44 protein-coding genes, 2 rRNA genes and 1 pseudogene (1 of these 47 running past the window's edge) are annotated in these 51,426 nt (G+C 72.3%); 35 read left to right on the top strand and 12 right to left on the bottom strand.

Going from position 1 to position 51,426, the window contains the following annotated elements; translation table 11 throughout:
• Together ACLIN4_RS07870 and rrf are read left to right on the top strand one after the other, a co-directional pair.
• Positions 1-1,412 (top strand): 23S ribosomal RNA (locus ACLIN4_RS07870) (it extends 1,710 nt beyond the left edge of the window).
• A 107-nt stretch (positions 1,413-1,519) separates the two neighbouring features.
• Positions 1,520-1,636: ribosomal RNA gene (gene rrf, locus ACLIN4_RS07865) — 5S ribosomal RNA — on the top strand.
• A 120-nt stretch (positions 1,637-1,756) separates the two neighbouring features.
• Here rrf and ACLIN4_RS07860 read toward each other — a convergent pair.
• Positions 1,757-2,848, bottom strand: coding sequence for a hypothetical protein (locus ACLIN4_RS07860; RefSeq protein ID WP_411576816.1), 1,092 nt, complete (start codon positions 2,846-2,848; stop codon positions 1,757-1,759).
• Positions 2,849-2,911: 63 nt separating this feature from the next.
• Between ACLIN4_RS07860 and ACLIN4_RS07855 the strand changes: the two genes are divergently transcribed.
• Positions 2,912-3,661 carry a tetratricopeptide repeat protein gene (locus tag ACLIN4_RS07855; RefSeq protein ID WP_257101665.1) on the top strand — a complete coding sequence of 250 codons (750 nt, stop codon included), beginning with the start codon at positions 2,912-2,914 and terminating at the stop codon, positions 3,659-3,661.
• Positions 3,662-3,737: 76 nt separating this feature from the next.
• Here ACLIN4_RS07855 and ACLIN4_RS07850 read toward each other — a convergent pair whose 3' ends face one another.
• Positions 3,738-5,030: a DUF1015 domain-containing protein gene (locus tag ACLIN4_RS07850; protein ID WP_107478264.1), complete on the bottom strand. Its 1,293-nt coding sequence runs from the start codon at positions 5,028-5,030 to the stop codon at positions 3,738-3,740.
• A 72-nt stretch (positions 5,031-5,102) separates the two neighbouring features.
• Here ACLIN4_RS07850 and ACLIN4_RS07845 point away from each other — a divergent pair, with 72 nt between their 5' ends.
• From ACLIN4_RS07845 to ACLIN4_RS07830, 4 genes are all read left to right on the top strand, one after another.
• Positions 5,103-6,134, top strand: a complete 1,032-nt coding sequence (locus tag ACLIN4_RS07845; RefSeq protein WP_307653024.1) for an HAD hydrolase-like protein — start codon at positions 5,103-5,105, stop codon at positions 6,132-6,134.
• 114 nt (positions 6,135-6,248) lie between these two features.
• A complete protein-coding gene (locus ACLIN4_RS07840) occupies positions 6,249-7,295 on the top strand; it encodes a FecCD family ABC transporter permease (protein WP_107478263.1) in 1,047 nt (348 codons plus the stop codon).
• Between the two features lie 41 nt (positions 7,296-7,336).
• Complete coding sequence (locus ACLIN4_RS07835; RefSeq protein ID WP_369177227.1) at positions 7,337-8,374, top strand: FecCD family ABC transporter permease; 1,038 nt, start codon at positions 7,337-7,339, stop codon at positions 8,372-8,374.
• Positions 8,371-9,258, top strand: a complete 888-nt coding sequence (locus tag ACLIN4_RS07830) for an ABC transporter ATP-binding protein (RefSeq protein WP_107478261.1) — start codon at positions 8,371-8,373, stop codon at positions 9,256-9,258. The genes ACLIN4_RS07835 and ACLIN4_RS07830 overlap by 4 nt, the downstream gene beginning before the upstream one ends.
• On the opposite strand, the gene ACLIN4_RS07825 is transcribed toward ACLIN4_RS07830, so the two are convergent.
• Positions 9,242-9,589: an SCP2 sterol-binding domain-containing protein gene (locus ACLIN4_RS07825; RefSeq protein ID WP_100048889.1), complete on the bottom strand. Its 348-nt coding sequence runs from the start codon at positions 9,587-9,589 to the stop codon at positions 9,242-9,244. The two genes, ACLIN4_RS07830 and ACLIN4_RS07825, sit on opposite strands and share 17 nt — an antisense overlap.
• Positions 9,590-9,631: 42 nt before the next feature.
• Here ACLIN4_RS07825 and ACLIN4_RS07820 point away from each other — a divergent pair, with 42 nt between their 5' ends.
• From ACLIN4_RS07820 to ACLIN4_RS07795, 6 genes are all read left to right on the top strand, one after another.
• Positions 9,632-9,928 carry a hypothetical protein gene (locus tag ACLIN4_RS07820; RefSeq protein WP_100048890.1) on the top strand — a complete coding sequence of 99 codons (297 nt, stop codon included), beginning with the start codon at positions 9,632-9,634 and terminating at the stop codon, positions 9,926-9,928.
• Positions 9,929-9,935: 7 nt separating this feature from the next.
• Positions 9,936-10,751 carry a hemolysin gene (locus ACLIN4_RS07815; protein WP_107478260.1) on the top strand — a complete coding sequence of 272 codons (816 nt, stop codon included), beginning with the start codon at positions 9,936-9,938 and terminating at the stop codon, positions 10,749-10,751.
• Positions 10,748-11,653 (top strand): NAD kinase, encoded by a 906-nt coding sequence (locus ACLIN4_RS07810; protein WP_107478259.1) that lies wholly within the window; start codon positions 10,748-10,750, stop codon positions 11,651-11,653. The genes ACLIN4_RS07815 and ACLIN4_RS07810 overlap by 4 nt, the downstream gene beginning before the upstream one ends.
• Before the next feature lie 222 nt (positions 11,654-11,875).
• Positions 11,876-13,594, top strand: coding sequence for a DNA repair protein RecN (gene recN, locus ACLIN4_RS07805; RefSeq protein WP_290013727.1), 1,719 nt, complete (start codon positions 11,876-11,878; stop codon positions 13,592-13,594).
• 281 nt (positions 13,595-13,875) lie between these two features.
• Complete coding sequence (locus tag ACLIN4_RS07800) at positions 13,876-14,643, top strand: hypothetical protein (protein ID WP_289911179.1); 768 nt, start codon at positions 13,876-13,878, stop codon at positions 14,641-14,643.
• 186 nt (positions 14,644-14,829) lie between these two features.
• Positions 14,830-15,975: a glycosyltransferase family 4 protein gene (locus tag ACLIN4_RS07795; RefSeq protein ID WP_290013721.1), complete on the top strand. Its 1,146-nt coding sequence runs from the start codon at positions 14,830-14,832 to the stop codon at positions 15,973-15,975.
• Between the two features lie 9 nt (positions 15,976-15,984).
• Here ACLIN4_RS07795 and ACLIN4_RS07790 read toward each other — a convergent pair whose 3' ends face one another.
• Together ACLIN4_RS07790 and ACLIN4_RS07785 are read right to left on the bottom strand one after the other, a co-directional pair.
• Positions 15,985-17,628 carry a PucR family transcriptional regulator gene (locus tag ACLIN4_RS07790; protein ID WP_107478256.1) on the bottom strand — a complete coding sequence of 548 codons (1,644 nt, stop codon included), beginning with the start codon at positions 17,626-17,628 and terminating at the stop codon, positions 15,985-15,987.
• Between the two features lie 297 nt (positions 17,629-17,925).
• The gene (locus ACLIN4_RS07785; protein WP_179342744.1) at positions 17,926-19,728 is read right to left on the bottom strand and encodes a glycoside hydrolase family 15 protein; all 1,803 of its coding nucleotides are present in this window, start codon (positions 19,726-19,728) and stop codon (positions 17,926-17,928) included.
• A 539-nt stretch (positions 19,729-20,267) separates the two neighbouring features.
• On the opposite strand from ACLIN4_RS07785, the gene ACLIN4_RS07780 reads away from it, so the two are divergent.
• From ACLIN4_RS07780 to ACLIN4_RS07730, 11 genes are all read left to right on the top strand, one after another.
• A complete protein-coding gene (locus ACLIN4_RS07780) occupies positions 20,268-21,917 on the top strand; it encodes a CTP synthase (RefSeq protein WP_043374614.1) in 1,650 nt (549 codons plus the stop codon).
• Positions 21,918-22,002: 85 nt separating this feature from the next.
• The gene (locus ACLIN4_RS07775; protein ID WP_100048202.1) at positions 22,003-22,638 is read left to right on the top strand and encodes an NUDIX domain-containing protein; all 636 of its coding nucleotides are present in this window, start codon (positions 22,003-22,005) and stop codon (positions 22,636-22,638) included.
• 161 nt (positions 22,639-22,799) lie between these two features.
• Positions 22,800-24,827 carry a tetratricopeptide repeat protein gene (locus ACLIN4_RS07770; protein ID WP_289911172.1) on the top strand — a complete coding sequence of 676 codons (2,028 nt, stop codon included), beginning with the start codon at positions 22,800-22,802 and terminating at the stop codon, positions 24,825-24,827.
• 141 nt (positions 24,828-24,968) lie between these two features.
• Positions 24,969-26,084: an alanine dehydrogenase gene (ald, locus tag ACLIN4_RS07765; RefSeq protein ID WP_107480015.1), complete on the top strand. Its 1,116-nt coding sequence runs from the start codon at positions 24,969-24,971 to the stop codon at positions 26,082-26,084.
• A 387-nt stretch (positions 26,085-26,471) separates the two neighbouring features.
• Entirely contained in the window at positions 26,472-27,602 is a 1,131-nt protein-coding gene (locus ACLIN4_RS07760) for a ParA family protein (protein WP_167343748.1), read from the top strand.
• Complete coding sequence (locus tag ACLIN4_RS07755) at positions 27,587-28,162, top strand: hypothetical protein (RefSeq protein WP_179350490.1); 576 nt, start codon at positions 27,587-27,589, stop codon at positions 28,160-28,162. The genes ACLIN4_RS07760 and ACLIN4_RS07755 overlap by 16 nt, the downstream gene beginning before the upstream one ends.
• Before the next feature lie 18 nt (positions 28,163-28,180).
• A complete protein-coding gene (locus tag ACLIN4_RS07750) occupies positions 28,181-29,389 on the top strand; it encodes a segregation and condensation protein A (protein WP_381913964.1) in 1,209 nt (402 codons plus the stop codon).
• Complete coding sequence (scpB, locus tag ACLIN4_RS07745) at positions 29,386-30,048, top strand: SMC-Scp complex subunit ScpB (RefSeq protein WP_100048204.1); 663 nt, start codon at positions 29,386-29,388, stop codon at positions 30,046-30,048. The genes ACLIN4_RS07750 and scpB overlap by 4 nt, the downstream gene beginning before the upstream one ends.
• The gene (locus tag ACLIN4_RS07740) at positions 30,048-31,163 is read left to right on the top strand and encodes a pseudouridine synthase (protein WP_107478196.1); all 1,116 of its coding nucleotides are present in this window, start codon (positions 30,048-30,050) and stop codon (positions 31,161-31,163) included. The genes scpB and ACLIN4_RS07740 overlap by 1 nt, the downstream gene beginning before the upstream one ends.
• 81 nt (positions 31,164-31,244) lie before the next feature.
• On the top strand, positions 31,245-31,964 hold the full coding sequence (locus ACLIN4_RS07735; protein ID WP_107478195.1) for an NUDIX hydrolase: 720 nt from the start codon (positions 31,245-31,247) through the stop codon (positions 31,962-31,964).
• On the top strand, positions 31,961-32,983 hold the full coding sequence (locus tag ACLIN4_RS07730; RefSeq protein WP_289911164.1) for an ADP-ribosylglycohydrolase family protein: 1,023 nt from the start codon (positions 31,961-31,963) through the stop codon (positions 32,981-32,983). Before ACLIN4_RS07735 ends, ACLIN4_RS07730 begins: the two co-directional genes overlap by 4 nt.
• A 218-nt stretch (positions 32,984-33,201) precedes the next feature.
• Here the strand turns inward: ACLIN4_RS07730 and ACLIN4_RS07725 are convergent.
• A pseudogene (locus ACLIN4_RS07725) lies at positions 33,202-33,944 on the bottom strand (DNA polymerase beta superfamily protein).
• 22 nt (positions 33,945-33,966) lie between these two features.
• Positions 33,967-34,365 carry a Rieske (2Fe-2S) protein gene (locus ACLIN4_RS07720; protein ID WP_107478192.1) on the bottom strand — a complete coding sequence of 133 codons (399 nt, stop codon included), beginning with the start codon at positions 34,363-34,365 and terminating at the stop codon, positions 33,967-33,969.
• A 132-nt stretch (positions 34,366-34,497) separates the two neighbouring features.
• Between ACLIN4_RS07720 and aroH the strand changes: the two genes are divergently transcribed.
• The 5 genes from aroH (at position 34,498) to der (ending at position 39,123) form a co-directional block, all read left to right on the top strand.
• Positions 34,498-34,860: a chorismate mutase gene (gene aroH / locus ACLIN4_RS07715; protein ID WP_100048210.1), complete on the top strand. Its 363-nt coding sequence runs from the start codon at positions 34,498-34,500 to the stop codon at positions 34,858-34,860.
• Positions 34,857-35,942, top strand: coding sequence for a prephenate dehydrogenase (locus ACLIN4_RS07710; RefSeq protein WP_100048211.1), 1,086 nt, complete (start codon positions 34,857-34,859; stop codon positions 35,940-35,942). Before aroH ends, ACLIN4_RS07710 begins: the two co-directional genes overlap by 4 nt.
• A 287-nt stretch (positions 35,943-36,229) precedes the next feature.
• Entirely contained in the window at positions 36,230-36,925 is a 696-nt protein-coding gene (gene cmk, locus ACLIN4_RS07705; protein WP_107478191.1) for a (d)CMP kinase, read from the top strand.
• Positions 36,922-37,569: a lysophospholipid acyltransferase family protein gene (locus tag ACLIN4_RS07700; RefSeq protein WP_107478190.1), complete on the top strand. Its 648-nt coding sequence runs from the start codon at positions 36,922-36,924 to the stop codon at positions 37,567-37,569. Before cmk ends, ACLIN4_RS07700 begins: the two co-directional genes overlap by 4 nt.
• A gap of 75 nt (positions 37,570-37,644) precedes the next feature.
• A complete protein-coding gene (der, locus tag ACLIN4_RS07695) occupies positions 37,645-39,123 on the top strand; it encodes a ribosome biogenesis GTPase Der (RefSeq protein ID WP_043374647.1) in 1,479 nt (492 codons plus the stop codon).
• Between the two features lie 66 nt (positions 39,124-39,189).
• Here the strand turns inward: der and ACLIN4_RS07690 are convergent, their stop codons facing one another.
• Positions 39,190-39,480, bottom strand: a complete 291-nt coding sequence (locus tag ACLIN4_RS07690; protein WP_100047216.1) for a hypothetical protein — start codon at positions 39,478-39,480, stop codon at positions 39,190-39,192.
• Positions 39,481-39,556: 76 nt separating this feature from the next.
• A complete protein-coding gene (locus tag ACLIN4_RS07685; RefSeq protein WP_290013712.1) occupies positions 39,557-40,375 on the bottom strand; it encodes a hypothetical protein in 819 nt (272 codons plus the stop codon).
• A 392-nt stretch (positions 40,376-40,767) separates the two neighbouring features.
• On the opposite strand from ACLIN4_RS07685, the gene ACLIN4_RS07680 reads away from it, so the two are divergent.
• Positions 40,768-41,598, top strand: coding sequence for a hypothetical protein (locus tag ACLIN4_RS07680; RefSeq protein WP_411575613.1), 831 nt, complete (start codon positions 40,768-40,770; stop codon positions 41,596-41,598).
• Positions 41,599-42,146: 548 nt separating this feature from the next.
• Positions 42,147-42,362, top strand: coding sequence for an I78 family peptidase inhibitor (locus tag ACLIN4_RS07675; RefSeq protein WP_411575612.1), 216 nt, complete (start codon positions 42,147-42,149; stop codon positions 42,360-42,362).
• A gap of 50 nt (positions 42,363-42,412) precedes the next feature.
• On the opposite strand, the gene ACLIN4_RS07670 is transcribed toward ACLIN4_RS07675, so the two are convergent.
• On the bottom strand, positions 42,413-43,429 hold the full coding sequence (locus ACLIN4_RS07670) for a phosphatase PAP2 family protein (protein ID WP_411575611.1): 1,017 nt from the start codon (positions 43,427-43,429) through the stop codon (positions 42,413-42,415).
• Positions 43,430-43,676: 247 nt separating this feature from the next.
• The gene (locus ACLIN4_RS07665) at positions 43,677-44,864 is read right to left on the bottom strand and encodes a mannosyltransferase family protein (protein WP_290013708.1); all 1,188 of its coding nucleotides are present in this window, start codon (positions 44,862-44,864) and stop codon (positions 43,677-43,679) included.
• Between the two features lie 257 nt (positions 44,865-45,121).
• Here ACLIN4_RS07665 and ACLIN4_RS07660 point away from each other — a divergent pair, with 257 nt between their 5' ends.
• Together ACLIN4_RS07660 and ACLIN4_RS07655 are read left to right on the top strand one after the other, a co-directional pair.
• Positions 45,122-46,720 carry an MFS transporter gene (locus tag ACLIN4_RS07660; RefSeq protein ID WP_411575610.1) on the top strand — a complete coding sequence of 533 codons (1,599 nt, stop codon included), beginning with the start codon at positions 45,122-45,124 and terminating at the stop codon, positions 46,718-46,720.
• 119 nt (positions 46,721-46,839) lie between these two features.
• Positions 46,840-48,033 (top strand): acyl-CoA dehydrogenase family protein, encoded by a 1,194-nt coding sequence (locus ACLIN4_RS07655; protein ID WP_107479520.1) that lies wholly within the window; start codon positions 46,840-46,842, stop codon positions 48,031-48,033.
• A gap of 42 nt (positions 48,034-48,075) precedes the next feature.
• On the opposite strand, the gene ACLIN4_RS07650 is transcribed toward ACLIN4_RS07655, so the two are convergent.
• Positions 48,076-48,513, bottom strand: a complete 438-nt coding sequence (locus ACLIN4_RS07650) for a cell division protein SepF (protein ID WP_100047223.1) — start codon at positions 48,511-48,513, stop codon at positions 48,076-48,078.
• 289 nt (positions 48,514-48,802) lie between these two features.
• Between ACLIN4_RS07650 and ACLIN4_RS07645 the strand changes: the two genes are divergently transcribed.
• Positions 48,803-49,996 carry a DUF5685 family protein gene (locus tag ACLIN4_RS07645; RefSeq protein WP_307653033.1) on the top strand — a complete coding sequence of 398 codons (1,194 nt, stop codon included), beginning with the start codon at positions 48,803-48,805 and terminating at the stop codon, positions 49,994-49,996.
• Between the two features lie 266 nt (positions 49,997-50,262).
• Positions 50,263-51,168 (top strand): S1 family peptidase, encoded by a 906-nt coding sequence (locus ACLIN4_RS07640; RefSeq protein ID WP_100047225.1) that lies wholly within the window; start codon positions 50,263-50,265, stop codon positions 51,166-51,168.
• Positions 51,169-51,426 lie beyond the last annotated feature (258 nt).

The following is a 51,426-nucleotide window of genomic DNA, read 5'->3' as shown; positions in this document are numbered from 1 at the left end:
TAAATCCGGATGACATGAGGGTGAGACCTGATGCCGAGCCGATTGTGGTGAAGTGGATGATCCTATGCTGTCGAGAAAAGCCTCTAGCGAGTTTCATGGCGGCCCGTACCCTAAACCGACTCAGGTGGTCAGGTAGAGAATACCGAGGCGTTCGGGTGAACTATGGTTAAGGAACTCGGCAAAATGCCCCCGTAACTTCGGGAGAAGGGGGGCCACGCTTGGTGATCGGATTTACTCCGTGAGCTGGGGGTGGCCGCAGAGACCAGCGAGAAGCGACTGTTTACTAAAAACACAGGTCCGTGCGAAGCCGTAAGGCGATGTATACGGACTGACGCCTGCCCGGTGCTGGAACGTTAAGGGGACCGGTTAGCTTGGATTCGTCCAGGCGAAGCTGAGAACTTAAGCGCCAGTAAACGGCGGTGGTAACTATAACCATCCTAAGGTAGCGAAATTCCTTGTCGGGTAAGTTCCGACCTGCACGAATGGCGTAACGACTTCTCGACTGTCTCAACCATAGGCCCGGTGAAATTGCACTACGAGTAAAGATGCTCGTTTCGCGCAGCAGGACGGAAAGACCCCGGGACCTTTACTACAGTTTGATATTGGTGTTCGGTTCGGCTTGTGTAGGATAGCTGGGAGACTTTGAAGCTCGCACGCCAGTGTGGGTGGAGTCGTCGTTGAAATACCAGTCTGGTCGTGCTGGATGTCTAACCTGGGTCCGTGATCCGGATCAGGGACAGTGTCTGATGGGTAGTTTAACTGGGGCGGTTGCCTCCTAAAGAGTAACGGAGGCGCCCAAAGGTTCCCTCAGCCTGGTTGGCAATCAGGTGTTGAGTGTAAGTGCACAAGGGAGCTTGACTGTGAGACCGACGGGTCGAGCAGGGACGAAAGTCGGGACTAGTGATCCGGCGGTGGCTTGTGGAAGCGCCGTCGCTCAACGGATAAAAGGTACCCCGGGGATAACAGGCTGATCTTCCCCAAGAGTCCATATCGACGGGATGGTTTGGCACCTCGATGTCGGCTCGTCGCATCCTGGGGCTGGAGTCGGTCCCAAGGGTTGGGCTGTTCGCCCATTAAAGCGGTACGCGAGCTGGGTTTAGAACGTCGTGAGACAGTTCGGTCCCTATCCGCTGTGCGCGTAGGAGTCTTGAGAAGGGCTGTCCCTAGTACGAGAGGACCGGGACGGACGAACCTCTGGTGTGCCAGTTGTTCTGCCAAGGGCATGGCTGGTTGGCTACGTTCGGGAGGGATAACCGCTGAAAGCATCTAAGCGGGAAGCCTGCTTCGAGATGAGGACTCCCACCCACTTGATGGGGTAAGGCTCCCAGTAGACGACTGGGTTGATAGGCCAGATATGGAAGCCGGGTAACCGGTGGAGTTGACTGGTACTAATAGGCCGAGGGCTTGTCCTCAGTTGCTCGCGTCCACTGTGTTAGTTCTGAGGCAACGAACAGTTGCCGGCTTTCGAGCTGAACAGAACAATTGAAGAGTGTGCTTGTTCGCTCGAAACCATTAGGGTTTCGGTGGTCATAGCGTAGGGGAAACGCCCGGTTACATTCCGAACCCGGAAGCTAAGCCTTACAGCGCCGATGGTACTGCAGGGGGGACCCTGTGGGAGAGTAGGACGCCGCCGAACAATCTTTGGGAAGGACCCCTGGTCCCCAGCGTTCAGCTGGGACCAGGGGTCCTTTCGTTTTTCCAGGGCGCACCGGGTACCCGGCTGCGCGAGAATGACTTGCGGTACCGAAGACAGGAGTCACCCATGTCCACCAACTCTCCCGACGACCGACCGGAGCGCGATCAGCGACGACGGGACAGTGGTGGCCGTGGTGACCGGAACGGCCAGCGCGGGGACCGTGGCGGATTCCGTCGCGACAACGACCGTGATCGCGGTGTGTTCCGTCGTGACGACCGTGGTGGGGACCGTCCCTCGTTCCGCCGTGACGACCGCCGCGATGACCGGCGTGACGATCGTCGGGATGACCGTGGCGACCGTGGTGGTTTCCGTCGGGACGACCGTCGGGATGATCGGCGTGACGACAACCGTGGTGGTGGGTACGGGCGTCGTGACGACCGTGATCGTGGGCCGCGTCGTGATGACCGGGATCGTGGCGGGGACCGTGGGTTCCGTCGTGACGACCGTGGTGGGGACCGTCCGTCGTTCCGTCGTGACGACCGTGGTGGGGACCGTCCGTCGTTCCGCCGTGACGACCGTGGCGACCGTCCGTCCTTCCGTCGTGACGACCGTGGTGGGGACCGTCCCTCGTTCCGCCGTGACGACCGCCGCGATGACCGGCGTGACGATCGTCGGGATGACCGTGGCGACCGTGGTGGTTTCCGTCGGGACGACCGTCGGGATGATCGGCGTGACGACAACCGTGGTGGTGGGTACGGGCGTCGTGACGACCGTGATCGTGGGCCGCGTCGTGATGACCGGGATCGTGGCGGGGACCGTGGGTTCCGGCGCGACGACCGTGGTGGCGACCGTCCCCCGTACCGCCGCGATGACCGCCGTGACGACCGTGGCGACCGCCCGTCCTTCCGCCGTGACGACCGTGGTGGCGACCGTCCCTCGTTCCGCCGTGACGACCGCCGCGATGACCGGCGTGACGATCGTCGGGATGACCGCGGCGACCGTGGTGGCTTCCGTCGGGACGACCGCGAGAACCGCGGTGACCGGGGCGGCTTCGGCCGGCGTGACGACAGCCGCGGTGGCGATCGTGGCGGCTTCCGGGGGCGGGACGACCGCGGTGGGTTCCGTGGCCGCGACGACCGAGGAGGCCGTGGTCCCCGGCGCGACGACCGGGGCGGGCGGCCCGGTGGCTTCCGTGGGCGGGACGACCGGCAAGGCGGCGGTGGGCGCTTCCGTGAGGAGCGGGACCGTGATCGCGACCGTGAGCCGATCAAGCGCCTGCCGATCCCCGAGGAGGTCACGGGCGACGAGATCGACAAGGACGTACGTCAGGAACTGCAGAGCCTGCCCAAGACGCTCGCGGAGGACGTCGCCAGGAACCTGGTGATGGTCGCCCGGCTCCTCGACGAGGACCCGGAAGCTGCTTACGGCTACTCCAGGGTGGCCCTGCGTCTGGCGTCCCGTGTCGCCGCCGTACGGGAGGCCGCCGGATTCGCCGCGTACGCCAACCAGAAGTACAGCGAGGCCCTGGCGGAGTTCCGGGCCGCGCGGCGGATGACCGGGTCCGTGGAGCTGTGGCCGGTCATGGCGGACTGCGAGCGTGGGCTCGGGCGGCCGGAGAAGGCGCTGGACATGGCCGGCGCACCCGAGGTGCACAAGCTCGACAAGGCCGGCCAGGTCGAGATGCGGCTCGTGGCGGCCGGCGCCCGGCGTGACATGGGTCAGCTGGACGCGGCCATCGTGACGCTGCAGAGCCCGGAGCTGGCCTCCAACTCCGTGCAGCCCTGGACCGCGCGGCTGAGGTACGCCTACGCCGACGCGCTGCTGGCCGCCGGTCGTGAGCAGGAGGCGCGGGAGTGGTTCGCGAAGGCCGTGGAGTCCGACCGGGACGGCAGCACGGACGCCTCCGACCGGCTCGCCGAGCTCGACGGTGTGGAGTTCATGGACGCCCTCGACGAGCGCGAGGGCGAGGACGGCCCGGTGAGCCCCGCCGCCGAGGACGACACCGAGGACGGCGCGAAGGACTGACGTCCGCGACCTGATGATGAAGGGGGCGGGACCGGCACACGGTCCCGCCCCCTTCGTCGTGCGGTCTCGAGCCGCGTCACAGGTCCAGCGCGCGCAACACCAGGCCCGAGGCCGGTTTGGGGCCGAAGGACGTCGACTTCCGGGGCATCGTGACGCCCTGCTGGGCCAGTTCGCGGACGACCTCCTCGCGGACGGGGTGCATCAGTACCGCCGTACCGCCGTCGCGTTCCGCCTTCTCCACGGTGGCCGCCGTGTCGTGGATGTAGGAGATGTGGGCCGCGGAGTCGTCCGGGACTCGCCAGACGTGCGCCAGGAGCGTGGCGTGCAGGACGGTGGCGTCCAGCGTGCGCCAGGCCCGGGGGCGGTCGGCGGGGACCGTGCGGTCCAGCAGGGCCGGGTCCGGGCGGTCGACGAGGTGGAAGGCGCCGTCGCCGGCGAGCAGGAAGGCGTTGCCCGATGCGGACGCTTCCGCCAGGTCCTCCATGGCCCGGGGCAGAGGGCCGCCGAGCCGGCGGACGCGGAAGTGGCCGTCCAGGGCGGCCACGGCATCGTGCAGCGGGAAGCCGTGCAGCAGGCGGTGGATGGCGCGGACGCGGAGCGGGTAGCGGGCCGTGTCGACCAGGAGGACGAGGCCGTGGTCCCAGGGGCTGGGAGAGGGGTGCTCCGCGCGGAGTGTGCGGTAGGTGGCCCAGCGGTGGTGGCCGTCGGCGATCAGGGCCTGGTGCCCGGCCAGCTCGGACCGGACGCGGGCCAGGTCGTCGGGGTCGGTGACCGACCACAGGCGGTGGCAGTAGCCGTCCTCCGTGGTCGTCGACAGCAGTGGCGGCTGTTCGGCGGTGCGTTCCACGACGGTCGTCGTGGCCGCCGTGGCACCGTTGCCGCGGTAGGTGAGAAGCAGGGGTTCGAGGTTGGCCCAGGTGGCCCGCATGAGGGCCGCGCGGTCGGCGACGACGTGGGGCATGACGTCCTCGTGCGGCAGCACGACCTGCTCGGAAGGGTCCGAGACGCGCAGGGCGCCGATGATGCCGCGTTGCAGCATGCCGTCGCCGTCGCGCTGTTCGTAGACGTACAGGCCCGGTTCGGAGTCGGCGGTCAGCACACCCTCCGCCCTCCAGCGCCGGAGGGTGTCGGCGGCCTGTTCGTTGCGGGCCTCGGGGGAAGCGGCCTGCGGCAGGATCAGGCGGACGATGTTGTGCGGGTCGGCGGATTCGAGGTGGAGCAGGCCGTCGGGGCGGACCACGACGTCGTAGGGCGGGGACGTCACGGCGGCCAGGCTGCCGACCCGGTCGGGGTCGTAGCGGAGGCCTCGGAACGGGGTGAGTTCCAGGCCCCGGCGCGCCGTTGCTTCCGGGTGACCTGCTGTGTTCATCCCGGCATCGTACGTGTGTCAGTGGCATGGGGGATGATCGGGGGAAAGGCGTCGAACGAGGAGCGATGTGCAATGAGCCGGAGCGTCAGGACGAGGCCCGAGGGCAGTGGGCGGAGCCTGGGCGAGGCGTACGACACGGCGCTGCTCGACCTGGACGGGGTGGTGTACGCCGGGGGGAACGCGATCGACCACGCAGTCGAGTCGCTCGCCGCGGCCCGCGCGGGCGGCATGCACCTGGCGTACGTCACCAACAACGCGCTGCGGACCCCGGACGCGGTGGCCGCGCACCTGACCGAGCTGGGCATACCGACGGGCGCGGACGACGTCATCACGTCGGCGCAGGCGGTGGCCCGGCTGATCGCCGAGCAGGTGCCGTCGGGCTCGCGGGTGCTGGTGATCGGCGGTGAGGGGCTGCGGGTCGCCCTGCGGGAGCGAGGGCTGGAGCCGGTCGAGTCCGCGGAGGACGATCCGGCGGCCGTCGTGCAGGGGTTCGGCGGGCCGGAGCTGCCGTGGGGGCGGTTCGCGGAGGCCTGCTACGCCATCGCGCGCGGGGTGCCGTGGTACGCCTCCAACACCGACCTGACGATTCCGGGCGCCCGGGGCATCGCACCGGGCAACGGCGCGGCGGTGGAGGTCGTCCGGATCGCCACCGGGGCCGAGCCGCAGGTCGCGGGGAAGCCGCTGCCGCCCATGCACCGGGAGACGATCCTGCGGACCGGCGCGCAGCGTCCGCTGGTGGTGGGGGACCGGCTGGACACGGACATCGAGGGCGCGTTCAACGGTGAGGTCGACTCACTGCTCGTCCTGACCGGAGTGACCGACGGGGCACAGCTGCTGGCGGCGCCGCCGCGGCACCGGCCGACGTATGTCGACGCCGATCTGCGTGGGCTGCTGTCCGGGCAGCCCGAGGTCACCGGAGACGCGGGTGGCGGCTTCCGCTGCGGTGGCTGGACGGCTTCGGCCGGCGCCGAGCGGCTGGAGTTGGAGGGCGACGGCGCGGCGCTGGACGGGCTGCGTGCGCTGTGTGCGGCGGCCTGGACGGCGGGCGGGGAGGAAGGGTGTGAGCTGGATTCGGGGAAGGCGCTGGCGCGACTGGGGTTGTGAGCCGCCGTGCGGGGAAGGAGCCGGGCTGCGGCGGGCCTGAGGAGAGTGGCCGCGAGCCGGTCCGGGGGATTCTCGGGATCGTGATCGGATGGCAGGGTAGGCTAACCTAACCGCGTGTTGGTCGACAGTCCCCCCGAACAGCGCGCGGAGACCGCCCCCGCGCCGCCCCCGAAACGTCGTGTCCTACGTGCCGTCGGGCTGCCCGTCTCGGCAGCGGTCCTGGTGTTCATCGCGTTGGTGAGCCTCGCGGTCGGCGCGAAGGACCTGACCCTGGCGCAGGTCTGGCACGGCCTCTTCCACGACTCGGGCTCGTACAGCGACGTAGTGGTGGGCGAGCGGTTGTCGCGGACCGTGCTCGGTCTGCTCGCGGGTGCCGCGCTCGGCCTCGCCGGAGCCGTCCTGCAGGCGCTCACCCGCAATCCGCTGGCCGACCCCGGCCTGCTCGGCATCAACGCGGGCGCCTCGGCGGCGGTCGTCACGGCCATCACCTTCTTCGGCGTCACCTCGCTGACCGGGTACGTGTGGTTCGCGTTCGCGGGCGCGGCGGGCGTGGGCGCGCTGGTCTGGTTCCTGGGCGGCAGCCGGGGAGCAACGCCGGTGCGGCTGGTGCTGGCCGGCACGGCGATCAGCGCCGCGCTCTTCGGCTACCTCCAAGCCGTGATGATCATGGACGACGCCGCGCTGGGCCGGATGCGGTTCTGGACGGTCGGATCGCTGTCCTCGGCGACCGACGACACCATCATGGAGGTGCTGCCGTTCTTCGTGGTGGGCACGATCCTCGCCCTCGCGCTCTCCCGACCGCTCAACGCCATGGAGATGGGCGACGACACCGCCAAGGCCCTCGGCGCCAACCTGAACCGCACCCGGGCGCTGTCCATGCTCGCCGCGACCGTGCTGTGCGGGGCGGCGACCGCGGCCTGCGGGCCGATCGTGTTCGTCGGACTGATGGTCCCGCACATCGTCCGCTCCTTCACCGGGCCCGACATGCGCTGGATCCTGCCCTACGCCGCGATCCTGTCGCCCGTGCTGCTGTTGGGCGCGGACGTCCTCGGCAGGATCGTCGCGCGGCCCTCCGAGCTCCAGGTCGGCATCGTCACCGCCGTCCTGGGTGGGCCGGTCTTCATCTATCTCGTACGACGGCGGAGGACGGCCCAGCTGTGAAGACCGGGAAGACCGTGAAGAGCGGCAAGAGCGGGAAGACCGTGAAGACCAACCGCGCCGTGCGCAGCCCGGGCGGGCTGTCCTTCCGCCTGGACGTGCGGGCCACCGTCGTCGTCGCCCTGCTGCTGGTCCTCGCGCTCGCCGCGAGCGTCCTGCTGATCGGCACCGGCGACTTCGAGATACCGGCCGCCGACGTGCTCCGGACCCTGGCCGGCCAGGGCAACGCGAGCCAGGAGTTCATCGTCAACGAACTGCGGCTGCCGCGGGTCCTGGTGGGGCTGCTGGTCGGCGCCGCGCTGGGACTGGGCGGCGCGCTGTTCCAGGCCATCTCCCGCAACCCGCTCGGCAGCCCCGACGTGCTCGGCCTCGGGCAGGGCGCGACGGCCGGCGCCCTCACCATGATCGTGCTGTTCTCCGGTACCTCGGCGCAGGTCACGATCGGCGCGCTCGTCGGCGGACTGGTGACCGGCCTCGCCATCTATCTGCTCGCCTGGAAGCGGGGCGTGCACGGTTACCGGCTGGTCCTGGTCGGTATCGGCGTCTCCGCGATCGTCACCGCCGTCAACGGCTATCTGCTCACCCGTGCCGACATCGTCGACGCCTCCCGCGCGGTCGTGTGGATGACGGGGTCCCTCGACGGCCGTGACTGGGCTCAGGTCTGGCCGCTGCTCATCCTGTGCGCCGTGCTCGTTCCGCTGGTTCTCACCAACGGGCGCGCGCTGCGCATGATGGAGATGGGCGACGACATCTCCTACGCCCTCGGAGTGCGCGTCGAGCGGGTGCGTGCCCTGCTGATGGTGGCCGCCGTGCTGCTCACCGCCGCCGCCACCGCCGCCGCGGGGCCGGTCAGCTTCGTCGCGCTCACCGCGCCGCAGCTCGCCCGCCGCCTGACCCGTTCGCCGGGCCCCAACCTGCTGCCGTCCCTGTGCATGGGTGCCGCCCTGCTGGTCAGTGCCGACTTCATCTCGCAGCGGGCCTTCGGCGCCGACCAGCTTCCCGTCGGTGTGATCACCGGCGTACTCGGCGGGGTCTACCTGCTGTGGCTGCTGGTCACCGAGCGCAAGGCGGGCCGGATATGAGCGCCGGCGCCGGCACCCGCAGCGGGCTGAACAACCAAAGGAGCAACGTGAACCGCCTGACCGCCGAGAACGTCACCCTCGCCTACGACCAGCGGGTCATCGCGGAGAAGCTGTCGGTGGAGATACCCGACAACTCCTTCACCGTGATCGTCGGCCCGAACGCGTGCGGCAAGTCCACCCTGCTGCGGGCCCTGTCGCGGATGCTCAAGCCCACCCGGGGCCGGGTGCTCCTCGACGGCTCGGTCATCCAGTCGATGCCCGCCAAGCAGGTCGCGCGGACCCTCGGCCTGCTGCCCCAGTCGTCCATCGCGCCCGACGGCATCACCGTCGGGGACCTCGTCGGCCGGGGCCGGTACCCGCACCAGGGCATCCTGCGCCAGTGGTCGACCGAGGACGAGCGCGTCGTCCAGGAGTCGATGGCCCAGACCGGCATCTCGGAGCTGGCCGACCGCTACGTCGACGAACTCTCCGGCGGGCAGCGCCAGCGCGTGTGGATCGCCATGGCGCTCGCCCAGCAGACCCCGCTGCTGCTGCTCGACGAGCCGACGACGTACCTGGACATCCAGCACCAGATCGACGTGCTCGACCTGTGCGCGGAGCTGCACGAGGAGCAGGGCCGCACGCTCGTGGCCGTCCTCCACGACCTCAACCACGCCGCCCGGTACGCCACCCACCTCATCGCCCTGCGCGGCGGGGAGGTCATCGCCGAGGGCGCGCCGAAGGACATCGTCACCGCCGACCTGGTCGAGCGGGTCTTCGGGCTGCGCTGCCAGGTCATCGAAGACCCGGAGACGGGCACGCCACTGGTGGTGCCGGCCGCGCGCAAGGCACGCGGCGGTGGTGCCGCCGAGCGCGAGAAGGTGGCGGCTACAGAAGCTTCCTGAGGCGGAACAGGTCGCGCAGGCCCGCCTCCAGCTTCACCCGGCCCGAACCCCAGGCCTTGGCGAAGTTCAGCTCGCCGTCGACCAGGGCCACCAGGTCGTCGCCGGTCATCGCCAGCCTGATCTCGGCCTTCTCGCGCGGCGGCCCCTCCAGGGTCTCGCGCACGTCGATCCGGCCGTCCGCCATGCGTCCGGCGAAGGTGACGTCCAGGTCGGTGATGTGGCAGCTCACCGAGCGGTCCAGCTCGGCGGCGGCCCGCACGTCCCCTTCGGCGTCGCCCATGTTGTCCGAGAGCTTCTCGAGTGCGGCGCGGCACTCCTCAGTCGTCGCCATCGGGACCGACCGTACCCCAGCGGTACGCGGTAGCGTCGGGGCATGAGCGACGCAGTACCGGAGCCGGAGGCACAGGAGACCGGCGGGGAAGCGGTCGAGGCGCACGCGCCGGAGCACGACCCCGCCGCCCCCGCCCCCCTCGACGTCCCGCGCACCCCCACCGGGAACGCCGAGGTGGACGCCCGGCTGGCCCGGCTGGCCGACGCCGACCACCTGACCACGGACGGACATGTCGAGGTGTACGAGGATGTACACCGGGGGCTGCGCGACGCGCTGACCGCGCTCGACGCCCGCCCGGGACCTCCGGTCCCGCCATCGCCGTACGAAAACAGGAGCTGAACCGAACGTGGCAGGAGTCGCACGCCGCCGTCTCGACGCGGAGCTGGTCCGCCGGAAGCTGGCGCGCTCGCGCGAGCACGCCAGCCAGCTGATCGCCGCCGGGCGGGTCTCCGTCGGCAAGACCGTGGCGACCAAGCCGGCCACGCAGGTGGAGACCGCCGCCGCGATCGTGGTCACGGCCGACGACAGCGACCCCGACTACGTCTCGCGCGGCGGCCACAAGCTGGCCGGTGCCCTCGCGGCGTTCGGGCCGCAGGGCCTCGTCGTCGAGGGGCGGCGCGCACTGGACGCCGGCGCGTCCACCGGGGGCTTCACCGACGTGCTGCTGCGGGCGGGCGCCGCGCACGTCGTCGCCGTCGACGTCGGGTACGGACAGCTCGCCTGGTCGCTCCGGCAGGATGAACGCGTCACCGTCAAGGACCGTACGAACGTACGCGAGTTGACGCCGGAAGCGATCGATGGGGAGCCCGTGGACCTTGTGGTGGGGGATCTGTCCTTCATCCCGCTCGGACTGGTACTGCCCGCCCTGGTGCGGTGCACCCGTCCGGACGCTGACCTGGTGATGATGGTGAAGCCGCAGTTCGAGGTGGGCAAGGAGCGGCTGGGCAGCGGGGGAGTGGTACGCAGTGCGCAGCTGCGGGCCGAGGCCGTGCGGGGGGTCGCCCACAAGGCCTGGGACCTGGGACTCGGGGTGAAGGGGGTCACCGCCAGTCCGCTGCCCGGTCCCTCCGGGAACGTCGAGTACTTTCTGTGGCTGCGGGCCGGGGCCGGTGAACTGGACCCGGCCGACGTTGACCGTGCAGTGGCGGAGGGGCCGAGTTGACACAGAACCGAGCGCGTACTGTTTTCCTGCTCGCCCACACCGGGCGTCCCGCGGCGATCCGCAGCGCGGAGCTGGTGGTCAAGGGGTTGCTGCACGCCGGGCTCGGCGTGCGCGTCCTGGAGGCCGAGGCGCGCGACCTGCCGCTGCCGGCCGAGGTGGACCTGGTCGGGGAGGCCACCCCGCAGTGCCTCGACGGGTGCGAGCTGCTCATCGTGCTCGGCGGTGACGGGACGCTGCTGCGCGGCGCCGAGTTCGCCCGCGCGTCCGGGGTGCCGATGCTCGGCGTCAACCTGGGCCGGGTCGGGTTCCTCGCGGAGGCCGAGCGCGACGACCTGGACAAGGTCGTCGACCGGGTGGTGAACCGGGCGTACGAGGTCGAGGAGCGGATGACCGTCGACGTCGTCGTGCACCGCAACGGTGACATCGTGCACACCGACTGGGCGCTGAACGAGGCGGCCGTGCAGAAGGCCGGTGCCGAGAAGCTGCTGGAAGTCGTGCTGGAGATCGACGGGCGGCCGGTGACCGGGTTCGGCTGCGACGGCATCGTGCTGTCGACGCCGACCGGCTCGACGGCGTACGCCTTCTCTGCCGGGGGGCCGGTGGTGTGGCCCGAGGTGGAGGCGCTGCTGATGGTGCCGATCAGCGCGCACGCGCTGTTCGCGAAGCCCTTGGTGACCTCGCCGGACTCGGTGCTGGCGGTGGAGGTGCTGCCGCACATTCCGCCGGGGGTTCTGTGGTGCGACGGTCGGCGGACGGTGGAGCTGCCGCCGGGGGCGCGGGTGGAGGTGCGGCGGGGTGCGGTGCCGGTGCGGTTGGCCCGGCTGCACCACGCGTCGTTCACCGACCGGCTGGTGGCGAAGTTCGCTCTGCCTGTGTCCGGGTGGCGCGGGGCGCCGCACTAGGCCTGACCCGGTGCCGCGCCCGGATCCACGCGTTTGCGGGGAGCAACGTGTCCGGAACTCGTCGAGTGCGGATACGGCCGGACCATCCCCGCGGCAGCGGGGAGCGATACTCGCGCAACGAGCGACCCGCCCGCAGGTGACGGCCTGTGGCTGCCACGGTCGGGTGGGGTGGCGTCGCACACCGCGGGCGAAACCTCGTATGGTCGGTGCGTGCTTGAGGAGATGCGGATACGGTCGCTGGGAGTCATCGACGACGCCGTGGTCGAGCTGTCGCCCGGCTTCACCGCTGTCACCGGTGAGACGGGTGCGGGCAAGACCATGGTGGTCACCAGCCTCGGGCTGCTCCTGGGCGGACGCGCGGACGCGGCGCTGGTGCGGATCGGGGCCAAGAACGCCGTCGTCGAGGGACGGATCGCCGTGCCCGAGGACGCGGCGGTGGCCGTGCGGGCCGAGGAGGCCGGGGCCGAGCTGGACGACGGGGCGCTGTTGATCAGCCGTACCGTTTCCGCCGAGGGCCGCTCGCGCGCCCACCTGGGCGGCCGGTCGGTGCCGGTGGGGATGCTCGCCGAGCTGGCCGACGACCTGGTGGCGGTGCACGGGCAGACCGACCAGCAGGGGCTGCTCAAACTGACCCGCCAGCGGCAGGCCCTGGACCGGTACGCGGGTGACGCGGTCGCCGGGCCGCTCGCCAAGTACGCCGAGGCCTACCGGCGGCTGCGGGCCGTCGTCCGTGAGCTGGAGGAGATCACCACCCGCGCCCGCGAGCGTGCCCAGGAGGCCGACCTGCTGCGCTACGGCCTCGACGAGGTCGCCGCGGTCGAGCCGCGCGCCGGCGAGGACGTGGAGCTGGCGGAGGAGGCGGAGCGGCTGGGCCACGCCGAGGCGCTCGCGTCGGCCGCCACGGCCGCGCACGCCGCGCTGGCGGGCAACCCGGAGGATCCCGAGGGCGTCGACGCGTCCACGCTCGTCGCGGGGGCGCAGCGCGCCCTGGACGCCGTACGGTCGCACGACCCGGCGCTGGCGGCGCTCGCCGAGCGGATCGGCGAGGTCGGCATCCTGCTGCGGGACGTGGCCGGGGAGCTGGCCGGGTACGCCGACGACCTGGACGCCGACCCGCTGCGGCTGGCGGCGGTGGAGGAGCGGCGGGCCGCGCTCACCGCGCTGACCCGGAAGTACGGCGAGGACGTCGCTGCCGTGCTGGCCTGGGCCGAGCAGAGCGCCGCGCGGCTGACGGAGCTGGACGGCGACGACGAGCGGATCGGCGAGCTGACCGCCGAGCGGGACGCGCTCAGGTCGGAGCTGGGCGGGCTGGCGCAGGCGCTGACGGACGCGCGGACGGAGGCCGCCGAGCGGTTCGCCGCCGCCGTGACCGCCGAACTGGCCTCGCTGGCCATGCCCCACGCGCGCGTGTCGTTCGCGATCCGGCAGACCGAGGACCCCGAGGGTGTGGAGGTCGGCGGGCGCACGGTCGCGTACGGGCCGTCGGGCGTCGACGAGGTCGAGCTGCTGCTCGCCCCGCACCCGGGGGCGCCGCCGCGGCCGATCGCCAAGGGCGCGTCCGGCGGTGAGCTGTCGCGCGTGATGCTGGCGGTGGAGGTCGTCTTCGCGGGCACCGACCCGGTCCCGACGTACCTCTTCGACGAGGTCGACGCCGGGGTCGGCGGCAAGGCGGCGGTGGAGATCGGGCGGCGTCTGGCGCGGCTCGCGAAGAGCGCGCAGGTCGTGGTCGTCACGCATCTGCCGCAGGTGGCCGCGTTCGCCGACCGGCAGCTGCTGGTGGAGAAGACGAACGACGGTTCGGTGACCCGGTCCGGCGTGAAGGTGCTGGAGGGCGAGGAGCGGATCCGGGAGCTGTCCCGGATGCTGGCAGGTCAGGAGGACTCGGAGACGGCCCGGGCCCACGCCGAGGAACTGCTCGAGACGGCGCGGTCGGACGCGTAGGCCGGCCCGGCGGCGTCCGGCGGCGTCCGGCGGCGTCCGGCGGCGTCCGGCGGCGTCCGGCGAGTCGGTGGGCGCGGTGGCCGCAGGGTCGCCGTTGTCCGGGCATCGCCACTGCTGGGGCGTCGGGGTGCGGGGTCGCGGAAGGCCCCGGATCGTCGTCGGGGGTCGAGGTCAGGGGCGCTGCCCCGGACGTCGCGGTTCCCGTCCGGGCAGGCTCGGACGCCCGGTGGCGCGTGGACGTCCGGGGCAGGACGGCGGTCGGGGTCCCGTAGGGTGGCCCGATGATCAAGCGTGTCCGCCGGACCGGCTCCTGCTCCTCCATGGTCCTCGCCGCCGTCCTCGCGCGAGGCGGCGTCACCGCGCTGCGTGCCGTGGCGCCGGGCGGCCGGGAACGCTGGGAGCGGAAGAACCACGCCGGGCGGACCGTGGATCTCTGCGCCGGGCCCGCGTCCGCCCTGGCGGCCGCCGTGGGGACGGCGCGGGTGCGGCCCGCCGTCGGCCTCGCGGTGCTCGCCGCGGGGGCCTGTGGCGCCTACGACGACGTGGTGGGCGCCGGGGACTCCCGGCGCGGGTTCCGGGCGCATCTGGCGGCGCTGCGGAACGGTGAGGTCACCAGCGGGGCGGTGAAGTTGTTCGGCATCTCCGCGGCCGGGCTCGCCGCCGGCGCCGTACTGAAGGAACGACCGCTGGACAAGGTGCTCGCGGGCGCTGTCATCGCCGGGGCCGCGCACTTCGTCAACCTCGTGGACGTGCGCCCCGGACGGGCCGGGGCCGCCGTCCTCGCGCTCGGCGCGCCGGGGCTGCTGCGCGAGGGGCCCGGAGCGGAAACGGCCGCCGTCGCCATGGGCGCCGCCGCGGCCGTACTGCCGGACGACCTCGCCGAGCGCACCATGCTCGGTGACACGGGAGCGCACGCGCTGGGCGCGGCCCTGGGCGCCGCGGTGGTGGCCGGGAACGGCCGGGCGGGGCTCGCCGCGCACGCCGTCGCGCTGGTGGCCGCGGCCGTGTGCGGCGAGCGGGTGAGCGAAGCGGCACGTTCACTCGGGTGAGTGAACCGGACCCGTCCCGTTGCCCGGACGGTCGCCCACTCGCGACGGCCGTCGTTCCCGGAACACCCGTACGGCCTGGCATCCTTGACGGAGTGACGCCCGGGCAAGCGCGCGGCGCACCCTGCCCGCACCATCGTTCTGTACGTTCTTCGTGACCGTCCCCGCCGAACCAGGAGCCCCGGCCAGGTGACCCCCGTGAGCAGCCCCGCACCGCACGGTCAGTCGCAGCTGCGCACCGTGCAGGTGCTGGGCGGCGGCAACGCCGTCAGTGGCGCGCACGTGCGCTCCCTGGCCGCGGGGCTCGTCGCACGGGGCGTGAAAGTGACGGTGTGCGCCCCCGACGATGCGGAACGCACCTACGACTTCACCGGCACCGGAGCCGACCACGTGCAGGTACCGCGCAGCAGCGACCCGGTCTCCGTGGCCGCGCTGCGGGCGGTGTGCGCGGACGCCGATCTGGTGCACGCGCACGGCCTGCACGCCTCCTTCCGCGCCGCGCTCGCCCTCGGCGGGCGGCGGGTCCGCACGCCGCTCGTCGTGACCTGGCACGACCGGGTTCATGCCGAAGGAGCCCGTGCCCACTTGCTGCGCGTGCTGGAGCGGCGGGTGATGAAGGCCGCCACCGTCGTCCTCGGAGCCACCTCGGAGCTGGTCGACGGCGCGCGCCGGACGGGCGCACGCGACGCCCGGCTCGGACCCGTCGCGCTCCCCGCCCGGCCCTGCCGACCGGGCGAGTCCGACGACCCGGAGGGGAAACGTCCGAAGGTCCGGGCCGAACTCGGCGCCGTCGGCCGCCCGTTGCTCATCGCCGTCGGCTCCCTGGAGCAGCACCGGGGCTACGACGTCCTGCTGGACGCCGCGCGCGCGTGGTGCCGCCTCGACCCGGTCCCACTGGTCGTCGTCGCCGGGGAGGGCCCGCTGCGCGCGGAGTTGCTGCGGCGGATCGAGGACGAGGGACTGCCGGTGGTGCTCATCGGCAGCCGTGACGACGTCACCGATCTGTTGGCGGCGGCCGACCTCGTGCTGCTGCCGAGCCGCCGGGAGGCCCGTTCCGTCCTTGCCCAGGAGGCCCTGCACGCGCGCGTGCCGCTCGTCGCGAGCGACGTGGGCGGCATCCCCGAACTCGTCGGCGAGGCCGCCGAACTCGTCCCGGACGGGGACGCGGAGGCCCTCGCGGACGCCGTGGTGCAGTTGCTCGCCGATCCCGGACGGTGCGAGGAACTGCGGGACGAGGGCGCACGGCAGGCGGCCACCTGGCCGACGGAGGACGAGACCGTCGCCCAGGTGCTCAGTGTCTACGACGAGTTGACGCAGCCCACGCCGCTGCTCTGAGGGAACCGGTCACGGCACGTGCCGGCGGGCGCGCAGGGCCAGGCTCAACGCCAGGACCGTCTGCGGGTCGTCGAGGTCCGTGCCGAGCAACTCCCCGATCCGCGCCAGCCGGTTGTAGAGGGTCTGCCGGTTGAGGTGCAGCTCGCGCGCCGTCTCCGCCTTGCGGCCCGCGTGGGCCAGGTACGTCTGGAGCGTGGGCAGCAGGGGCGGCTTGGAGCGGTCGTCGTGGTCGCGCAGCGGCCCGATGGCCCGGTCCACGAACGCCGCGAGGTCCGGGTGGTCGCGCAGCCGCCACAGCAGCAGGTCGATGTCGAGGCGCCGGGCGTCGTACCAGGGCCGGTCGGTGAGCCCCTGTGCGGCGGTCGCCGTCTCCGCCGCGTGCCTGAGGCCCGCCGACGCCGCCGCCCAGCCTCCGGCCACCCCGACGACCACCACGGGCGGCTGCGCTCCCGGCCGCTGCATCCCGGCCCGCTCCACGCCCGCCCGCAGCGCCGCCGCGACCCGGTCCGCGACCGCCGCCCGCTCCGACTCCGAGCGCAGGCACAGCAGCAGCGGCACCCGGCCCTCCACCGGACGTACGCCCAGCAGGACCGGCACCCCGACCGACGCCAGCTCCTCGGCGACCGCCCGCGCCAGCACCGCCCAGCCGCCCCCCGCGGGGGACAGGGCGTCGCCGAGGCGCATCACCACGGGGAGCAGGGGGCCGGCGCCGGGCTTGAAGCCGAGGACGCGGGCCTGCGCCGGGGCGTCCTCCGCCGTGATCCGGCCCTCGGCGAGGTCGGTGAGGAAGTCGCCGCGCCCGCGAGCCGCGAGCTCCTCCTCCTGCCGCGCCTGCATCAGCACCACGGCGAGGATGCCGGCCGCCCGCTCCGCGGCCATCCGGTGCACCTGCGCCAAGGGGGACCGCACGGGGAGCAGGACGAGCCGGGCGCGTACGGAGCCGGTGCCGGGGCCCGTGCCCGTGCCGCCGCCGGGCACGTCCACCAGCACCGAGCCCGCCGGGGGCGGGGCGTCCTTGTGCGGGCCGCGCAGGCCCTCCCACACCTGGAGCGGATCGGCGCCCTCGGGGCCGGAGCCGGCGGCGTACAGCAGGCGGCCGTCGGTGGTCTCCAGGAAGACCGGGTTGTCGCCGAAGTCGGCGAGGATGCCGAGCACCTGGGGGACTCCACCGCCGCCCAGCAGGGCGTCCGTGCAGCGGCGGTGCACCTCCTCGGCGCGCTGGAGGAGGGCGTAGTGGCCGTTGACGATCTCGGTGTGGATCTCCTCGGTGACCGTCACGAACGGCACCTCGCGGTGCAGCTGCACCAGCGGCAGACCGGCCGTGCGGGCGGTGTCCACGAGGGCGGAGGGCAGGCGTGCGAAACGCGGGCCGAGTTCCACGACCAGGGCCGCGATGCCGCGTTCCGCGAGGGTGCGGACGAAGGCGCGCTGCTCGGCGGGGCGGGTGCCGAGGCCGTATCCGGTGGTGAGGAGGAGCTCGCCGCCCTTGAGGAGGGAAGCGATGTTGGGCACCTCGCCGGCGTGCACCCAGCGGACGGTGCGGTGCAGGCGGTCGGCGCCGGCGAGGATCTCCGGGAGGCCGCTGCGGAGGCCGGGGAGTTCCAGGGCGCGCTGCACGGTGATGCCCGTGGGCGGGGGTGCGGCGGTGTTCATGGAGCGGACGGTACCTCTTGGGCGGGCGGTGCATCGTGGGTGCCCGGTGCGTGCCCGGTGCGTGCTCGGTGCCCGGCGCCCGGTGCCCGGCGTCCGGTGCCCAGCGTCCGTGTGGGCGCAGGGCGGGTGTCGCGGCCCGGCGTTGCGGGGTGCCGCTGCGCCCACCCGTGCCGCCCCAGCGGCACGACTGCCTGCGGCTGCGGCGGGTAGGGCGACTGCCCGCGGCCGCGGCAGGTACGGCGACTGCCCGCGGCCAAGGGGGCGCGGGCAGTCGTTCGTCAGTCTCCGTACGGTCCGCTAGCCCCCGTACGCCCCGCTCGCCGTCAGCCGCAGGGCCGTGTCGATCAGCGGCACGTGGCTGAAGGCCTGGGGGAAGTTGCCCACCTGGCGCTGGAGGCGGGGGTCCCATTCCTCGGCCAGCAGGCCCAGGTCGTTGCGCAGGGAGAGGAGCTTCTCGAAGAGCTTGCGCGCCTCGTCCACGCGGCCGATCATCGCCAGGTCGTCGGCCATCCAGAACGAGCAGGCCAGGAAGGCGCCCTCGTCACCCGGCAGGCCGTCCACGCCCTCGTCGCCGCCCTCCGTCGGGTAGCGCAGGATGAAGCCGTCCGACGTGGACAGCTCACGCTGGATGGCCTCGATGGTGCCGATGACCCGCTTGTCGTCCGGCGGCAGGAAGCCCATCTGCGGGATCAGCAGCAGCGACGCGTCCAGCTCCTGGGAGCCGTAGGACTGCGTGAAGGTGTTGCGTTCCTTGTCGTAGCCCTTCTCGCACACGTCCCGGTGGATGTCGTCGCGCAGCTGCTTCCAGCGCTCCAGGGGGCCGTCGGCGTCGCCGGACTCGATCAGCTTGATGGTGCGGTCGACGGCGACCCAGGCCATCACCTTGGAGTGCACGAAGTGGCGGCGCGGGCCGCGCACCTCCCAGATGCCCTCGTCCGGCTCCTGCCAGTGGTCCTCCAGGTAGCGGATCAGCTTGAGCTGGAGCACGGAGGCGTAGTCGTTGCGGGCCAGGCCGGTCATGTGGCCCAGGTGGAGGGCCTCGGTGACCTCGCCGTAGACGTCGAGCTGGAGCTGGTGGGCGGCGCCGTTGCCGACCCGGACCGGGGTGGAGCCCTCGTAGCCGGGCAGCCAGTCCAGCTCCGCCTCGCCCAGCTCGCGCTCGCCGGCGATGCCGTACATGATCTGCAGGTTCTCCGGGTCGCCGGCGACCGCCCGCAGCAGCCACTCGCGCCAGGCGCGGGCCTCCTCGCGGTAGCCGGTGCGCAGCAGCGAGGACAGGGTGATCGCCGCGTCGCGCAGCCAGGTGTAGCGGTAGTCCCAGTTGCGGACGCCGCCGATGTCCTCCGGCAGGGAGGTGGTGGGCGCCGCGACGATGCCGCCGGTGGGGGCGTACGTCAGGGCCTTCAGCGTGATCAGGGAGCGGACCACGGCCTCCCGGTAGGGCCCGTGGTACGTGCAGTGCTCGACCCAGTCGCGCCAGAAGTCCTCGGTGGCCTCCAGGGACTGCTCGGGCTCGGGCAGCGGCGGGGGCTCCTTGTGCGAGGGCTCCCACGAGATGGTGAACGCGATCCGGTCACCCGGCGCGACCGTGAAGTCCGCGTACGTGGTGAGCGCCTTGCCGTAGGTCTCCGCCTCTGTGTCGAACCACACGGAGTCGGGGCCCGCGACGGCCACCGTGCGGCCCTCGTGCTTGTGCACCCACGGGACCACCCGGCCGTAGCTGAACCGCATCCTGAGCTCCGAGCGCATCGGCACCCGGCCGGAGACGCCCTCCACGATGCGGATCAGCTGGGGCGCGCCGTCGCGGGGCGGCATGAAATCGGTCACCCTCACCGTGCCGCGCGGGGTGTCCCACTCGGACTCCAGGATCAGCGAGTCGCCGCGGTAGCTCCGGCGGGCCGCGGTCGGGGGCTCCGCGCCGGGGGCGTAGGCCGGGCCCATCCGCCAGAATCCGTGCTCCCCGGTTCCCAGCAGACCGGCGAAGATGGCATGCGAGTCGAAGCGGGGCAGGCACAGCCAGTCGACTGTGCCGTCCCGGCAGACCAGTGCGGCGGTCTGCATGTCTCCGATGAGTGCGTAGTCTTCGATGCGCCCGGCCACGTGCAACTCCAGTCGAACGGCCACGTCACCCCGCATGGGGGCGGTCGCTAGTGCGGTCAAGGGGGGTCAGGGGTGAGTCATGTGTCGTTGAGCCATGAAGCAAAGCAGCCGTCCGGCCGTGAAGCCAAACGCTGTGCCACGAACGACAATTGTTGCTCAACGAACTGACGAGCTCTCGTTGTTCCGGTGCTGACGGGCGAGGGGTGGTGCCGTGTCGCCGGGCGGGCTCGGCAGCGAACGTCCGAGCAGGATACGACGCACGTAGATGATCTGTGTGCCGCTCCGGACAACGCGGGTCCGCCGAACGGGTGACCACCGGGTGAGGAATCGGTGAGCCGCGCTCCTGGGTGACGGGATGTGCGCGGAGGGTGGCCGGAAGCCATCGCCCCGCGGCGCTGATACGCTGGTAGCCCGTGGACCGGTGGGAGAAGAACCCCGGAACCGCAGCGACGGCGCCGCCGACGACAACCCGGTTCGACCGGGTCGGACGACGAACGCACCGCACCCCAGACCGCGACCACGGGAGCCCCCTCTTGGCCATGCCGCCCAAATCTTCGACGACCAAGCACATCTTCGTCACCGGGGGTGTCGCCTCCTCGCTCGGCAAGGGGCTGACCGCCTCCAGCCTCGGCATGCTGCTCAAGGCACGGGGTCTGCGCGTCGTGATGCAGAAGCTCGACCCGTACCTCAATGTCGACCCTGGCACGATGAACCCCTTCCAGCACGGTGAGGTGTTCGTCACCAACGACGGCGCCGAGACCGACCTGGACATCGGACACTACGAGCGCTTCCTCGACCGCGACCTGGACGGCTCCGCCAATGTCACTACAGGCCAGGTCTACTCCACGGTGATCGCCAAGGAGCGGCGCGGCGAGTACCTCGGCGACACCGTGCAGGTCATCCCGCACATCACCAACGAGATCAAGCACCGCATCCGCCGCATGGCGACGGACGAGGTCGACGTCGTGATCACCGAGGTCGGCGGCACCGTCGGCGACATCGAGTCGCTGCCGTTCCTCGAGACCGTCCGCCAGGTCCGGCACGAGGTCGGCCGGGACAACGTCTTCGTGGTGCACATCTCGCTCCTGCCCTACATCGGTCCCTCGGGCGAGCTGAAGACCAAGCCCACCCAGCACAGCGTCGCCGCGCTGCGCAACATCGGCATCCAGCCGGACGCCATCGTCCTGCGCTGCGACCGTGAGGTACCCACGGCGATCAAGCGCAAGATCTCCCTGATGTGCGACGTCGACGAGGCCGCCGTGGTGGCCTGCCCCGACGCCCGCTCGATCTACGACATCCCGAAGGTCGTGCACGCCGAGGGCCTGGACGCCTACGTCGTCCGCAAGCTGGACCTGCCGTTCCGCGACGTGGACTGGACGACCTGGGACGACCTGCTCGACCGCGTCCACAAGCCCGCGCACGAGATCACCATGGCTCTGGTCGGCAAGTACATCGACCTGCCCGACGCCTACCTCTCGGTCACCGAGGCCCTGCGGGCCGGCGGCTTCGCCAACCGGGCCCGCGTGAAGATCAAGTGGGTCACGTCCGACGACTGCAAGACCCCGGCCGGCGCCAAGGCGCAGCTCGGTGACGTCGACGCGATCTGCATCCCGGGCGGCTTCGGCGAGCGCGGGGTGACCGGCAAGGTCGGCGCGATCAAGTACGCCCGCGAGAACAAGATCCCGCTGCTGGGCCTGTGCCTGGGCCTGCAGTGCATCGTGGTCGAGGCCGCGCGCAACCTGGCCGGCATCGAGGACGCCAACTCCACCGAGTTCGACCCCGCCACCGCCCACCCCGTCGTCTCCACCATGGCCGAGCAGCTGGACATCGTGGCCGGCGAGGGCGACATGGGCGGCACCATGCGCCTGGGCATGTACCCGGCCAAGCTGGCCGAGGGCTCGATCGTGCGCGAGGTGTACGACGGCAAGGAGTACGTCGAGGAGCGGCACCGCCACCGCTACGAGGTGAACAACGCCTACCGCGCGGAGCTGGAGAAGAAGGCCGGCATCCTCTTCTCGGGCACCTCCCCGGACGGCAAGCTCGTCGAGTACGTCGAGTACCCGCGCGACGTCCACCCCTACCTGGTCGCCACGCAGGCGCACCCGGAGCTGCGCTCGCGCCCGACCCGCCCGCACCCGCTCTTCGCCGGGCTGGTCAAGGCCGCGGTCGAGCGGAAGACGTCGAAGTAACACACCGGTTGTACGGTGGCCGGGGCACGCGCACTCGACGGCGCGGGCCCCGGCTTTTCGCGTACGTCTGGAAGGGCAGGTCAGCATGGCGGGCAGCACGATCAAGGACAGCCACGAGGAGTGGGAGGTCCGGCGGACCGAGACCCCCTTCCGGGGCAAGAAGACCTCCGTGCGCACGGACGAGGTCGTCATGCCCGACGGCTCCGTCGCCTCCCGCGACTACCAGGTCCACCCGGGCTCCGTGGCCGTCCTCGCCCTGGACGACGAGGGACGGGTCATCGTCCTCCGGCAGTACCGGCACCCGGTGCGAGAGAAGCTGTGGGAGATCCCGGCCGGCCTGCTCGACGTCCCCGGCGAGAACCCGCTGCACGCCGCCCAGCGGGAGCTGTACGAGGAGGCGCACGTCAAGGCCGAGGACTGGCGGGTGCTGACCGACGTCTACACCACCCCCGGCGGCTGCGACGAGGCCGTGCGGATCTTCCTCGCCCGAGGCCTCTCCGAGGCCGAGGGCGAGCGCTTCGAGGTCGAGGACGAAGAGGCCGACATGGAGCTGGCGCGGGTGCCCGTCGCGGACCTGGTCCGGGGCGTGCTCGCCGGCGACCTGCACAACAACTGCCTGGTCGTGGGCGTCCTCTCGCTGGTGGCCGCGGAGCAGGGCGACGGTCTCGACACGCTCCGTCCGGCCGAGGCACCGTGGCCGGCGCGCCCGTTCGAGGCCTGAGAACTCCGGGGGCTGCACTGGTGTGACCATCGGTTGATCCGATCGGGGGACGTGCCCGCCCTGCTCCGCCGGGAACGCCGCAACGCGTGAACTAGGCTCGGGAAACGCCCGAACCGGGGTTCCGGCGGGCGCCGGTGTGCGGTGGATCGGGAGTGTGGCCCGTGACGGATCAGGCGGTGGACACGGACGGCGTACGGCTGTCGGAGGACCCTGCTGAGGAGAATCGGTTCCTGGGCCGCACCCGGGAGTTGAAGGAGCTGCGCGCCGACATCGAGCGCGCCGGTCTGGACACCCTCTCCGGCCGCAAGGCCCCCCGCGCGCGCGTGCTGCTCATCGCGGGCCGGCCCGGCTCCGGCCGCACCGCCCTCGCCGAGGAACTGGCCGCCCAGGTCGCGGACGCCTACCCCGACGGCGTGCTGCGCGCCCGGCTGAGCGAGCCGGACGGCACCCGCGTGCCGGTGGCACGGATCGCCCGGGAACTGCTCACCGATCTGGAGTGCGCCACCCCGCCCGGAGCCGACGAGGACGACCTCACCGAGGCCCTGCGCACCGCCCTCGCCGACCGCAGGGTCCTGCTCCTGCTCGACGACGCGGCCGACGCCGAGCAGGTCGACGCCCTGCTGCCGGACACCCCGGAATGCCTGGCCGTCGTCGTCGCCCAGGGCCCGCTGACCGGCATCGCGGACGTCCGCCCGTGCACGCTGGGCGGCCTGGACACCAAGTCGGCGGTGGAGCTGCTGTCCCGGTACACCGGGTCGGTGCGCATCACCGTCGACCCCCGGGCCGCCGAGCAACTGGTCGAGGCGTGCCAGTCCCAGCCGGCCGCACTGACGCTGGCCGGCGGCTGGCTCGCCGCCCGGCCCCAGGCGGCCGTCGCCGACCTCGCCAAGCACGTCCGCGCGGAGGACGGTGAGGGCACGCCGCTGAGCCGGGTCTTCCGGGTCGCCTACGCGGCGCTGCCGAGCCCCGCCGCCCGGATACTGCGACTGCTCTCCCTCGCCCCCGCCGGGATGGTCGACCCGCACACCGCCTCCGCGCTCGCCGGCTGCTCGGTGAACGGCGCCCGCACCACCCTGGACGACTTCGTGGCCCTCGGCATGCTGCGCGCGGTCGACTCGCCGCTGCCCGAGTACGAGGTGCCGGGGTGCCTGCACGACCGGCTGCGCGCCCTCGCCGAGACGCACGACCGGCCCGCCGAGCTCCAGCTCGCCCGCGCCCGGATGCTGGAGCGGACGGTGCGCCTGCTCCAGTCCTGCCGGGCGGTCACCGAGACCGACAGCCCGCAGGCCCGCGAGAAGCTCCTGGACATGCCGCGCGCCCTGCGCTTCCCCACCCCGAGGGCCGCCGCCGACTGGCTGCGCGCCCGCCGGCCCGCCCTCCTGGCCGCGGCCCGGCTGGCGGTCGCCGACGGGGAGCTGGACACTCTCGCCCGCCGGCTGATGTCCCAGCTGGTGCGGGCCATGGTCGCCCACTTCGGCACCCAGGCCGCCGCACCCGACCTGTACGGCATCCACCGCCTCGTCCTCGATGTGGCCGAGCGCCGCGAACTGCCCCGTGAGCAGGCTGCGGCCCTGCTCAACCTCGCCGACCTGGACGCCCGCACCGGCCGCACCACCGAGGCCCTGGTGCGCTACCGGGCCGCGCTCGACGCCGGACGCGAGGCGGACGACCCGTACGCGACCGCCCGCGCGATGGAATCCGTAGGCGGAGCCCATCTCGAGCTGGGGGACTACGACCGGGCCGCCGACTGGTTCGGCCGCGCCCTCGCCCAGCGCCTGGCCCGCGACGAGCGCGCCGACGCCGCCCGGGTGTACGGCCGCCTCGCCACCGCCCACACCTACGCGGGCCGCTACGGCGAGGCGCTGCGGGGCTGGCGAGCCGCGGTCGCCGGGTACCGCAGGACCGGCGATGTGGCCGCCCACGCGCGGGCATTGAGCGAGCTGGCCCGCGTCCAGGAGTACGCCGGACGCCCCGAGGAGTCGCTGCGCACCTGCCAGGAGGCCGTCGAGTGGGCCCGCCGGGCCGAGGACGTCCGGCTCCAGGCGGCACTGCACCTGCGGCTGGCCGACACGCTCGACCGGCTCGGCGACCCGACGGCTGCCGGGCTGCAGCGGGGCGCAGCAGATCGCATGTTGAGGGAAGATCCCGCCGAAGCCTGCGAAATCCGCAGCGTCGGGTCTGAAGATTGATGCTTTGAAAGGCTAGACAGCGGGAACACCTTCATTAGACTGGCTCTGCCGCACGTTCTTGCGGTGTCTCCCGTTGTGCCCATGTGTGCGCGGGTATGTGTAGCTATAGCCCCATCCTCTGAGCCAAGGACCGTGATCGACGTGAAGGTCGGTATCCCCCGCGAGGTCAAGAACAACGAGTTCCGGGTGGCCATCACCCCCGCCGGCGTGCACGAGCTGGTGCGCCACGGTCACCAGGTCGTCATCGAGCGTGACGCCGGTGTGGGCTCCTCGATCCCCAACGACGAGTACGTCGCCGCCGGCGCGCGGATACTCGACACCGCCGACGAGGTCTGGGCCACCGCCGACCTGGTGCTGAAGGTCAAGGAGCCCGTCGCGGAGGAGTACCACCGCCTCCGCAAGGACCAGACGCTCTTCACCTACCTGCACCTGGCCGCCTCCAAGGAGTGCACGGACGCGCTGATCGAGTCCGGCACCACCGCCATCGCCTACGAGACGGTCGAGCTGCCGAACCGCGCGCTGCCGCTGCTCGCCCCGATGTCCGAGGTCGCGGGCCGTATCGCCCCGCAGGTCGGCGCCTACCACCTGATGGCCCCCAACGGCGGCCGCGGCGTGCTGCCCGGCGGCGTGCCGGGTGTGACCCCCGCCAAGGCCGTCGTCATCGGCGGCGGTGTCTCCGGCTGGAACGCCACCCAGATCGCCGTCGGCATGGGCTTCGACGTGACCCTGCTCGACCGCGACATCAACAAGCTGCGCGAGGCCGACAAGATCTTCGGCACCAAGGTCAAGGCCGTCATGTCCAACTCCTTCGAGCTGGAGAAGGCCGTCGTCGACGCCGACCTGGTCATCGGCGCGGTGCTCATCCCGGGCGCCAAGGCTCCGAAGCTGGTCACCAACGAGCTGGTCTCCCGCATGAAGCCGGGAAGTGTTCTTGTCGACATCGCGATCGACCAGGGCGGCTGCTTCGAGGACTCCCACCCGACCACGCACGCCGAGCCGACCTTCAAGGTCCACAACTCGGTCTTCTACTGCGTCGCCAACATGCCGGGCGCGGTGCCGAACACCTCCACCAACGCGCTCACCAACGCCACGCTGCCCTACATCGTCGAGCTGGCCGACCGCGGCTGGGTCGAGGCGCTGCGCCGCGACCCCGCGCTGGCCAAGGGCCTCAACACGCACGACGGCAAGGTGACTTACCGCGAGGTCGCCGAGGCGCACGGCATGGAGTTTGTCGACCCGGCCACCCTGCTCGCCTAAGTCACCAAACGGTAAAGGCGATACGTCAACAGTCGCCGTCAACCCCGCACGCCCGGCCGGACCTTGCCCGACAAGGTCCGGCCAGGTGTGTGTATGGTCACTTTGCGATTCTCGGCCAACTCGCCTCGAACGTAACGCTTCAACCGATTCGCGCACCGGTGAAACCTGCTGTGCGACGGCCGTACGCCCTTGACAGAGGGATGTTTCATTGCCGACACATCGGGCCGGGTCCGGCGGATTGTGTTGCTGCGGACGGCCGACACGCCATAGAGTCGCCGAACGTCGGCATGGTGCCACGCTGACCTGTCTAGAAGTTCCCTGGTCACCAAGGAGGTAAGACGACTTGTGAATGAGTCGACATTTACTCCCGGGGGTGGTCAACCAGGAATGCCTGCACGGGCCCACGGCCCCGGGCGTCTCGAGGCTGTCGGCTCCGTTGCTGTACGTACCTTCGCAGCCGCCCACCCGAGTCCGCAGGCAACTCAGACAGCACACATGAGTATGGATGGCCAACACGTGAACGCCATGGCCGGCGACGGAAGTGGCGCGCCCCGCAACCACTTCGCCGACTACGACGAACTGCCCGAGGGGCACTTCTACGATCCGGACGCGGAGTACGAGCCCGATCCCGAGTACGCGGCGACGCTCGCGCCCGACGCGGCCCGTCAGCGCCGTGAGCGCATCGGTCCCACCGGACGCCCGCTGCCGTACTTCCCGATCCCGGGCCCGCTGACCGATCACGGCCCCGCCAAGATCATCGCGATGTGCAACCAGAAGGGCGGCGTCGGCAAGACCACGTCGACCATCAATCTGGGTGCCGCGCTCGCCGAGTACGGGCGCCGGGTGCTGCTCGTCGACTTCGACCCGCAGGGCGCGCTGTCGGTCGGTCTCGGCGTCAACCCGATGGAGCTCGACCTCACCGTCTACAACCTGCTCATGGAGCGGGGCATGGCGGCCGACGAGGTGCTGCTGAAGACGGCGGTCCCCAACATGGACCTGCTGCCCAGCAACATCGACCTGTCGGCGGCCGAGGTCCAGCTGGTGAGCGAGGTCGCGCGCGAGTCCACCCTCCAGCGGGCGCTGAAGCCGCTGATGGACGACTACGACTTCATCGTGATCGACTGCCAGCCCTCGCTCGGCCTGCTGACGGTGAACGCCCTGACGGCCGCGCACAAGGTGATCGTGCCGCTGGAGTGCGAGTTCTTCGCGCTGCGCGGTGTGGCGCTGCTGACCGAGACCATCGAGAAGGTCCAGGAGCGGCTCAACCCCGACCTGGAGCTCGACGGCATCCTCGCCACGATGTACGACTCGCGCACGGTGCACAGCCGTGAGGTGCTCGCACGTGTGGTCGAGGCGTTCGACGACCACGTCTACCACACGGTCATCGGGCGCACGGTCCGCTTCCCGGAGACCACGGTCGCCGGTGAGCCGATCACCACGTACGCCTCCAACTCCGTCGGTGCCGCCGCCTACCGCCAGCTCGCCAGGGAGGTGCTCGCCCGGTGTCACGCCGAGTGAGTCTGCCGGGGGCCGACGAACTCTTCCGTACGACAGGGGGAACGGCGCTCCAGGCGTCCTCCCCGCGGCGACCGGCCAACGGGGAAGCCCGGGTACCGGCACCGGCGGGGGAGAGCGACCAGGCCGCCGCCGAGGACGCACCGCAGTCGGTGCCCGCGCAGGGCGGTGACGGCGAGGGCGCCGAGCACGCCGCGGCGGACGCGGAACAGGGCTCGGCGGGCGAGTCGCGCAGCCGTGGCGCGGAGCGCTCCGCGCGGGGCGCCGGAGCGGGCGGGGGCGCGCAGGAAGGTTCTGCCGCCGCCCAGCCCCAGTCCCGCAAGCGCGGCCGGGCCGCCGCACGCCGGCCCAGCGGCCGTGAGCGCCACGACGAGAAGATCACCGTCTACGTCTCCGCCGAGGAGCTGATGGACCTCGAGCACGCCCGCCTGGTGCTCCGGGGCGAGCACGGACTGGCCGTCGACCGCGGCCGCATCGTCCGCGAGGCCGTCGCCGTCGTCCTCGCCGACCTGGAGACCCGGGGGGACGCCAGCATCCTCGTACGACGGCTGCGGGGACGGTAGCGGTAGCCTGCGGGGGCCATGACCTCGTACGACGCCTCCCGCCCCGGCGCCCGCGCCGGCCGTCGGCGTGCGCTGGGCCGGGGGCCGGGCGAGCGGCCGGCCGGGCCGGTGCCGCCGGTCCCGGACGCGTCCGGTGCGACCGCGGGGGCCGAGCCGCCCGGAGAGGCGCCCGTCGGAACGGGGCCGTCCGGCCCCGGGACGGACCCCGGGACCACCGTCGCGACCGAGGCGGAGACCGCTCCTGAAGGCCGCCTCGGCTCCCCGCGGGGCGCTGGAGCGCCCGTGGACGCACAGACACCGGACGGTCCGCCTCCGGGGCACACAGGGCTTCCCCGCACCCCGCCGGGCGAGGACACCCGGCCGTCGGCGGACGCGGAGGCGCCGCACGCCCTCCCCGAGGCCGCGCCCGGCGAGGGCGACGGCGTCTTCAAGGTGCGGCTCGCCAACTTCGAGGGGCCGTTCGACCTGCTCCTCCAGTTGATCTCCAAGCACAAGCTGGACGTCACCGAGGTCGCCCTGTCCAAGGTGACCGACGAGTTCATGGCGCACATCCGCGCGCTGGGCCCGGACTGGGACCTCGACGAGACGACCGAGTTCCTGGTGGTCGCGGCCACGCTGCTCGACCTCAAGGCGGCCCGGCTGCTGCCCGCCGCCGAGGTGGAGGACGAGGCCGACCTCGCGCTCCTGGAAGCCCGCGACCTGCTCTTCGCGCGGCTGCTCCAGTACCGCGCTTACAAGCAGATCGCGGAGATCTTCAACGAACGGCTGGACGCCGAGGCCCGCCGCTACCCGCGCACCGTCGGCCTGGAGCCCCACCACGCCGAGCTGCTGCCCGAGGTCGTGATCAGCATCGGTCCGGAGGGCTTCGCCAAGCTCGCCGTGAAGGCGATGCAGCCCAAGCCCAAGCCGCAGGTGTACGTGGAGCACATCCACGCGCCGCTGGTCAGCGTGCAGGAGCAGGCCGGGATCGTCGTCGCGCGGCTGAAGGAGCTGGGCGAGGCCAGCTTCCGGGTCCTGGTCGAGGACACCGAGGACACGCTGACCGTCGTGGCCCGCTTCCTGGCGCTGCTGGAGCTGTACCGGGAGAAGGCCGTCGCCTTGGACCAGGAGACCGCGCTCGGCGACCTGCTGGTGCGCTGGACCGGCGGGGACGGGGACACCGAACCGGTGGTGACCGACGAGTTCGACCGGCCGCCCGAGGCGCCGAAGGAGGAGCAGAAGGCGTGAGTGAAGAGACCACCGAGACCACCGGGGCCCCGGGCGGGCCGGCCGCGGTCGCCGCCCTCGCCCTCAAGCCCGCGCTCGAAGCCGTTCTCATGGTCGTGGACGAGCCCGCGACCGAGGAGCACCTCGCGAAGATACTCCAGCGGCCCCGGCGGCAGGTCGCGGACGCCCTGCGCGAGCTGGCCGACGAGTACACCGTGCAGGGGCGCGGCTTCGAGCTGCGCCTGATCGCGGGCGGCTGGCGCTTCTACAGCCGCCCCGAGTACGCGGCCGCCGTCGAGGGCTTCGTCCTGGACGGTCAGCACGCCCGCCTCACCCAGGCCGCCCTGGAGACCCTCGCCGTCGTCGCCTACCGCCAGCCGGTCAGCCGCAGCCGCGTCTCCGCGGTGCGCGGTGTGAACTGCGACGGTGTGATGCGCACCCTCCTCCAGCGGGGTCTGGTCGAGGAGGCGGGCACGGAACCCGAAACAGGTGCGATCCTGTACGTGACGACGAACTACTTCCTGGAGCGGATGGGCCTGCGCGGCCTGGACGAGCTCCCGGAGCTCGCGCCCTTCCTCCCGGAGGCGGCGGCGATCGAGTCCGAGACGCTGGAAGGGGTCCCGTCGTTCGATCCGGACGCCCCGGATTCCGAGGACGCAGACGACAAGACGGAACTTTGATGCGAAGCAGCAGCGGCAGGAACAGCAGCGGAAACAACGGCGGGAGCCGTGGTGGCAACAGCGGCGGCCGCGGCGGGAGCGGCGGTGGCCGCGGTAACTACCGCGGCGCCGGGAACAACCGCGACGACAAGCAGGGCGGTCGTCCGAGGAAGCCGCGCCCGGAGGAGCGGCGCTACGACGTGGGGCCCGGCGCCACGAAGGACGGTCCGAAGTCGGGCCGCGGCCCCGCGGCCCGGGGCGGTGCCAAGGGCGGGCCGAAGAAGCCCCTGCAGCGGGGGCGCTCGGTGCCGGCCACGTCCCGCGAGTACGAGGCGCGGGCCGAGGAGCGCAACCGGGAGCGGTACGCGGGCAAGAAGGACGTCAAGCTGCCCAAGACCTTCCCGGGCGCCGAGCAGGAGGGCGAGCGGCTGCAGAAGGTCCTCGCGCGCGCGGGCTACGGCTCCCGGCGGGCCTGCGAGGAGCTGATCGAGCAGGCGCGCGTCGAGGTCAACGGCGAGATCGTCCTCGAGCAGGGCAAGCGGGTCGACCCGGAGAAGGACGAGGTCAAGGTCGACGGCCTGACCGTCGCCACGCAGTCGTACCAGTTCTTCTCGCTCAACAAGCCCGCCGGTGTCGTCTCCACCATGGAGGACCCGGACGGCCGCCAGTGCCTGGGCGACTACGTCACGAACCGCGAGACCCGCCTCTTCCACGTCGGCCGCCTCGACACCGAGACCGAGGGCGTCATCCTGCTCACCAACCACGGCGAGCTGGCACACCGCCTGACCCATCCCCGGTACGGCGTGAAGAAGACCTATCTCGCGCACATCGTGGGCCCGATCCCGCGCGACCTCGGCAAGCGCCTCAAGGACGGCATCCAGCTGGAGGACGGGTACGCGCGCGCGGACCACTTCCGCGTCGTCGAGCAGACCGGCAAGAACTACCTGGTCGAGGTCACCCTCCACGAGGGCCGCAAGCACATCGTCCGCCGGATGCTGGCCGAGGCCGGCTTCCCGGTCGACAAGCTGGTGCGCACCGCCTTCGGCCCGATCACGCTGGGCGACCAGAAGTCGGGCTGGCTGCGCCGGCTGTCCAACACGGAGGTCGGGATGCTGATGCAGGAGGTCGACCTCTAGACCGCCTGGACCGCCGTACGGGCTTGTGCGCCTGAGCCACCCTCTTTATAGTCGTAGTGACTATTAAGGGGGTGGCCGGTCATGCGCGGCTACGACAGGCACGCTTTCGAGCCCTTCGCGGTCACCGTCGACCTCGCCGTCCTCACGCTCCGCGCGGACGCGCTGCACGTGCTGCTCGTCGAACGCGGACAGGAGCCGTACGCCGGCCGCTGGGCGCTGCCCGGCGGCTTCCTGCTGCCCGAGGAGTCGGCGGAGACGGCGGCCCGGCGCGAGCTGGCCGAGGAGACCGGCCTCGCGGACGTGACCGGGCTGCACCTGGAGCAGCTGCGCACCTACAGCGAGCCCGACCGCGACCCCCGCATGCGGGTGGTGTCCGTCGCGTTCGCCGCGCTGCTGCCCGACCCACCCGAACCGCACGGCGGCGGTGACGCCTCGCAGGCCCGCTGGGTGCCGTACGACGCCGCGGTGGACCTCGCCTTCGACCACGACCGGATCCTGGCCGACGCCCGGCAGCGCGTCGGCGCCAAGCTGGAGTACACCTGCCTGGCCACCGCCTTCTGCCCGGCCGAGTTCACGCTCGGCGAGCTGCAACAGGTCTACGAGACGGTGTGGGGCACGGCCCTGGACCGGCCCAACTTCCGCCGCAAGGTGCTCGCGACCCCGGGCTTCGTCGAAGCGGTCCCCGGCGCCGCCCGCCTCACCGGGGGCCGCGGCAAACCGGCCGCGCTCTACCGCGCGGGCCCCGCCACCACCCTGCACCCGCCCCTGCTCCGCGCCCCTCGGGAAGGACGCCCCGCATGACCACGACCACCGTCACCAAGCGCGCCGCCACCGGAGCGCTCACCGGGCTCGCCCTCGGCGACGCGCTGGGCTTCCCCACCGAGTTCAACGACGTCCCGTCGATCCTCGCCAAGTTCGGCCCCTGGCGGGAGATGCAGCTGCCCCGGCCCGCGATCGTCACCGACGACACGCAGATGACGCTGGCGCTGGGGAAGGGGCTGCGGACGGCGATGGACCGGGGGCCGCTCGGGCCCAAGCGCATGGAACGGCCGGTGCGCGAGGAGTTCGTCGACTGGTACCAGTCACCGGAGAACAACCGGGCGCCGGGCAACACCTGCCTGCGCGCCTGCGACCTCCTCAAGACGCCGGACCGCCCCTGGCAGGACGCCAGCCAGGTCCACTCCAAGGGCTGCGGCGCCAACATGCGCGTTGCCCCCGTCGGACTCGCCCCCGGTCTCAGCGACGAACAGCGCGCGGGAGCCGCCCAGTTCCAGTCAGCGCTCACCCACGGGCACCCGACCGCGCTCGCCGCCTCCGACCTCACCGCGCACGCCGTACGGCTGCTCGCCGAGGGCGCCGAACCGACCGGACTGGTCGGGCTGCTGCGGTCGTACGCCTACGACAACCGCACCCGCTACCACGAGCGCTGGCTCGGCGACCTGTGGACCCGCACCCAGGACCCGACCCCCGAGCACTTCATCGCCCGCGGCTGGGACGAGTGCCTGGCGATACTCGACCGGCTCCGGGAGGCGGTGCGCACGGTCTCGCCGGAGACCGACCCGTGCCTGGTGGTCGGCGAGGGCTGGATCGCCGAGGAGGCCATGGCGGCCGGGCTGCTCTGCTTCCTGCTCTTCGTCGACGAGCCGCTGACCGCCCTGCGCCGCGCCGCCTGCACCTCCGGCGACTCCGACTCCATCGCCTGCCTCGCGGGCGCCTTCGCCGGCGCGTACCTGGGCGCCGACGCCTGGCCCGCCGAGTGGGCCGACCGCATCGAGTACCGGGCCGACCTGCTGTCCCTCGGAGCGCTCTGGGACGCTTGATCACAAGATCGACGCCCTCGACATCGACCTGGCCCCGGTCGTGGCCGACCAGCCCTTTCCGGTGCTGTTCGCCACCGTCTCCGGCGCCCACCTCTACGGCTTCCCCTCTGATCGCCGCCAAGGCCGAGCGTGGGCACGGGGACACGGGCGTCGACCACGCGCGCGTGCGGGCCGACATGGAGCGGCTGCACGGCGTGCTGGACGCGGCGCAGGCGGCGTCAGCGCTGCCCGACGCCCCCGCCGCGTACGACGCCCTGCACGACTTCGTCGTACGGACGCGGCTGGAGAGCTGAGGCCCGGCGGACGCGGACGAGGAAGTCCTCGACGCGGCGCCGGTCCGGTTCGGCGGGCAGCGGGCTGCCGGGAGCGGCCCGCTCGGCCTCCTCCGCCAGGCGGGTCATCCGGGCCTCGACCTCCGGCCAGGGCACCTCGCCGCGCTTCACGGCGAGCAGCGAATCGCGCCGGTCGCCGACGTCGACGGTGAGGGTGCCCGTGCGCAGCAGGTCGCGGGCGGACGTCGCAGCCGCAGCAGGTGCATCGCGTGCTTCCAGCGCGGGGCGCCGTGGGTGCGCACGTCGGCGTCGAGCTTGCGGCGCTGGCCGTGCGCGTACCGCGTGAACGTCTCGTGGACCCGGCGGGAGAGGAACGCGCCGCGCAGGGCGAGGAGTTCGCGGCCGGTCTCGTCGGCGTACTCGACGAGCGGGGAGTGCAGGCACTCCAGGATGTTCGGGTTCGCGCGCAGGGCCAGCTCGCAGAAGCGCTCCAGCTCCCAGCTGAACTGCTCCTCGGCCGGGCCCTCCACGTGCGTCGGCGGCTTCTCGAAGCGCCAGAACAGGGGCGTCGGGGCGAGGAACACACCCCGGCGGTCCGTGTCGCTGTCCTCCGTCGCCAGACCGAAGGCGCGGGAGCCCATGACACAGGCGTAGATCGTGTGGTCGCGCACCAGGGTCTCGGGGTCCATGCCGGGAGCGTACGCGGGCGGATCACGCCAGCCGGACCGAATTTCCCTCCACCGCGATCCGCTCCTCGGGCAGGGGCCGCGTCGCCGGTCCCTGCTCCACCGAGCCGTCGGTGATGCTGAACCGGCTGCCGTGGCAGGCGCAGTCGATGGTGCCGTCCCGCACCTGGGACACCAGGCAGTTCTGGTGCGTGCAGACCGCCGAGAACGCCTTGAACGTGCCCTGCTCCGGCTGGGTCACCACGATCTTCTCGTCCGTGAGGATCCGGCCGCCGCCGACCGGGATGTCGCTCGTCGGTGCCAGCTCCTGCCCCGGCGAGGCGGCCGAGGAGCCGCCGTCGCCGCCCGAGTCGCCGCAGCCCGCGGCGAGCGCCGCCGCGCCCGTGCAGAGGAGGACCGTACGGCGGGTGGGGGTGTGGGGCATCTCGCACCTCCGGGGGAGAGGGTTCCGGCCGGGACAGCGTCTCAGGAGACGGGCGCCCGGAGCCGGTACGCGGCGGGCTGACTAGGCTGGACGGACCAAGAACCGATACGCACGTCAGCAAGGAGCATCGCCGTGGCGGTACGAGCGGTCCGGGGCGCCGTCCAACTGGAGCGGGACGAGGCCGGGCACATGGGCGAGCAGGTCGCGGCCCTGCTGACGGCGATCCTCGAACGCAACGGGCTGACCGGCGACGACCTGATCAGCATCTGGTTCACGGCCACCCCCGACCTGCACAGCGACTTCCCGGCCGCCGCCGCCCGGGGGCTCGGCATCACCGACGTCCCGCTGATCTGCGCCCAGGAGCTGGACATCGAGGGCGCCATGCCGCGCGTCGTCCGGATCCTCGCGCACATCGAGTCCGACCGGCCCCGCGCCGAGATCTCCCACGTCTACCTCGGCGCCGCCGCGGCCCTGCGCAAGGACATCGCCCAGTGAGAACCGCACTCGTCATCGGCACCGGCCTCATCGGCACCTCCGCCGCCCTCGCCCTGACCCAGCGGGGCGTCACCGTCCACCTCGCCGACCACGACCCCGAGCAGGCCCGGACGGCCGCCGCGCTGGGCGCCGGCACCGACGAGGCGCCGGACGGGCCCGTCGACCTCGCGATCGTCGCCGCCCCGCCCGCACTCGTCGCCGACGTGCTCGCGGACGCCATGGGGCGCGGCGCCGCCCGCGGCTACATCGACGTCGCCAGCGTCAAGGGCGGCCCCCGGCGCGAGCTGGAGGCGCGCGGCCTCGACCTCTCCGCCTACATCGGCACGCACCCCATGTCCGGCCGGGAGAAGTCCGGGCCGCTGGCCGCCACCGGCGACCTCTTCGAGGGCCGGCCCTGGGTGCTCACCCCGACCCGGGACACCGACACCGAGGTGCTGAACCTCGCCCTGGAACTCGTCTCGCACTGCCGCGCGGTACCGGTGGTGATGGACGCGGACGCCCACGACCGTGCCGTGGCCCTCGTCTCCCACATGCCGCACCTGGTCTCCAGCATGGTCGCGGCCCGCCTGGAGCACGCCGAGGAGGCCGCCGTACGGCTGTGCGGGCAGGGCATCCGCGACGTGACGCGGATCGCCGCCTCCGACCCCCGGATGTGGATCGACATCCTCTCGGCGAACCCGGGGCCGGTCGCCGACCTGCTCGGGGACGTCGCCGCCGACCTGGAGGAGACCGTGCGGGCCCTGCGCGCCCTCCAGTCCTCCGACGACGTCAAGCGCCGCGAGGGCAGCGCCGGCATCGAGGCGGTGCTGCGGCGCGGCAACGCCGGACAGGTGCGGGTCCCCGGCAAGCACGGCAGCGCGCCCCGCGTCTACGAGACCGTGGCCGTCCTCATCGACGACCAGCCCGGCCAGCTGGCCAACATCTTCGCCGACGCGGGACGGGCCGGGGTCAACATCGAGGACGTGCGGATCGAGCACGCGACCGGGCAGCAGGCCGGTCTGGTGCAGCTGATGGTCGAGCCGAGGGCCGCCGCCGTGCTGACGGCGGCCCTCAAGGAGCGGGGCTGGGCGATCCGGCAGTGACCGCGGGCGCCGTACGGCTGCAAGAGGGGTCCTGCGAGCCCGGTAACCTAGGTCCTGTCCGATGATTCCCGCCTGCCCGGCGATGCCTGGCACGCACGCTCGCCGCGTTGCCGAAACGTCCGCGTGGCTCCGCCACGAGGGCGCTCCGGCGCCTTGCGATCGCACGCACCGGACGCCGCCGGGCCCGCCCTCCGGGCGGACGACGGGAATCATCGGACAGGCCCTGTGCGGGACGCGTTCGCGTCCCGCACACCACCCACCGCACCGCACCAGGAAGGTGTCCCCTCGTGGAAAACGGCGCCGCCCCGACCGCCCCGGCCGTGATTGTCGCCATCGACGGCCCCTCCGGCACGGGCAAGTCGAGCACGTCGAAGGCCGTCGCCGCCCAGCTCGGCCTGAGCTACCTGGACACCGGCGCCCAGTACCGGGCGATCACCTGGTGGATGGTGACCAACGGCATCGACACCGACGACCCGCACGCGGTCGCCGCCGCGGCCGGCAAGCCCGAGATCGTCTCCGGCACCGACCCGGCCGCCCCGACCATCACGGTCGACGGCACGGACGTGGCCGGCCCGATCCGCACCCAGGAGGTCACCGCCAAGGTCAGCGCGGTCAGCGCCGTCCCCGAGGTGCGGGCCCGGATCACCGAGCTGCAGCGGAGCATCGCCGCCGGCGCCCCGCTCGGCATCGTCGTCGAGGGCCGCGACATCGGCACGACCGTGCTGCCGGACGCCGACCTGAAGATCTTCCTCACCGCCTCGGCCGAGGCCCGCGCCGCCCGCCGCAGCGGCGAGCTGAAGGGCGCCGACGTCAACGTCACCCGCGAGGCCCTGATCAAGCGGGACGCGGCCGACTCCAGCCGCAAGACCTCGCCGCTGGCCAAGGCCGACGACGCGGTCGAGGTGGACACCACCGACCTCACCCTCCAGCAGGTCATCGAGTGCGTCGTCACCCTCGTCGAGGAGAAGCGGGCGGGGAAGTGACCGAGGTCCCGTCGGCGCGGGGCGCCGAGGTCGGGCGGCGCATCGGCGTCGGCCTGATGTACGGGTTGTGGAAGCCGCGCGTGCTGGGCGCCTGGCGGGTGCCGGCCGACGGCCCGGTGATCTACGCCGTCAACCACTCGCACAACATCGACGGCCCGATGGTCATGGGCGTCGCCCCCCGGCCGACGCACTTCCTGATCAAGAAGGAGGCGTTCGTCGGACCGCTCGGACGCTTCCTGACCGGCATCGGCCAGCTCGAGGTGGACCGGCACTCCACCGACCGCACGGCCATCGCCCGCGCCCTGGGCGTGCTGGAGAACGGCGGCGTGCTGGGCATCTTCCCGGAGGGCACCCGGGGCGAGGGCGACTTCGCGTCGCTGCGCGCCGGGCTCGCCTACTTCGCGGTGCGCAGCGGCGCCCCGATCGTCCCGGTCGCGGTGCTGGGAAGCACCGACCGGCCCGGACGGTTGATAAAGGCGCTGCCCCCGCTGCGCTCCCGGGTCGACGTCGTCTTCGGCGACCCCTTCGACGCGGGCGACGGCAGCGGACGGCGCACCCGCAAGGCCTTGGACGAGGCAACCGAACGCATCCAGAAGCAGCTCACCGCGCACCTGGAAAACGCCAGGCGGCTCACGAGCCGCTAGGCGACACTTGAGTAGTGGATCACCCGGAACTGGGGGTTTTCCACCGATCACCACGATGAACGAGGTACGGACTTCATGAACGACCACATCCACTCCGAGGGCTCGGGCGAGGAGCACGACCACGGGGCGCTCGGCGACGCCGAGTACGCGCAGTTCATGGAGCTGGCCGCCGAAGAGGGCTTCGACATCGAGGAGGTCGAGGGCGCGATCGAGGAGGCCGGGCACGGCCCGCTGCCCGTCCTCGCCGTCGTCGGCCGCCCCAATGTCGGCAAGTCGACCCTGGTGAACCGGATCATCGGCCGCCGCGAGGCCGTCGTCGAGGACAAGCCCGGCGTCACCCGCGACCGCGTCACCTACGAGGCCGAGTGGGCGGGCCGCCGCTTCAAGGTCGTCGACACCGGCGGCTGGGAGCAGGACGTCCTCGGCATCGACGCCTCCGTGGCCGCGCAGGCCGAGTACGCCATCGAGGCCGCCGACGCCGTCGTCTTCGTCGTGGACGCCAAGGTCGGCGCCACCGACACCGACGAGGCCGTCGTACGGCTGCTGCGCAAGGCGGGCAAGCCCGTCGTGCTGTGCGCCAACAAGGTCGACGGCCCGAGCGGCGAGGCCGACGCCTCCTACCTGTGGTCGCTGGGCCTGGGCGAGCCGCACCCGGTCTCCGCGCTGCACGGCCGGGGCACCGGCGACATGCTGGACAAGGTCCTGGAGGCGCTGCCCGAGGCCCCGGCGCAGACCTTCGGCACCGCCGTCGGCGGCCCGCGCCGCATCGCCCTGATCGGCCGCCCCAACGTCGGCAAGTCCTCGCTGCTCAACAAGGTGGCAGGCGAGGAGCGCGTCGTCGTCAACGAGCTGGCCGGCACCACCCGCGACCCGGTCGACGAGCTGATCGAACTGGGCGGCGTCACCTGGAAGTTCGTCGACACGGCGGGCATCCGCAAGCGCGTCCACCTCCAGCAGGGCGCCGACTACTACGCCTCGCTGCGGACCGCCGCCGCCGTCGAGAAGGCGGAGGTGGCCGTCATCCTCATCGACGCCTCCGAGTCGATCTCGGTCCAGGATCAGCGGATCGTCACCATGGCCGTCGAGGCGGGACGCGCGATCGTCGTCGCCTACAACAAGTGGGACACCCTCGACGAGGAGCGCCGCTACTACCTGGAGCGGGAGATCGAGACCGAGCTCGGTCAGGTGGCCTGGGCCCCGCGGGTCAACGTCTCGGCGCAGACCGGCCGGCACATGGAGAAGCTGGTCCCGGCGATCGAGACGGCCCTGGCCGGCTGGGAGACCCGCGTCCCGACGGGCCGTCTGAACGCCTTCCTCGGCGAACTGGTCGCCGCCCACCCGCACCCCGTGCGGGGCGGCAAGCAGCCGCGCATCCTGTTCGGCACCCAGGCGGGCACCAAGCCCCCGCGGTTCGTGCTCTTCGCCTCCGGCTTCATCGAGGCGGGCTACCGGCGCTTCATCGAGCGGCGGCTGCGTGAGGAGTTCGGCTTCGAGGGGACGCCGATCCACATCTCCGTGCGAGTGCGCGAGAAGCGCGGCGCGAAGAAGAAGTAGCGGCGACGACGCGACGAGAGAGGGCGCCCCCGGCCGGGGGCGCCCTCTCTCGTCGCTGGGTGTCCGTCAGCCGCCCGAGCGAGGGGCGGGCGGCAGCGCGGCCGGGACGTGGTGCGTGCCGACGCGCTGCCACACCGACTGCTGGCCCACGCGGGCGCTCTGGGCCCCGGCGCTGTAGGCGCTGTAGGAGCCCCTGCCGCGGGGGAGGCTCCTGAAGGACGTGAATCCCAGCTCCTCCTCGCCGCTGCGATCACCCGGGAGCGATCGGAAGGACCTGACGTACTCGGCGTAGAGCGCGTCGTAGATCGGCGTGGCCGAGGGACCGCACTGGCGGTGGAAGGCGTCGTATGCGTACACGTATGTCCAAACGACACCGGGCTGGAAGGGATGCGGCCGGACGGTGACCGCCTGGCGCCGTACGCGCGGACGGTGCTCAGGTTCCCGCCAGCGGCAGGGCCGCCGCGACCAGCTGACCGTTGGCCGCCGCCTTGTCGAGGGCGTCCCGCAGCAGGTCCTCGCGCGGCTGCCGTCCGATCGAGCCGACGGGCGCCGCGAACATCAGCACCTGCTGGTGCTTGTTGGCCGCCGTGCGCCAGCCCTCGGTGACCTGGAGGGGCTGGTGCGCCTGCCACCAGGCCACCGGCCGGCCGCCGTTCGTGCCGGGCTGGAGCACCGCGTGCAGCTGGCCCATCGCGAGCAGCACCGACCAGCCGTGCAGCACGGTCGGCGTGGTGGTCAGCTCGGTGACCGGCAGGAAGCCCTGTTCGATGAGGAGCGGCAGGAAGTCGTCGCCGGAACCGACGGTGCCGGGGCGGGCGATGGGGGCGGTGGGCTCCACCACGAGGGCCGGGTGCAGCTCCCCGGCGATCAGGATCAGCCCGCTGGTGACGCCGAGCACCGCCTGCTCGGGCGCCACGTTGCCGGGAGCGGCCTGCTCGGGCCGGGGCTGGGCCTGGTCCGGCTGGGGGCGGGCCTGGTCGGCGTTGATGGACCGCACGGCCCCCTGGAGTTGCTCCTCGGTGACCTTGACGACCTGCGAGGGCAGGCAGCCGGCGTGGGCGAAGGCGAGGACGGCCGTCTCCTCGCCGATGAAGAGGACGGTGCTGGTGCGTTCCTGTTCGCAGTCGCCCGGGGTGCGGCAGGACGTGCAGTCGTAGCTGCCCGGGGCCGACTCCCCGGAGAGCAGGCGGTCGGCTTCTTCGTCGCCGATCTCGGCGCGTACGTCGTCGCTGACGTCGAGCATGCGCGGCACGGGTGGCTCCCTCGGGATGCGGTGCGTGGCCGGACCGGGTGGCTCCCGGGCCGTGGTCCGGGCGGTCCCCGGCTCATGCAGAAGACAACGGGCGATCTGTGGCGGGAGTAACGCCCCATGGCCAACGGAATCGAACCATGCGGCACGCGTGGCCGCCTGTCGGCCCGCAGCACCCGGGGGTGGCCAAGTGGCGTGAGCAGCAAGGGCGTTGGGGCGGTCGGACGGGTGCCGGTCACGGTGCTCCGTGGTCGACAAATCGGGAAATCAGCGAATGAACCGGGTGATCGAAAAGCACCCCGGTCGTGACCACATCGCAATCGGACACGGACAACCAGAAGGCAGGGTTCCGGGTCTAACCGGACGACGGGACACCCAGGGAGGAACCGCACCGCATGACGCCGCCGACCCCACCGGCCGCCCCGCTGCGCGCCGACTGCATCGGCGACTCCGCGGGCGGTCTGACCTTCGACGTCGCCGCACACGGGGACTTCGGGACGCCTCTTCTGATCCTGCGCCGCCGCGACTGCGAGGCCACCGAGGACACGGTGAGCCTCCCGCTCGCCCCGGCCGCCGAGGGCCGGCTGCGCGCCGCGCTGCCCAGCAGCGTCGCCCTGCCCGAGGGCCGCTGGGATGCCTACGCGCGGGTGTCCGACCGCGAGCAGCCGCGCCGCCTGGTGCCCGGCGTCACCGACCTGCGCTCCCTCGCCGACCGCACCCCCAGCGGACTGCTCGGCCACGTTGCCGTCCGCATCCCGTACGCCACCCGGCAGGGCAACCTCACCGTCCGCAGCTGGCTGCGCGCCCCGCACGCGGAGACCGGGGAGCTGCGCCTCGCGGACGACGGACTGACCGTGCACGGGCGGGTGTACGGCACTCAGCTCGCCCACGGAGCCCACGCCGAGCTGCGCGCCCGGCCCGGCACCACCGGCACCGGCGAGGGCGGTGTGCGCCGGCTGGAGCTCACGGCCGGCCGGACGGAGTTCGGCTTCACCGTGCCCTACGGCACGCTCGTGCCGGGCGTCTGGGACCTGTGGCTGCGGCCCACCGGCGACTCGGGCCCCGCCGTCCGCGTCGCGCGACTGCTGGACGATGTCGCCGACAAGCACCCCGTCTTCACCTATCCACGCGCGCGCGTACGGACGCGGTACGGCCCCGCGGAAGCCGGGCCGTACTACACCCGGGACAACGACCTGTCGGTGTCCGTCACCGCTCTGGAGCCCTGACGGACGCGGACAGAACCTGTCCGCGACCCCTGGCGGACTCGTCGCCGTGCCGCCGCCCGCCGCGCACCGACGCCGGAAGTCCGGACGGCATGGTGATCCACGTGCTGCTGCGCGGGCCCGGCTTCGGGGCCCTGGAGCCGGGCCGGGCCGACGGAGGAGATCAGGACGGCACGCGACCGGCTCACCAGCGCCTTGGACCGGGCCGACGGATCGGGCGGGAGCCGGGGGACCTGTGAGCGGGCGATGCGTTCCCTGTGCCGGTACCCGATATCCGCAAGCCCGTTCGGAGCTGCTCGAACGCGGAATACGGCGAGCCTCCCCGGGCGCATTGCGCGCCTTTTCCGGCCCTCTATTCGAAGGGTCGGTGCGACACGCGGGAATTTACCTGGCATGCCCACGAAAGGTGCCGGAAGCCCTCCGTCCGGGTATGGAGTTCGGTCAAAACGCTGCCCGTGATCCTGTGACAGAAATGTGACCGGACAGGTGTCCGTGAGCCCGGTTACCGACCTGGGCTTCCCCGCTCGGGGAGCAGGGCATAGCGTGACGGCATGGCACCGATTCCGACACCCCCGACCGAACCCCCGGACAGTCCGGACACCTATGTGGGCCTCGAATCCGAGGCGGCCGAACGGCTCGCCCGGGAGCGGGGCTGGTCGACGGTGCGGTCACTGGCACCGGGGACGGTCATCACGATGGAGTACCGCGTGGGACGCCTCAACTTCGAGGTGAAGGACGGCCGCGTGGCCCGCGCCTGGAAGGGCTGACGCCGGGGGAGGGGCTGTGCGTACCGGCTCCCGCGGCGTCGTGTGCGGGGTCAGCTCCCCGACAGGGGGCGGGCGGCCGGGGCCGCGTTGCGCGGGTGGCGGTCGGCGTGCGGCGGCCGGCGGCTGCCGGCCGGGGTCACCGGCGTACGGTCCGAGCGGGCGGTGTGCGGGCCCGGGGCCAGGTGCACGGATGTCCGGGCGCGCGGCGCGGTGACCGGCTCGCGCACCGGGGTCTCCTCCCGCCCGGGGCCGAGCGGCACGGGAGCCACGGGCGTATTGACCGGCTCCTTCGCCGGTCGCGGGCGGCTGAGGCGGGCGAACCAGCGGTCGCGCAGGTCGAGGATCCAGGTCTCCGCGCGGGTGATCGTCGGCTCGAACCACGGCAGCGCCAGCAGGATGAGCAGGCCCGCGGCCCAGCCGAGCAGCACGTCGCTGAGCCAGTGCGTACCGAGGTAGACGGTGGACATGCCCACCCCGAGCGAGACGACCGCGGACAGTGCCGACAGCCAGCGCCGCGCCCTCGGCGTCGAGGCCAGATAGGCCAGGATGCCCCAGGTCACGACGGCGTTCGCGGTGTGACCGCTCGGAAATATATCGCCGCCGAGCCACATCTCGTTCGAGCCGATCGTGGTCGCGTAGTGCGGTCCGAGCCGGCCCATGCCGATCTTCGCGGCGCCGACCGTGACGTTCAGCAGGAGCAGGGACGCCCCGAGCGCGAGCAGGGGGCGCAGCGTGTGCTGCCGCCAGGAGCGCCAGCCGAGCCAGGCCGCGACCATCACCGCGGTGGGGCCGCGCTGGCCGAGGACCACGTAGTAGTCGACGAAGGCGTGGATCTCCGGCCACTGCTGGTAGGGCCGGAAGAACATGACCTGCCAGTCGAGGCGGACCAGCCACGAGGTGATGAGCACCGCCCACACGATCGCGATGTAGAACGCGAGGGTTCCGGCGAACAGCGCGATCCGGTGCCGGCTCATCTCCGGCACATCAAGGTGGACCGGCCGTTCCGGCTCCCGGTCGAGTCTCGCGAACACCCGATCCAGACGGGTGAGGCTACGTTCGGTACGCACCCAATCGACGTTACAGCGAGTGAGGAGTGATCCCCTCCGAAACAACGGCTTTGTGATGACGATGTGATGTGGGATTCCTCTCAGGCGGTGACCCAATTCCGAGGAATCCGCAATCCGGTCCGGCGGTGGACTTCAATTCCTTTGATCGGCCCGGTCGGCGGTTTTATCGTGCTTATGAATTCGTTCACCGAATGCTGGTGCGGAATTATCCCGGTGGTCACCGGTGGTCACCGGCGGGCCCGGCCGGTCAGGGCGGGCCCGAGCCGTTGAGCCAGAATGCCCCGTACACCGCGGACGCGACCGCCACACCGCCCACGACCAGCGCTGGCCTGGAGGTCCGCAGCCGGGCCAGGGCCAGGGCGAGCGGCAGCAGCAGCGGGAAGGCGGGCATCAGCAGACGTGGCTTCGAGCCGAAGTAGCTCGACGCGCACAGGGCGAGGGCGACGACGATCCCCGTGTACACCAGCAGCGGGAGCGGCTGGCGCTGCCGTACGCCGACGACGTACAGCCCGATCAGCAGTACGACCCCGATCACCAGGGCGACGCCCGCCAGGGCCGACGGGAACGACGTGAACCTCCCGGCGACGAAGCGGGCGAAGGCCACTCCTCCGTCGAAGCCGTTGCGCCAGCCGGCCTGGACGTCGAGATAACCGAACGGGCCCTTGCCGGTGCGGTGGCCGACCCACAGGACGTAACCGGCGGCGCCCAGGGGCGCGAGGACCGCGCCGAGCACGCGCCGCGCGCCGTCGCCGGGGGCGCGTCCCGCGTCGCGGGCGCCGTCCGGGGCGGTGACGCTCCGGGTTCGCACGAATGCCACGACCGCGGCCGTCCACACCGCCGCCGCCACCGCGAGCCCCACCGGCCGGGTCAGCCCGGCAAGCGCGGCCAGCAGCCCCGCCGTCACCCAGCGTCCGGTCAGCACCGCGTACAGCGCCCAGGCGGCCAGCGCCGTGAACAGGGACTCGCTGTAGGCCATCGACTGCACGATCCCGACCGGCAGCACGGCCCACAGCAGCACCGCGCACACGCCGGCGCGGCGGCCGTACAGATGCTCCGCCACCGCGAAGATCCCCCAGGCCGCGGCGAGCGAGGCCAGGAGGCTCACGACGAAGCCCGCGTCCGCGTACGACAGCGGCGAGACCGCCGCGCCCAGCCGCTCGAGCCAGGGCAGCAGCGGGAAGAAGGCCAGGTTGGAGTGCACGTCGCCGTTCGGCAGCCGCACCTCGTACCCGTAGCCCAGCTCGGCGACCCTGGTGTACCAGAGCGAGTCCCAGCGGGCGGTCAGCAGTGTGTACGCGCTCTTGTCGCGCGCGGCGCTCCACAGGGCCAGCACGAGCAGGCCCAGGGCGCGTACGGCCGCGTAGCCGAGGAGCGCCGGGGCGGCCCGGCGCAGGGCACCCGGGCGGCCCGCCGTGCGCGTTTCAAGATCGGTCACGGGCTCGATTATCCGCCGGGGCGGGTGCCGGCCGACCGGCCGGGGCGAGCGGGCCGCGGCCGCAGTGGCGCATGCCACACGGGTCACGCGGGATGTGTGAGGCCCACCACGTGTGCGGTGCTCGGTCTCGCGTACCCTGACGAGTCACTCGCGTTCCGTTGCACGGCCCGGAGACCCCGCTCCTCTCCGGCCGAGCCGCCGGGGAGTCCCCACCCCGCAGCCCGCCGGACGCGAGGGAACATCTTGGAGGTACGTACATGTCCGGGACGACCACGGCTGCCGCCGCGCTGCGCCGCCGGGCGGCCGGGGCCGGTGCCAACCGCTGGGTGGTTCTGGTCGTCCTCTGCGTCAGCCTGCTGCTGGTCGCGGTCGACGCCACCGTGCTGCACGTGGCGGTCCCCGCCGTCACCGAGGACCTCAGGCCCGGCGCGATCGAACTGCTCTGGATCGTCGACGTCTACCCACTCGTCTGCGCCTCGCTGCTGATCCTCTTCGGCACCCTGGGCGACCGGGTGGGCCGCAGACGGGTCCTCCTGCTCGGCTATGCCCTGTTCGGCGTCGCCTCCGCACTCGCGGCCGTGGCCGACAGCGCCCAGGTGCTGATCGGGGCCCGCGCGCTGCTCGGTGTCGGCGGCGCGATGATCATGCCGGCGACGCTGTCGATCCTGCGGCAGGTCTTCCCCGACCGGCGGGAACGGGCGCTCGCCATCGGCATCTGGAGCGCCGTGGCCGCGGTCGGCGCGGCGGTCGGGCCACTGCTCGGCGGCTTCCTGCTCGAGCACTTCTGGTGGGGCTCGGTCTTCCTCGTCAACATCCCGCTGATGCTGGTCAGCCTGCCGGTGGGGCGGCTGCTGCTGCCCGAGTCGAAGGGCGCCGGCGCCGGCCCCTGGGACGTGGTCGGCGCGCTGATGGCGGCGGCCGGGCTCTTCGGGGTGGTCCTGGGGGTGAAGCGGCTGGGCGGCGGCGAGCCGGTGGCGAGCGTGTTCACCGTGCTGCCGCTGGTGGCGGGCGCGGCCCTGCTGGTCGCCTTCGTACGGCGGCAGCGGCGGCGTGCGCATCCGCTGGTGGACCTGGAGATGTTCCGGCGGCCGGCGTTCAGCACGTCGGTGGGGTGCATCGTGCTGGCGATGCTGGCGCTGGTGGGCCTGGAACTGATCGCGGCGCAGTACCTGCAACTGGTGCTCGGGCTGTCCCCGCTCCAGACCGGGCTGCGGCTGCTGCCGCTGACCTTCGCGGCGATGGCGGCGGGGCTGGCCGGCGCGCGGATGCTGCGGCGGTTCGGGCCGCGGCGGATGGTGTGCGCCGGGTTCTGCCTGACGGCCTTCGCGGTGCTGCTGCTGACCGCGATGGGCCGGGCCGACAACTGCGCGCTGCTGGTCTCCGGGTTCGTGCTGCTCGGCTTCGGTCTGGAGACGACGCTGTTCGGGGCGTACGAGTCGATGCTGAGCGAGTCGCCGCAGGAGCAGGCCGGCGGGGCGGCGGCGATCGGCGAGACGTCGTACCAGCTGGGCGCCGGAATCGGGATCGCGCTGCTGGGCAGCGTGATGAACGCGGCGTACGCGCCGGGGGTGACGGGGGGTGTGCCCGGCGTGCCGGCGTCGGCGTCGGTGGCGGCGGGGCATTCGCTGGGGGAGGCGTACGAGGTCGCCGCGCAGCTCGGTGGGCCTGCGGGGGTGGCGCTGCGGCGGGCCGCGGGGGACGCGTTCGTGCACGGGCTGCATGTGACGTTGGTGGTGAGTGCGGGGTTGTTGCTGCTGGGGGCGCTGATGGCGTTGCGGTTGCCTCGGGTGATGCAGTGCGAGGCGGTTTCCGTGCCGACACCCCGGGACGCGGTGGAGTCACGCGTGTCGGTGTGACCGCCGGGGGTGCGCGCGTGGGAGACGGGCATGGTGGACGTGCGGCACCGCGCGTCGTAACGTCGGCACGAGAACCGCGACTAGCAGCGCTAGTTTTGAAGAGCCCCGGAGGGTGTTCCATGGCCGCGTCCCCCAAGTTGCCCGCCTTCGACCCCGCCGACCCCCTCGGCGTCGACGACCTCCTGGAGCCGGAGGACCTGGCCGTCCGGGACACGGTGCGGGACTGGGCCGCCGACCGCGTGCTGCCGCACATCGCGGACTGGTACGAGAAGGGCGAGCTGCCCGGGATCAGGGAGCTGGCGCGCGAACTCGGCTCCATCGGCGCGCTCGGCATGTCGCTCGACGGCTACGGCTGCGCCGGCGCGAGCGCCGTCCAGTACGGGCTGGCCTGCCTGGAGCTGGAGGCGGCCGACTCCGGCATCCGCTCGCTGGTCTCCGTGCAGGGCTCCCTCGCCATGTACGCCATCCACCGCTTCGGCAGCGAGGAGCAGAAGCGGACCTGGCTGCCGCGCATGGCCGCCGGCGAGGTCATCGGCTGCTTCGGCCTCACCGAGCCCGACCACGGCTCCGACCCCGCCAACATGCGCACCCGCGCCAAGCGCGACGCCGGCGGGGACTGGGTGCTCAACGGGCGCAAGATGTGGATCACCAACGGTTCGGTGGCCGGTGTCGCCGTCGTCTGGGCGCAGACCGAGGAGGGGATCCGCGGGTTCGTCGTGCCGGCCGACAGCCCCGGCTTCTCCGCGCCCGAGATCAAGCACAAGTGGTCGCTGCGGGCCAGCGTCACCAGTGAGCTGGTCCTGGACGACGTACGGCTGCCCGCCGACGCCGTACTGCCGGAGGTCACCGGACTGCGCGGACCGCTCAGCTGCCTCACCCACGCCCGTTACGGCATCGTGTGGGGGTCCATGGGCGCGGCCCGCAGCTCCTTCGAGGCGGCCGTCGAGTACGCGAAGTCGCGGGAGCAGTTCGGGCGGCCGATCGGCGGCTTCCAGCTCACCCAGGCCAAGCTCGCCGACATGGCGGTCGAACTGCACAAGGGGATTCTGCTCGCCCACCACCTGGGGCGGCGCATGGACGCCGGCCGCCTGCGTCCCGAGCAGGTCAGCTTCGGCAAGCTCAACAACGTGCGCGAGGCCATCGACATCTGCCGGACGGCGCGGACGATCCTCGGCGCCAACGGGATCTCCCTGGAGTACCCCGTGATGCGGCACGCGACGAACCTGGAATCGGTGCTCACCTACGAGGGCACCGTCGAGATGCACCAGCTGGTGCTCGGCAAGGCGCTCACCGGACTCGACGCCTTCCGCTGAGAGTCCGGCCGGGAGGGCGGGGCCGTGGTGCGCGGCCCCGCCTCAGCTCTGGTTGAAGAAACCGTCGGAACGGTGCGCGGCGGGCTCGCCGCTGATGACCTGGGTGTCGGCCGGGCTCAGCAGGAACACCCGGGTGGAGACCCGCTCGATCGAACCGCGCAGGCCGAAGATCAGCCCGGCCGCGAAGTCGACCACGCGCTTGGCGTCGGCCCCCTCCATGGCCGTCAGGTTCATGATGACCGGGACCCCGTCCCGGAACAGCTCGCCGATCGACCGTGCGTCCCGGAAGCTGTCCGGGGTGACCGTCGCGATGCGGCGGCCCCTCTCCTCGGCCACGTCCGAGGCCACCTTGACGCGCGGGTCGGTGACCCAGGCGTCGCCGGACTCGTTGCCCTCGGAGTAGTCGTCGTCGTAGTAGCGCTCGTCATCGTTGTCGTCGACGAGGCCGAGCCACGCACTCGCCTTGCGTACCGATCCCATGGACGCCTCCTCTCACAGCGGTCTTTCGTGCTTCCGCATCCCTATGGTCATCCATGATGCGGACGTCGCGCCAAGTGGATAGACGCCGCGCGGGGGGTTTGTGACGGTACTGGTGCACAGCGATTCCGTCGAGAGTCCTTGTGTCCCAAGGGTCGTTTCCCAAACGGAGGCTGACTGTGAGTGAAATATGATTCTTCTCGGCGGACGGGTGAGAGGGGGTGCGTACGGGTGAACGCGGCGGTCGGTACGATGCCGCAGCTCAACGTCGTACGGACCACGGGGGAAAGTCGTGTTCGGAATCGTCAGGCCGTGCAGGCACCGGCTCGGGGAGAGCCTCACGAGTCAGTGGATGGCGCATTTGTGCGGACTGTGTCTCGCGCTGCGCAAGGACCACGGACAGTTCGCGCGGATCGTGACGAACTATGACGGGCTGCTCATATCGGTTTTGACGGAGGCTCAGGCCGAGCGGGGCGGCGCGGGCGCCGGGCGGCGTACGGCGGGGCCCTGCCCGTTGCGCGGGATGCGGACCGCTTCCGTCGCGCACGGCGAGGGCGCCCGGCTCGCGGCGGCTGTCTCGCTGGTGCTGGCCTCGGCCAAGGTCCGCGACCATGTCGCCGACCGGGACGGGATGCTGGCCCGGCGTCCGGTGGCCCTCGCCGCCCGCCGGATCGCCACCGGCTGGGACGCGGCCGGTGCGCGCGGCGGCAGCGCCGTCGGCTTCGACACCGCCGTACTGGTCGACGCGGTGGACCGGCAGGGCGGCATCGAGGCGCTCGCCGGGCCCGGCACGCCGCTGCTCACCGTCACCGAGCCGACCGAGACCGCGACCGCCGCCGCGTTCGCGCACACCGCGCACCTCGCCTCTCGCCCGTACAACGCCGAACCGCTCGCCGAGGCCGGGCGCCTGTTCGGCCGGCTCGCCCACCTCCTCGACGCCGTGGAGGACAAGGACGCTGACGCCGCGTCGGGTGCCTGGAACCCGCTCACCGCCACCGGGACCCCGCTCACCGAGGCCCGTCGGCTCGCGGACGACGCCCTGCACGGCGTGCGGCTCGCGCTGCGCGAGGTGGAGTTCACCGACGGGCGGCTGGTGCACCGGCTGCTCGTGCACGAGCTGGCCAACTCCGTCGACCGCGCCTTCGGCACCGTCTCCTGCGCGCACGGCAGCCACCACCCGTACGCCCCGCCCGGCACTCCGGGCGCCCCCGGCGGCCCCGGTGCGCCGATGCCGCCGGAGCCGCCGCGAGGCAACCGGCGCGGACTGCTCGCGGGGTGCGCGGTGTGGGTGGGGCTGGCCTGTACGTGCCAGCTGTGCTGCGGCACGTACCACGACCCGTGGAGCGGAGAGCGCAAGGAGGGGACGTGCGCCAACTGCGACTGCAGCGGGTGCGGTGACTGCTGCAGTTGCTGCGAGTGCTGCGGCAACTGCTGCGGCGACGACGGGTGCGGCTGCGACGGCTGCGACTGCGGCTGCAGTTGCTGAGGCGTCCGGCGTCCGGCGTGCGGCGTGCGGGCTCGTCCCATGGCGATCCCCGGCCCGGCGGGGGCGGCGGAGGTCGCTCAGGGGTGGTTCAAAGGTTGACGGCCGAAAGTGCACTCTTGCGCCGACCGGCCGTTCGGCCGAATACTCCAACATCAGCGCTTGTCAGGGGCACGACGCATTCGGAACCCGAACGTCCGTCCCTGGCTGCGCCTCACGGGCCCAACCCCACAAGAGGGCCCCCGACTTCCTTTATGGAGGAACGAAAAGTGAGGATCAAGCGCACCACCCCCCGCAGCGGCATCACGAGACGGACTCGGCTGATCGCCGTATCCACCGGCATCGTGGCCGCAGCCGCGATCGCGATCCCCAGCGCGAACGCCTCGGAAGCCCCCGCCACCTTCAGCGCCGCCGAGCTGAACAGCGCCAGCGGCGCGGTGCTCGAGGCCGACGTCCCGGGCACCGCCTGGGCCGTCGACAGCAAGTCCGGCCAGGTACTCCTCACGGTCGACAGCACGGTCTCCCAGGCCGAGATCGCGAAGATCAAGAAGGAGGCCGGCGACAAGGCCGGCGCCCTCAAGATCGAGCGCACTCCCGGCACGTTCAACAAGCTCATCCAGGGCGGCGACGCCATCTACGCGAGCAGCTGGCGCTGCTCCCTCGGCTTCAACGTCCGCAGCAGCAGCGGCGCCGAGTACTTCCTGACCGCCGGTCACTGCACCGACGGCGCCGGCACCTGGTACTCCAACTCCGGGCGCACCTCGGTCATCGGCTCGACGGCCGGGTCCAGCTTCCCGGGCAACGACTACGGCATCGTCCGGTACAGCGGGTCCGTCAGCCGGCCCGGTACCGCGAACGGCGTGGACATCACCCGCGCGGCCACCCCGAGCGTGGGCACCACCGTCATCCGCGACGGCTCCACCACGGGCACCCACAGCGGCCGGGTCACCGCCCTGAACGCCACCGTCAACTACGGCGGCGGCGACATCGTCTCCGGGCTGATCCAGACCACGGTCTGCGCCGAGCCCGGCGACTCCGGCGGCCCGCTCTACGGCAGCAACGGCACCGCGTACGGTCTGACCTCCGGCGGCAGCGGCAACTGCTCCTCCGGCGGTACGACGTTCTTCCAGCCCGTCACGGAGGCCCTGAGCGCCTACGGCGTCAGCGTCTACTAGACCGTCGGGCAGTCCGTCGGGCCGCGCGGTCCGCGGTCCGTCGAACCGAGCGCAGCCAGCAGCGCGACGAGCCCCCGCACACCGGCCGGTGTGCGGGGGCTCTGCCTTGTCCGGACGTCCGGGAGCCGCCACCGCGTGTAGACGCACGATCGAGGACCGTCGCGCAAGAGGTGAATTTCAGACAGGGGTCGGCCTGTGCCGCCGGTCGCCGGTTACTGACTCGTAGCGTTTGCTGGAGCGTTCGTCACACGAATCCTG

Source organism: Streptomyces mutabilis, assembly GCF_046628145.1.
GTDB lineage: Bacteria > Actinomycetota > Actinomycetes > Streptomycetales > Streptomycetaceae > Streptomyces > Streptomyces mutabilis.
Note: the sequence above shows the minus strand (reverse complement) of the source record. Positions and strands in the feature narration are given on the sequence as shown.

Bases quoted from the DNA above. Each gene is read 5' to 3' on its own strand.
- ACLIN4_RS07850 (WP_107478264.1), bottom strand. From the start codon at position 5,030: ATGAACACAGCAGGTCACCCGGAAGCAACGGCGCGCCGGGGCCTGGAA.
- ACLIN4_RS07845 (WP_307653024.1), top strand. From the start codon at position 5,103: ATGAGCCGGAGCGTCAGGACGAGGCCCGAGGGCAGTGGGCGGAGCCTG.
- ACLIN4_RS07830 (WP_107478261.1), top strand. From the start codon at position 8,371: ATGAGCGCCGGCGCCGGCACCCGCAGCGGGCTGAACAACCAAAGGAGC.
- ACLIN4_RS07825 (WP_100048889.1), bottom strand. From the start codon at position 9,589: ATGGCGACGACTGAGGAGTGCCGCGCCGCACTCGAGAAGCTCTCGGAC.
- ACLIN4_RS07820 (WP_100048890.1), top strand. From the start codon at position 9,632: ATGAGCGACGCAGTACCGGAGCCGGAGGCACAGGAGACCGGCGGGGAA.
- recN (WP_290013727.1), top strand. From the start codon at position 11,876: ATGCGGATACGGTCGCTGGGAGTCATCGACGACGCCGTGGTCGAGCTG.
- ACLIN4_RS07800 (WP_289911179.1), top strand. From the start codon at position 13,876: ATGATCAAGCGTGTCCGCCGGACCGGCTCCTGCTCCTCCATGGTCCTC.
- ACLIN4_RS07790 (WP_107478256.1), bottom strand. From the start codon at position 17,628: ATGAACACCGCCGCACCCCCGCCCACGGGCATCACCGTGCAGCGCGCC.
- ACLIN4_RS07780 (WP_043374614.1), top strand. From the start codon at position 20,268: ATGCCGCCCAAATCTTCGACGACCAAGCACATCTTCGTCACCGGGGGT.
- ACLIN4_RS07775 (WP_100048202.1), top strand. From the start codon at position 22,003: ATGGCGGGCAGCACGATCAAGGACAGCCACGAGGAGTGGGAGGTCCGG.
- ACLIN4_RS07760 (WP_167343748.1), top strand. From the start codon at position 26,472: ATGCCTGCACGGGCCCACGGCCCCGGGCGTCTCGAGGCTGTCGGCTCC.
- ACLIN4_RS07750 (WP_381913964.1), top strand. From the start codon at position 28,181: ATGACCTCGTACGACGCCTCCCGCCCCGGCGCCCGCGCCGGCCGTCGG.
- ACLIN4_RS07740 (WP_107478196.1), top strand. From the start codon at position 30,048: ATGCGAAGCAGCAGCGGCAGGAACAGCAGCGGAAACAACGGCGGGAGC.
- ACLIN4_RS07735 (WP_107478195.1), top strand. From the start codon at position 31,245: ATGCGCGGCTACGACAGGCACGCTTTCGAGCCCTTCGCGGTCACCGTC.
- ACLIN4_RS07730 (WP_289911164.1), top strand. From the start codon at position 31,961: ATGACCACGACCACCGTCACCAAGCGCGCCGCCACCGGAGCGCTCACC.
- ACLIN4_RS07720 (WP_107478192.1), bottom strand. From the start codon at position 34,365: ATGCCCCACACCCCCACCCGCCGTACGGTCCTCCTCTGCACGGGCGCG.
- der (WP_043374647.1), top strand. From the start codon at position 37,645: ATGAACGACCACATCCACTCCGAGGGCTCGGGCGAGGAGCACGACCAC.
- ACLIN4_RS07680 (WP_411575613.1), top strand. From the start codon at position 40,768: ATGACGCCGCCGACCCCACCGGCCGCCCCGCTGCGCGCCGACTGCATC.
- ACLIN4_RS07675 (WP_411575612.1), top strand. From the start codon at position 42,147: ATGGCACCGATTCCGACACCCCCGACCGAACCCCCGGACAGTCCGGAC.
- ACLIN4_RS07660 (WP_411575610.1), top strand. From the start codon at position 45,122: ATGTCCGGGACGACCACGGCTGCCGCCGCGCTGCGCCGCCGGGCGGCC.
- ACLIN4_RS07655 (WP_107479520.1), top strand. From the start codon at position 46,840: ATGGCCGCGTCCCCCAAGTTGCCCGCCTTCGACCCCGCCGACCCCCTC.
- ACLIN4_RS07650 (WP_100047223.1), bottom strand. From the start codon at position 48,513: ATGGGATCGGTACGCAAGGCGAGTGCGTGGCTCGGCCTCGTCGACGAC.